This window comes from Silvimonas sp. (assembly GCF_031291215.1).
Lineage (GTDB): Bacteria > Pseudomonadota > Gammaproteobacteria > Burkholderiales > Chitinibacteraceae > Silvimonas > Silvimonas soli.
Genome location: NZ_JARLJK010000064.1, coordinates 229,170 through 286,840, shown reverse-complemented (window position 1 = coordinate 286,840; position 57,671 = coordinate 229,170). Strand labels below are relative to the sequence as shown.

The window sequence follows — 57,671 nt, the reverse complement described above, 5'->3', positions numbered from 1 at the left end:
GGCTGACCACTTGCGGCTCGAAAATGCTGGAGAACTTTGTGTCTCCGTATTCCGCCCACGTGGTCGAACTGTGTGAGAAAGCTGGTCTGGTGACGCTGGGTCGCACCAATATGGATGAGTTCGCCATGGGCTCTTCTAACGAAAACAGCTTTTTTGGCGCGGTGAAAAACCCGTGGGACAAACTGGCTGTGCCTGGTGGTTCGTCCGGTGGCTCGGCTGCTGCGGTTGCCGCACGGCTGGCGCCGATTGCTACCGCGACCGATACCGGTGGCTCCATTCGCCAACCGGCGGCGTTCTGCGGCGTAACCGGTATCAAGCCGACTTACGGTGTGGTTAGCCGCTTTGGCATGGTGGCGTTTGCCTCCTCGCTGGATCAAGGCGGCCCTATCGGCAAATCGGCAGAGGACTGCGCGCTGCTGCTGAACGTGATGTCCGGCTTTGACGAGCGCGACGCCACCAGCCTGGATCGCCCGAAAGAAGACTACGCTCGCGAACTGAACCAGCCATTGGCCGGTTTGAAGATTGGCCTGCCCAAAGAATACTTTGCCGAAGGGCTGGCTGCAGATGTCGCCGGTGCTATTGACGCCGCCATTGCTGAATACAAAAAGCTGGGCGCAACCATCGTCGAGATTTCGCTGCCGAACACGCGCATGGCGATCCCGGCGTATTACGTGATCGCTCCGGCTGAGGCATCGAGCAACCTGAGTCGCTTTGATGGCGTGCGTTACGGTCACCGTGCGGCGCAGTATGACGGCCTGACCGAAATGTACGAAAAGAGCCGTGCCGAAGGTTTTGGCTGGGAAGTCAAACGCCGGATTCTGACTGGCGCTTATGTGCTCAGCCACGGTTATTACGATGCTTACTACCTGCAAGCGCAGAAAATTCGCCGCTTGCTGGCGGACGACTTCCAGCGTGGCCTGACGCAATGCGATGTGATCGCCGCGCCAGTCGCACCAACTGCAGCGTGGAATCTGGGTGAAAAGTCGGATGATCCCGTCGCCATGTATCTGGCCGATATCTACACATTGGGCGTGAACCTGGCGGGTTTGCCCGGCATTAGCCACCCGGTGGGTTTTGCGGCCAATGGTCGCCCGATTGGCATGCAGCTGATTGGCAACTATTTTGCTGAAGCCAAACTGTTGAATGCCGCGCATCAGTATCAACAAGTCACCGACTGGCACACCAAGGCTCCGGCGCTGTAAATGACAACGCAGATCGCCTTGCTTGAAGGCATTACGCAAAGCGCCTGGCCCGCCATTTCGACCGAACTGTTCGATGGCTGGCTGCTACGTTTTGCTGATGGTTATACCAAGCGGGCGAATTCGGTGACGCCGTTATATGAAGGCGTGCTGGCTGAGCCGGAAAAGCTGGCGTATTGCGAGCAACGGTTTGCGGCTGCGGGCTTGCCCAGCATCTTCAAGCTGACCGCGCAAAACGCCGTACTGGATGCCACGCTGGCTGAACGCGGCTACGAGCAGATTGATATTTCCAGCGTGCAAATCGCTGATCTGCGCGAAGTAGATTGCCGCGTCGATCAGGCGGTAACACTGTGGCGTCAGCCAGAAGTGGTGTGGATGGATGCATTTACCCACATCAACGGTTTGACCGCCGCGCAGCGGGCGATTGCCGAACGGATGCTGGCGCTGTACGCCGCACCGACCACCTTTGCAGCACTGGTCGAAAACGGTCAGATCGTGGCTTGCGGGTTTGCCGTGCGCCAGCATGTTTACATGTTGATGTTTGATATCTGCACCGACCCGGCGCAGCGCGGCCAAGGTTATGGCCGCCGTCTGGTGGCTTCATTACTGGCTTGGGGCATCGAAACCGGCGCCACGCATGGCTTGTTGCAGGTGGTTGCTGCCAACGCCGCTGCCGTGAAGCTGTACGCAGGTTTTGGCTATGTCGAGCAATATCGTTACTGGTACCGCCAACGCGCGGCCAGAGCTTAAACAAGAGAGACTGACCATGAAATGGGAAGTAGTAATCGGGCTGGAAATCCATACCCAGCTCACCACGAAATCCAAGATTTTCTCGCCCGCCAGCACCGCATTTGGCGCGGCGCCGAACACCCAGACGGCAGTGGTCGATATCGCATTGCCCGGTGCATTGCCGGTGATGAACAAGGCAGTGGTCGAGAAAGCCATCCAGTTTGGCCTGGCCATTGGCGCCAAGGTCAACCGCCGCTCGGTGTTTGCCCGCAAAAACTACTTTTATCCTGATCTGCCCAAGGGCTACCAGATCAGCCAGTTTGAACTGCCGGTGGTTGAAGGCGGCCAGATCACCATTAACGTGGATGGCGTCGACAAGGTCATTAATCTGACGCGTGCCCACCTGGAAGAAGACGCCGGGAAGTCGGTGCATGAAGACTTCCAAGGCCAGAGCGGTATCGATTTGAATCGTGCTGGTACGCCGTTGCTGGAAATCGTCTCCGAGCCAGAAATGCGCTCCGCCGCTGAAGCCGTGGCCTATGCCAAAGCGCTGTACAGCCTGGTGACGTGGATCGGCATTTGCGACGGCAATATGCAGGAAGGCAGTTTTCGTTGTGACGTGAACGTGTCCGTGCGTCCGCAAGGCCAGAAAGAATTTGGCACTCGCCGCGAGATCAAGAACCTGAACAGCTTCAAGTTCATTGAGCAAGCTGTGAAAGCCGAAGTGCAATGGCAGATTGAAACCATTGAAGATGGCGGCAAAATCCAGCAAGCCACCGTGCTGTTCGACCCGGACACCGGCGAAACCCGCATGATGCGTAGCAAGGAAGACGCGCACGATTACCGTTACTTCCCCGATCCGGATCTGCCGCCGTTGGTGATTTCGGAAGAGTGGATCGAACGCGTGCGTAGCGAATTGCCAGAACTGCCGGAAGCCATGCAGGCACGCTTCTCGCAGCAGTACGGCATTTCCGCCTATGACGCCGGCACGCTCACCGCTAGCAAAGACCTGGCCGCATTCTTTGAAGCGACCGTTGCTGCCGGTGCCGATGCCAAGCTGGCGGCCAACTGGCTGATGGGTGATATCTCCGCCACGCTGAACCGCGAAGAGAAAGACATCAGCCAGTCACCGGTGAACCCGCAAGCGCTGGCGGCGTTGATCAAGCGCGTTTCGGATAGCACCATCAACAACAAAACCGCCAAAGACGTGCTCAAGAAGATGTGGGAAACCGGTGATGCCGCCGACACCATCATCGAGCGCGATGGTCTGAAGCAGGAAACCGACACCGGCGCGCTGGAAGCGATTGTCGATGAAGTCATCGCCAACAACGCCAAGTCGGTGGAAGAGTTCAAGTCCGGCAAAGAGAAAGCCCTGAACGCGCTGGTTGGCCAATGCATGAAGGCCAGCAAGGGCAAGGGTAATCCGGGCGTATTGACTGAATTGCTGAAGAAAAAACTGGCTTGAGGTTATTGGTCAGGTGGAAATAAAAAAACGCAGGCTTGCCTGCGTTTTTCTTTTGGTGGACTTGATTATTTGAGAGTTGTTCTCATTTGAATGAGATAACCTCCCAGGAATCCAGCCATGCGCTCGCATCAATATCGCGTCACCCTCGAACATATTGCACCATCCAAACCGGGTGAGCCGGTGCATGAAACGCCGCTATCGTTCGCGGCCACCAATCATGATGACTTGTTTGCCATTATCGAGCGGATTCAGGGCAAGCAGGCCTTTGACGCAGATACCTCGGCCTCATTGGCGCTGGGTTTAAAGCTGCTGGGTGAAGTGATGTTGCTGAACCGCGATCATCCTTTGTTTGAAGACATCAAAGGCCCGTATCGCGATTTCATCGGCAAAATCAAAGCTCTGTAGCCAGCGCGCACAGTCTTTTGAAACAAAAAGCCCGGATGATTTTTCCGGGCTTTTTGTTGACGGGCTTATCGTAACGAGCCGTTTGTTTCAGGCGTGAGCGGAATAAACCAGCTTGCCCTTCACCAGGGTGTACATCACCTTCCCACGCATTTCATAACCGGTGAACGGCGTGTTCTTGCCCTGGCTTTTGAGGACGTCTGGCGTGACGCGCCATGTCGCTTGCGGGTCGACCAGTGCCAGATCGGCGCGGCAGCCTGCGGTGAGTCCGGCGGTAAAGCCGAGCATGCTGGCCGGAGCGCTGGTGATTTTGGTCAGTGCCATGGTTAGTGGTACGTGTGCTTTTTCGGCCCAGGCCAGGGTCAAGGGCAGCAGCAATTCCAGCCCGGTCGCGCCGGGTTCGGCTTCGGCAAAGGGTAGCAGTTTGGCATCTTCGTCGACCGGGCTGTGATCGGAGCAGATCACATCAATGGTGCCATCGAACAAACCGGTCTGGATCGCTTCACGGTCGCGGATGCTGCGTAGCGGCGGGTTGAAGCGGTAGTTGCTGTCAAAGTAGCCAATATCGATATCGGCCAGATGCACGTGGTTGATCGAGACATCGCAAGTCAGTGGCAGACCTTCACGCTTGGCGGCGCGCACCATGGCCAGACCGGCGGCGCTGGAAACGCGGCAGAGATGCACCTTGGCACCGGTCGCGCGCATCAGTTCCTGGATGGTGGCAATGGCGACGGTCTCGGCGATGACCGGAATGCCGGTTAGCCCGAGGCGGGAGGCATATTCGCCATCGTGCGCCACGCCATTACCCGCCAGCGTGGCATCTTGCGCCCGCAAGCGCAGGCCGATGTTAAAGGTGGCGGCGTATTGCATGGCGCGGTACAGCACTTGCAAGTCGCCAATCGGATGATCGCCTTGCGAGAAAGCCACGCAACCGGCGTCGCGTAGCTCGGCCATTTCGGTCAGGTCTTTGCCTGCAAGAGCACGGGTGAGGGCGCCGACCGGGTACAGGCGGGCCAGATCAAGATGACGCGCGCGTTGGCGCAGCATGGTCACCAAGCCAGGTTCGTCCAGTGGCGGATCGGTATCGGGCGGGCAGACGATGCTGGTCACGCCGCCAGCGACGGCGGCAGCCATTTCTGATGCCAGTGTGGCGCGGTATTCAAAGCCCGGTTCACGCAAGCGAGCGGCCAGATCAACCAGGCCGGGCATCACCATCAGGCCAGTGGCATCGATGGTTTCGTCCGCAGTAAAGCCCGCCGGGGCGGCGCCAACCGCGATGATGCTGCCGTCAGCCAGGAACAGATCAGCGATTTTGTCGGTGCCGTGTGCAGGGTCTACCAGGCGGCCATTACGGATTGCGATTTTTTTCATTGTTTTTCCTTAGCTTTATCCGGTGTTGCGGCTCAAACGCGACGGGCCTGGTTTTCGGCGACCAAAGCCATCACTGCCATACGCACGGCGATGCCAAAAGTCACTTGCGGCAGAATCACCGCTTGCGCGCCGTCCGCAACGGCGGAGTCAATCTCCACACCGCGGTTCATCGGGCCTGGATGCATCACGATGGCGTCGGGTTTGGCCAGCGCCAGCTTTTCTGGAGTCAGCCCGTAATATTTGAAGAATTCCTGGGTGGAAGGCAGAAACGCGCCGCTCATGCGTTCGTTCTGCAAGCGCAGCATGGCGACCACATCCACGTCTTTCAGGCCTTCGGCCATATCGTGATAAACATGCACGCCCAGATGTTCCACACCAATGGGCAGCAAGGTTTTGGGGGCGATGACGCGGATTTCCGGGCAACCCAGCGTGCTGAGCGCATGAATCTGCGAGCGGGCCACGCGTGAATGCAGCACATCGCCGACAATGGCCACGCGCAGGCCGGTGAAGTCGCCTTTGAAATGACGGATGGTGTACATGTCCAGCAGCGCTTGCGTGGGATGCGCGTGGCGGCCGTCTCCAGCATTGACGATGGCAATGCCCGGCTTCACGTGCTGCGAGATCAAATGTGCAGCGCCCGACTGCGCATGGCGCACCACGAACATATCCGCACCCATTGCTTCCAGATTGTGGATGGTATCGAGCAGCGTTTCACCCTTGGTGGTGGACGAGGCGTTCACGTTCAGGTTGATCACATCCGCCGACAAGCGCTTGGCGGCGATCTCGAATGTGGTGCGGGTACGGGTGGAGTTCTCGAAGAACAGATTGAACACCGACTTGCCCGCCAGCGCCGGAAACTTCTTGTTGCCGCTTTCCATTTCGGCCACGTAGGTCGCAGCGCGATCCAGAATTTGCGTCAGGATGGCGCGCGGCAATCCTTCAGTGGTGAGCAAGTGGATCAGCTCTTTGTTGGCGTTCAGTTGCGGGTTGAGCATGCGCGAGATTGTCCTGAGAAAACGTAAGCAGAGTGCTGGCTGGCGGCCAGTCTGCCGGGAATGGCGATTATGATAATTGTTGAACGGCGGAAATGCTGATTATTCGGAGTCGGCTTCGGTGTCCGGGCTGGCCGCGCGGGACGGATCAGCGGGTGGTTCGATGATGGCCCCATCAAACCAGCCTTGCAGAATCTGCATGGCCGCCACCTGATCCAGCGCCGGTTTCTGTTTGCGCCCGCGTACACCGGTTTCATTGAGCGCATCGGATGCCGCTGCTGAACTGAGGCGCTCATCCACATACACCACCGGTAACTGAAAGCGACCATGCAAACGCTGGCCGAATTTGCGCGCCAACTGGCTCATCTTGTGCGGTGTGCCATCCATGGATAGCGGCATGCCCACGACCAGGGTGTTGGGCTGCCATTCCTTGATCAGCGCGGCGATGCGGGCAAAGCGGGTGTCGTTGTCGATGGCGGCAATGGTGCAAACCGGGTGCGGAATACCCAGTTCGGTCGAGCCAATGGCTACGCCAATCCGCGCTTCGCCAAAATCAAAGGCCAGGGCGCTACTCATCACAGAACTCCACGGGCAGCGGGTAGATACAAAGACCCCCCTGTGCAAAGGGGGGCAAGGTAAAACTCAGCAGGTAACGGGAACATCAGGCGTGGCCAGCTTCTTTACTGAGCATAGCGATATCAATGCCCATCAGCGCCAGTGCCGCTTCATAGCGTTCTTCCGCCGGCAAATCGAAAATGATTTTCGGGTCAGCCTGTACCGAAATCCACGCATTCTGGCCGATTTCGTTTTCCAGCTGGCCTGCTTCCCAACCGGCGTAGCCGAGAGTGACAAACAATTGTTCTGGACCAGCGCCTTCGCCTACCGCCAGCAGAATATCTTTGGAGGTGGTCAGACCGATTTCGTCAGATACGGTCAAAGTGGACTGCCATTCGCCCAGTGGCTGGTGCAGCACAAAGCCGCGATCTGTCTGCACCGGGCCGCCAAAATATACCGGCAGTTCAATGACATCCGGACGATGCAGCTCAACGTCGATTTGCTCAAACAAGGCGGATAAAGGCATACCCAGGGGCCGGTTGACGATCACGCCCATCGCGCCACGGTCGTTGTGGTCGCAAATGTAGGCGAGAGTGCGTTCAAAAACCGGATCAACCAGATTAGGCATGGCAATCAGGAAGTGGCGCGAAAGGTTCATGTTCATGTTTCCGATTATCGCATAAAGCAGCTTCGTAACGGTGCGCCGGGGCGCGCCATGCAGTTTTTCATGACAACGTACTGAAAGCGCCTTGCCTCTCGTAGAATAGCCCGCATTCGTCCTGGAAAAGTATCAATGGTTCAACGTGCCTTGCTGTGGTTCAGGCGTGATTTGCGTTTGTTCGATCACGCGGCGCTGTATCACGCCCTGAAAGAAAACCAGCAGGTCGTGCCGGTCTTTGTGTTCGACCGCGCCATTCTGGATACGTTGCCCGTCAACGATCGGCGTGTGGCGTTTATTCATGCCAGCTTGCGTGAATTGCAGGCCGCGCTGCGGGAAGTCGGGAGCGATCTGGTGGTGCGCCATGCCAACGCCGCGCACGCTATCGTGCAACTGGCGCGTGAATTCAAAGTGCAGGCGGTTTACACCAATCATGATTACGAGCCGGCCGCGATCTCCCGTGATGAGGCGGTGGGCCGCGCTTTAAATGAAACTGGTGTCAAATTGCATACATTCAAGGATCAGGTGATCTTTGAACGGCAGGAAATCCTGACCCAGAGCGGGGGCATGTTTAGCGTATTCACCCCGTACAAACGTGCCTGGCTAGCGCGGCTTGATGACTTTTTCCTCAAGCCTTATCCGGTGCGGCGATACCTGCACAATCTGGCGCCATTGTCGCGCCAGGCTTTGCCCGAGCTTGCCACGCTGGGCTTTGATGACAATGCGCTGGATGATTTACCGGTCCAGCCCGGCATGAGTGGTGGTGAAGCATTGTTTGAGGACTTCAAACAGCGGATCAACCGTTATCATGAAACGCGCGATTTCCCGGGCGTCAAAGGGCCATCGTATCTGTCTACGCATCTGCGCTTTGGTACGGTATCGGTGCGCGAACTGGCGGCCTATGCCCACGCGGTGGGCGCAGAGGGCGCGCAAACCTGGTTGTCGGAGCTGATCTGGCGCGAGTTTTATCAGCAAATTCTCTGGCATCGCCCGGATGTGGTTGAGCACAGTTTCAAGGCCGAATACGACCATCTGCCGTTCCCCAATAACCTGGACTGGTTTGCCGCGTGGTGCGACGGGCGCACCGGTTACCCGCTGGTGGATGCGGCCATGCGCCAATTGAATCGCACCGGCTACATGCATAACCGGCTGCGCATGATTGTCGCGAGTTTTCTGGTCAAAGATTTGCTGGTGGACTGGCGTAAGGGCGAGCGATATTTCTCGAAAAAACTGCTTGATTACGATTTGGCGGCCAATAATGGTGGTTGGCAGTGGGCGGCCAGTACCGGATGCGATGCCCAACCGTATTTCCGGATATTCAACCCGGTCACGCAATCGGAAAGATTCGACCCGCAGGGGCGGTTTATCCGGAAGTACTGCCCAGAGCTGGCCGCGCTGAGTGACAAGGATATCCATGCGCCATGGCTGGCGCGCAGCTTGAATGGTTTGCGGCTGGGGATCGATTATCCGCAGCCCGTGGTTGACCATGCCCTGCAACGGTCACAGGCGCTGGCGCTGTTCAAGCGAGACTAAATGCTGGCGACTTTAAACGGAACACAGGCGGGGGCTGTTCCGGTGAAAACAGCGATAAAAGAAGTAGGAGCGGCAAGGTAGCTCGGGCCAGGGTTGAGCCAGATATCCCCTCGACCGCAGGTATCTCATTGTGTCTGGTGCGTATTAGCGGTTGCTTTTACAGCGCGTACAGACGATTTTAATAATAACAACTTGGTTTACAAACAAAACAAAAATGTTGATCCACCTAACCCCTCATTCAGGCAGGACATAATGCCGCTGCAGCCGGTGCGCACAACGCTCACCCGTCGCGCCCTCATTCGCATGGGCCTGCGTATTGCTGCGGTCATTTTGCTGATTACGCTGGCGGCGTATTGGCATTTTTATGCCAGCCTGGAAGACAGCTTGCGGGATGGTTTGCGCAACTACGTGCAAGCGCGTGCCGATGGCGAAAGCGAACAGTTTTTGCTGGCGGAAACGCAAACAAAAATGATCGCCAACGAGTATCTGCGACGGTTGGCGCTGGCAGAAAATACCGACCCGCGAGCCCAGTTCAACGCCCTGTTTGCGGCGGGTAAAGATGGCGTGGTGCGGGTGCGGCCCGAAGTCAGTGACTACCAGCACAAAGCCACGCTGTTTATCCGCAACGATGTCCCCCTCACGCCAGAGTTCCAGCGCCGCGTTGTAACCGCGTGGCAGTTGTTGACCGAATGGGGGCCGCTGACCACCAATCGTTTTCTCGACAGCTTTATCAATATGCCAGAACAGATGTCGCTCAATTACGCGCCATTTGTGGACTGGAGCCAGTCGACCTCGCCCGCCACCAATATCTATGAATACGAAACCGTGTGGCGATCCACCACACAGAGTAATCCTTCGCGCCGCCCGTTCTGGACCACCGTCTATTTTGATGATGGCGCGCACAAATGGATGATCTCCCACGTCACCCCCGCTGATTACAAAGGGCGCTGGGTGGGTACGGCGGGTCAGGATATCGTGATTGATGATCTGGTTCATCGCACTGCGAATGACCACCTCGCTGGCACCTACAACGTGATCGTGCGCAGTGACGGGCAACTGATTGCCCATCCGCGCCTTGGCAAAGAAATCCAGTTGGCGGGCGGCAAGCTGGATGTATCGCATCTGCATGATCCGGAACTGCAAAGCATTGTGCGCACCGCGCTGTCTGTGACCGCGAACGCCCAGGTGGTAGAAACCGCCGATGGCAAGTTCCAGCTTGGTGTAGGGCGCATCCATGGCCCGGACTGGCGGCTGATCGTGGTTTATCCGTCATCCCGTTTATCCAGTATTGCCGGCGCCAATGCGCGGTATGTGCTGATTCTGGGCGCTTTGTCGTTGCTGGTGGAACTGCTGATTTTGTGGAGCGTGCTACGCAAGCTGGTGGCCGAGCCGCTGTCTGAACTGGCGGTGGCTGAGGCGCGGGTGGCAGATGGCAACTACGATATTTCGCTGCCAAGCACTCAGCGCAATGATGAATTTGGCCGGGTGGCGCGTGGGTTTGAAATGATGGTGCGCCGCGTGGGCGAGCGTGACCGGCAACTGGTCCAGGCGGCCGGAGACCTGGCGCGTGAGGCCGAGACTGCCCGTATCACCGCCACGCGCCTGGCCGGGCTGTCGCAAATTCTGCCCGATCCGGTCTTTGTGGTGGATGCCAATAGCGTTGTGCAGGATGCCTTTGGCAACACCACGCGCTTGTTTGAAGGTGATCCGGTCGGGCACTCGATTTTTCATACCATGCCCAACAGCGTAATCGACGGTGGTCGCATGGCGCTGGAAATCGCGCTGCAATCGGGCCGGGCGCAGCGCATGGTATACGAGGCAGAACTGGTCGAAGGTGAGCGCTGGTTTGAGGCGCTGATCTTGCCGCTGCCGCAGCAGAACAACGCCCACGTGCTGTGGCTGGTGCGCGATATCACTGCGCTGAAACTCACCGAGGGCGAACTGCGTAACGCGCGCGACCACTTGCAGGATATCGTTGCCGCCCAGACCGCCGATCTACGCGGCGCACGGGATCGGGCCAATGCGGCGAATCGGGCCAAAACCCAGTTTGTATCGAATATTTCGCATGAATTGCGCACGCCGATGCACGCCATTCTCAGCTTTGCCCGCATCGGTCAGGACAAGGCAGAAACGGCCAAACCCGAGAAACTGCGCCGCTATTTTGACAATATCATCCAGTCTGGTGAGCGTTTGTTGGGCATGGTGAACGACCTGCTCGACATTGCCAAACTGGAGTCGGGCAAGATGGATTACCACCTGTCGCAACATGCGTTGGGACGGATTATCGAGGGCGTGATCACTGAACTTGAGCCACTGGCCAGCCGTAAACGGATCAGCCTGGTGCGACGCGTGCCGCCAGACGATCTGCTCGATTGCGATGCGTCACGCGTGGCGCAAGTGCTGCGCAATCTGGTCTCCAATGCCATTCGCTTCAGTCCGGAAGATGGCGAAATCGCCGTGACGGTTTACGCCGAGGGTGATCTGCTGGTGACGCTGGTAGAGAACGACGGCCCGGCCATTGCCCAAGATGACTTGGAGCGCATCTTTGAGAAGTTTGTGCAGGGTAGCGGCCTGAACACGCCAGGCAGTTCTGGCTTGGGTCTGGCGATTTGTCGGGAAATCGTCGAAGCGCATGGCGGGGTGATTGTTGCCGCCAATCGTGAAGAGGGTGGCGCGCGCTTTCGCTTTACGCTGCCGCGCCAGCAACCGGCCCCGCCGGAAGGCGAACACCCGCTGGCAGGCTGACGACCTCACCGCCAGGCTGCCGTAGCCTGCATGGCGCGGCTGATGGCTTCATGTTTGCTACAATACGCGTTTTGCGATTCTATTTTTCCCGGATACCAGTAAATGACCTTGCTTCAGCTTATCGCGCAGCGTGCCAGTGCTGCGTTCGCCGCCATTGGCGTGCCGGACGCAAACCCGGCAGTGCAGCCGGCCTCCAAGCCGGAATTTGGCGACTATCAAATCAACGGCGTCATGGCCGTCGCCAAGGCACAAAAAGCGAACCCGCGAGAGCTGGCCACACGTGTGCTGGAGCATCTGGATCTGCGTGGCATTGCCAGCAAACTGGACATCGCCGGCCCTGGTTTTATCAACGTCACCCTGGCTGATGAATTCCTCGCCCAACGTGTGATCGCCGGGCAACAAGACCTGCGCCTGGGCGCTGGCGTTGCACACGCCGCAACCGTGGTGGTGGATTTGTCATCCCCCAATCTGGCCAAAGAAATGCACGTCGGCCATTTGCGTTCGACCATCATTGGCGACGCGCTGGCGCGGGTGTTCGAGTTCATGGGCAACAAGGTTATCCGCCAGAATCACGTGGGTGACTGGGGCACGCAATTCGGCATGCTGACTGCATACCTGTTTGAACAGGAAACCAGCAAACCGGCTGAAATCGCACTGCATGATCTGGAAACCTTCTACCGCGAAGCCAAAACCCGCTTCGATGAAGACCCAGCCTTTGCGGATACCGCACGTGATTACGTGGTCCGCCTGCAAGCGGGCGACACGCGTGTGCTGGCGTTGTGGGAGCGCTTTCGCGAGATTTCACTGGCGCATTGCAATGCGGTTTACAAACAGCTGGGCGTAAAGCTGACCGACGACGACGTAATGGGCGAATCAGCCTATAACGACGATCTGGCGCAAGTGGTGACGGACCTGCGTACCAAGGGTTTGCTGACCGAAAGCCAGGGCGCACAAGTGGTGTTCCTCGACGAATTCCGCAACAAAGAAGGCGAGCCCGCGGCGTATATCGTGCAAAAGAACGATGGTGGTTATCTGTACTCCACCACCGATCTGGCGGCCGCGCGTTATCGCGACCATGTACTGCATGCGGACCGTGTGTTGTACGTGGTGGACGCCCGCCAGGGTTTGCACTTCCAGCAAGTGTTTACCGTGGCGCGCAAAGCCGGGTTCGTGCGCGACGATATCGTGCTGGAACACGTGCCGTTCGGCACCATGATGGGCAAGGACAACAAACCCTTCAAAACCCGCTCCGGCGGCACGGTCAAACTGGTTGAATTGCTGGAAGAAGCCGAAAGCCGCGCGTTTGACTTGGTGACCAGCAAGAACCCGGACCTGGCTGAAGCCACCCGCCGCCAGATCGCCCGCACAGTGGGGATTGGTGCCGTCAAATACGCCGATCTGGCCAAGCATCGCACCAGCGACTATGTGTTCGACTGGGAAAGCATGCTCAGCTTTGAAGGCAACACCGCGCCGTATCTGCAATATGCCTACACCCGGATCGCCAGTATCTTCCGCCAGGCTGGTACGGTAGATGCCAACGCCGAACTGCATCTGGCCGAACCCGCCGAACACGCGCTGGCGCTGGCGCTGGCGCAATTCCCGCAACTGCTGCAGCAAGTGGCTGCCGAACCCGCGCCACACTTCTTGTGCGCTTATCTCTATCAGCTGGCGACACGCTTCTCGCGTTTTTACGATGCGTGCCCGGTGCTCAAATCCGAAGGCGCCACTCGCGCCAGTCGTCTGCGTTTGTGCGCGGCCACGGCCAGAACCTTGTCGACCGGTTTGGGCTTGCTCGGGATTGATGTGCTGGAAGAGATGTAAAAGCTATTTTTTATTAAAAAAGAAAACGGCCGGATATTCCGGCCGTTTTCTTTTTTGGGCTTGCTTGCGCTATGTATTGCAAATGCGTTTAATAAGCGGCTCAAAACAAAGGCGCATTATTTGGCAGCGACAAGCGTGGAGGTCTTCACGTCTGCAATAAAGGTGGTAAAGATTTTATCCATCGCCAGCTTTGTGGATTGCTGAACTGCATTTTTCATGCCGAACGGCCCACTCCAGAACATTTTACCTCCTTGTGTTTCGCCATCGGCGGTATACGTTTTCTTGAAAACTTCACCACTGGCGTTCTTTACACGGATGGTCAACACAATGTGTGCGCCAAAATCTTCAAATGAATACTTATCCAGGTCAAAGATAAGGGTATTGCCATTGCTTGGCGAATCCGGCGCAGCCTTAGTCAATGGCCCTAGCGCATCCACTACGTCTTTGGATTGCATAGTGGCATCAAGTATTTTGCCAAAGTCTACTGCCCATACGTGGGCATAGCCAACCATTGCCGAACGAAATTCATAATGATGGTTTTGCGTGGCAGCAGGTACCTGGTATTGGTTTGCGACTTGAATCTGCTGGAATTGACCTGCTTTCTGGTTATTAGTCAGATATTGACCGTAATCGTCAGCGACTGGGTGCATGATTGAACAGCCGCTTGCCATAATTAAAATGGTCATTGTTGCCAGCAAGGCACGGATTCTGAAATACACTGTATTTCCTTGTCAGGTTGGAATAAGGATATGGTTTGATGTTTGCGACACATGCGAAAACACAAACGCATTCTAATTCTTTCTGACCGTTATTGAATTTGCGCTGGAACACCACTCGTTACTATTGACTGCCCCGGCTGGCGCTTATGAGGAATTGTGGGAGCCTGTGAAAATGAATGCACGCAACGCATGCTCAAATATTTAAAAAGCCCGGATTCCCCATTTCTGGTTTCATCCGGGCCTGCAATCACGAGTTGAGCGTCATATCTCTATGGCCGCGCCGTCACCGGCTCCAGCGACTTGCCAACGTCCAGCCACTTGGCGTGATGCTCACGAATCAACTGCACTGCGTCTTCAATGCTGTCCACCACCACCGGAATCTGCATATCACGCGGGCTGGCCAGGGCCGCGCCGTTGTCCACCATGTTCAACTGCGCCCAATCGACCAGACCGTGCCACATGTCGCCGATGAGAATCAGCGGGGTGTCATACAGTTTGCGCACTTGAAGTAGCTGCCAGATCATCGACAATTCCAGCAGCGTCCCCACGCCGCCCTCAGTCACGATGAAGGCATTGGAACGGGCGACGAAGTGATGCAGGCGTGAGAAGAACGTCTTGTGCTCGTACACGCGGCCCACGAAGTCATTCACGTGTTGTTCGAAATCCAGATCAACGCGGATGCCAACCGATGCGTCCGGATCATCCGGCTTGGCTTGGCGCGCGCCTTCGTTGGCCGCTTGCATCAGGCCAGGACCGCCGCCGGTAACAATGCGACAACCCATTGCCGCCAGTTGCGATGCCAGTTGTTTCACCGCTTCATAGGACGGCGTGTCTTCCTGAATGCGGGCCGAGCCAAAAATGGTGACGTGGTATTGATCAGTGTGAGCCGGGCGCAGGCGGGAGAGGTCATCCACGGTGTCCCACAGTTTGAGAACGGCATCGGAAACAATGCGCAGGGCTTCGACGTCATCCACCACGCCGACGGGTTTGTTGTTGGGATTGATCATGCTGTCCTGTTTTGATTGCTGCGGCTGCGCCGGTTGTTGATAGCAACGCCTGCCATTGATGTCCGGAGCGTGCTTCGATCCGGATCAAGATCGAACGGGCAGTCTAGCGATATCCCATTGTCTTTCAAAGGGCTTTCATTCACATTTGTGCCGAAACGGGCCACGGCCCTGTAAAAACACCAGCGCTGCGGTTTGCACAAAGTGCGCCGGGCCTGGCTAGAATGCGCAAAACCAGCTCACCCCATAACAAGGAAAAGTCATGACCGCCCGCCATCTGCCCCTTATTGCAATGCTTGCATTGTTGCCGTTGTCCCACGTCTGGGCCGCCGAGGGTGATCAGCATTTGAAGTGCGATATCGCCGTATCGGGCCAGGCTGCACCGACCCGCTATATCACCTTGCACAAGGTTGATCTCGGTAGTTACTGGAGCTGGCAGGCGGACGACGATTGCGCCACTTTTTTGCTGGATGGCCCGCGTTCGGCGATGCAGGCCCCGACCATGTTTCCGAAGGTGCTGGGCGACAAGCCAGACTGGAAGAATGAGCAAGTGATTACCTTTACCGGCAAGAACGGCTATGACGCCGGTCCGGCACAAATGCGTTTTCATGCCATGCCGCAAGGGTTGGTGCCGCCAGGGCAGGACATGCGGTTTGATATCAAAGTACGCCAGGAACTGGCATCCAAACAGGGCAGCATCCAGTTTGTCGAGCAATCGAGCATCGCCTATACGCCTGCTACTGGTGAGATACAGCGGGCCAGCGGTCGGGTTAAAGATGCAACGCGCAACTGGAATATCTTCACTCTGGTCAACTGCAACCAAGCTGGCGCAAATTGCCCGGCCAGCGCCACTCCGGCACCGGCTGCTGCGGATGCAGACGTCAAAGTGATTCCATTGCAGTAAACCGCTGCGCGCAGTGGTGACCAAAGACGGCGCAACAGGCGCCGTTTTTTCTTGGCTGCATAGACCGGGAAACGCCATGACCGGAGTACGCCAGCGCAGTCGTGGGCCACTAGATGGGTTAGAATCAAGCCCATGCGGGCACTGCTTGTGCCTGCTGTCACCCCAATGCAGGCCTATGAATACACAAGAATTTCTCGATTACGCTGAAGATCGCTGCCGCGAGCATGGCACTCGCTTGACCACTATCCGGCGGCAAGTGCTGGAGCGCATTGCCGATCAACCCGGCTACAGCAAAGCCTACGATTTGCTCGAAGCGTTGCGCCCGGGCATTGCATCACTCACCCCGCCCACCATCTATCGCGCGCTGGAATTTCTGGAAACTGAAGGACTGGTGCACCGGCTGGAAGTGGTCAATGGCTATGTTGCCTGTCAGCAGCACGATCATGCGGCGCAGACGTTGTTTATCATCTGCCCGTGTTGCGGCAAGGTCGCCGAGGCGCGCGGCGACGATTGCGAGTTCTTCTTTACCCGCTTGTTGGGCGAAAACGGCTTTGGCGCGGTGCCTCAGCATCTGGAAGTCAAAGCGTTTTGCAATGAATGCCAGGCAACCGGCGCCACCTGCCAGCATGAGCACATGCACCCGCATCGGCACAATTGATCCGGTTGCGATTTACACCCCACGTGGCGCAAAGAAAATAATTGCCATCCCCAGCAGCGTAACTGCTGCACCAAGGCAATCCCAACGGTCCGGCCGCACACCTTCTACGGCCCACATCCAGCCAAGGGCAGCTGCCACATACACCCCGCCATAGGCAGCATAAGTCCTGCCCGCGCCCGCCGGATGCAAGGTCAGCAGCCATGCAAACAAGGCCAGGCTGAACGCGGCGGGGATCAATAACCATATCGGCGCATCTTTGCGCAGCCATAACCATGGCAGATAACAACCGACGATTTCCGCCAGGGCAGTCAGGGCAAACAGCAGGAATGTTTTCAGCGCGAACATGACGGCTCGGCCACGGCAATGAAGTAGCGGACATTCTTGAGTGAAAGACTCATCAGGTTTTGCCATGCATGAACAATCGCAGCAATCTATCACAAGCGGCCAAGTGTCATGCGGGTGTGCCAGTTTGAACGGACGTTTTGATATCCGCTGACGACAACTAATTTATTAGTAATAATATCTATGATTGAGCGTTAGGCGCTACAATGCCCATCCGCGCTGCTGTTTGCCGGTGCAAACAAAAATTCTGCGGCCCTTGCCAATCCATCCGGGAAACCGGTCGCAAGGGTTAATAAAAGCTTCAGGAGTACAGATGTTCAACCCCGTAGATCACCCGCATCGCCGCTATAACCCGCTGACCGGGCGTTGGGTTCTGGTGTCGCCGCATCGCGCCAAACGGCCGTGGCAGGGCGCGCTGGATGCGCCAGCCACTGAGGCTCGGCCTAAACATGATCCGACTTGTTTCTTGTGCCCTGGCAATGATCGGGTGACCGGCGAGCGCAATCCGGACTACCAAAACACCTGGGTGTTCGCCAACGACTTTGCCGCGCTGCTGGCAGACACTCCGGCGCCCCCGGCTAACCAGGACCCGCTGTTTCAGGCTGGTGCCGCACAAGGCCTCGCCCGCGTGATTTGCTTCTCGCCCGATCACAGCAAAACGCTGCCGGAGTTATCGTTCGAAGCGCTCGGGCACGTGGTGGACGTGTGGTGCGAACAGGTGAGCGAACTCTCGGCTGACTGGGAATGGGTGCAAGTTTTCGAGAACAAGGGTGCGGCAATGGGGTGTTCCAATCCGCATCCGCATGGCCAGTTGTGGGCCAGCAACTTTGTGCCGACCGAAGTAGCGCTGGAAGATGAACACCAGGCCGCGTGGTTTGCCGAACACGGTTCGCCCATGCTGCTCGACTACGCCCGGCGCGAGCAGGCCGATGGCGGCCGCACGGTAGTAGAAACCGAACACTGGATCGCCGTGGTGCCGTATTGGGCATCCTGGCCATTTGAAACGCTGCTGTTGCCCAAAGCGCATGTGACGCATCTGGACAAACTGGACGAGGCGCAAAAGCTGGACTTGGCGGTGGTGATCAAAAAGCTGACCACGCGTTACGACAATCTGTTTAACACCTCGTTTCCGTATTCGATGGGCTGGCATGGTGCACCGTCACACGCTGCCAACGATGGCCAGCATTGGCAGTTGCACGCGCATTTCTATCCGCCGCTGCTGCGTTCGGCCTCGGTGCGCAAGTTTATGGTCGGCTATGAAATGATGGCCGAAACCCAGCGCGACATTACCCCAGAGCAAGCGGCTGAACGGCTGCAACAATTATCCGAAGTGCATTATTTGCAAAATACAAAGGGGTTGTGATGTCTGGCCCGGACTACCGCGTAAACGCAATGTTTATTGAAACCTTTGGCGTGCTGCCGCAGCACATTATTCAAGCGCCCGGCCGCGTCAATTTGATCGGCGAACATACCGATTACAACGATGGCTTTGTGTTGCCGTGTGCCATTAATCATTTCACAGCGATTGCCTGTTCGCCCCGCAAAGATCGCACCGTGCGTGTGGTGGCGGCCGATTATGCCAACCAGGCCGATATTTTCTCGCTGGATGAGCCGGTAGTGCCGCACCCCGACGCTTTGTGGGCCACTTATGTGCGTGGCGCGATCCTGTATCTGCAAAAGCAGGGGCTGGTGTTTGGCGGCATCGACATGGTGATCAGTGGCGATATCCCGCAAGGCGCCGGGCTGAGTTCGTCTGCTTCACTGATGGTGGCGGTGGGGCAGGCCATCAAAACGACCTATCAGCTTGAACTGACGCCCACGCAAAACGCGCTGAATGCGCAGAAGGCGGAAAACGAATTTGTCGGTTGCCACTGCGGGATTATGGACCAGCTGATTTCGGCCTCAGGCGAGGTGGGCCACGCCTTGCTGATTGATTGCCGGTCGCTGCAAACCCAATCGGTAGCGATGCCGGATGATTTATCGGTGCTGATTCTGAACTCCAATATTCAGCGCGGGCTGGTTGGTAGCGAATACAACCTGCGTCGGCAGCAGTGCGAAACTGCCGCAAAATTCTTTGGCGTAAAAGCGTTGCGCGATGTGACGTTGCCGCAACTGCTGGCCGCGCAGGCTCAGCTGGACCCGGTGGTGTTCCGCCGTGCGCGCCATATCGTCACCGAAAACCAGCGCACGCTGGATGCCGCCGCCGCGCTCAGCACTGGTGACGTGCCATTGCTTGCCAGGTTGATGGCTGAATCGCACGCCTCGATGCGGGACGATTTTGAAATTACCGTGCCGCTGATTGATCAATTGGTCGACACGGTAAAAAGCGTGATCGGTGAGGCTGGTGGCGTGCGCATGACGGGAGGCGGCTTTGGCGGTTGCGTGGTCGCGCTGGTGCCGCATGCCTTGGTGGAACCAGTTCGCGTGGCTGTGGCTGCAAGCTATCGCAATGCCAACGGTTTGCCCGCGACAACCTACGTTTGCCAGGCCGCTGCCGGTGCCAGCGAACTGTAAATCCAATCTCAATGGAATCCACCACGTCGGTATCCGCAAGCATTTCTGATAACAAGATCGTCTATCTCCGCTGTGGCGCTGGCGCGGCTGGATTTTTCTGCTGACGAGATCGCGCGAATCGAGCAGATTCTGGCTCAACCGGAATAGCGCGGCAGCACCAGGGCGTAAGCCTGCTGCACCATGGCCGCAAAATCGTCCGCCGAGCTAATCATTCATCATGTGGTTGGCAAGCACCGCGTCAGGATGGGGCGTTGCTCTGCTATACTCGCCGCCCTGCGGTTCGCCTGTGAGCCGTTTGAAACCTCTGCGCGCGACGTCATGCCGGTTATTCAGCTGCTATTTCAAATTATTGTGGTCATTGCCTGTTGCCAGTTGGCAGGCATGCTGGCGCGGGTATGTGGCCAGCCCAAAGTGGTGGGCGAAATGGCGGCAGGCCTGTTGTTGGGGCCATCGGTATTCGGGGCGCTCGCGCCTGAGTTGAGCGTGCTGGTATTTCCGCCCCAAGGGCTGACGGCGCCAGGCTGGATCAGCCAGGCCGCCATTGCCGTGTTCATGCTGACGCTGGGCCTGGAGCAAGACACGCAGATCTTGCGCCAGCGTAAATGGACGGTTATCGCAGTGAGCGCGGGCGGTATTTTGCTGCCATTTGTGCTGGGCGCGGCGCTCGCGTTTGTCCTTTATCCGCATTACGTCGCCGGCAAGGTGCCGCAACTGTCGTTCGTGTTATTTATTGGCACCGCCTTGAGCATGACCGCTCTGCCGGTGCTGGCACGCATCCTGCGCGAACAAAAGTTGCTGGCCACACCCATTGGTAGTCTGGCGATGGCCGCTGCGGTGCTGAGCGATGTCTGCACCTGGATATTGCTGGCGGTGGTGCTGATCATCTGCAAGCCGGGGGCTTCCAGTCTGGGCGCGATGATCCTTGGTCTGGGTTGGGTGTTATTCATGCTACTGGCCGTGCGCCCATTGCTGTCCCGCCTGCTGCAATTGCGGACATCCTTGACGGTCTACTGCTTGCTGGCGCTGCTGACCTTACTGGTCTCGAGCTGGATTGCTGATCATCTGGGCTTGCATTTGTTGTTGGGTGCATTTCTGGCTGGTGTAATTTTGCCGCGGCACGAACAACTTGGCGCCCGTCTGCAAGCGCTACTGGCCAAACCGATGGTCTGGGCGTTACCGTTGTTTTTTGCCTACACCGGTTTGCGTACGCATCTGAACTTTGCCGGTAGTGCTGACTTCTGGCTGATTGCATCTGTAACTATTGTTGCGTGCCTTGGCAAAGCGGGTGGCGCCTTCTGTGGCGCCCGTCTCACCGGCGTGGATATGCACAATGCTTGCATGATTGCGGTGTTGATGAACGCCCGGGGGCTGATGGAACTGGTGATTGTGAATATCGGGATGGACCTTGGCTTGCTGACGGCACCCGTCTTTGCCGCGCTGGTTTTGATGGCATTTCTCACAACTTTGATGACTGGTCCCCTTGTCAACTTACTGCGTGCGATCAGCCAGCGAAAACGGCAAGATTGCCCACAGTATTGAGTTGACCTCAAGGCTATGGCAGCATGGGCGGCCTTTCGCGGCAGTGTTCTGTTTTTAAATGGATTTTTGGAGCTGATGCCCAGCGGGCGTCAGCAGGAAAGATGATTGAACCGGTTGTAAACTCTTTGCGATTTCGCCTGGAAAGCTGGGCTGCCTGGGCGCCTGACCTGACGACCCCGCAAGCCTGGCTGGACTGGGCTGCGGCGGGCGTGCGCTCGGCCGACGGGCCTGAGCCAGCAGTCGCAAAAATGCCGGCAATGCTGCGTCGTCGCGCCCAGCGGTTGGGGCGTATGGCACTGGAAGTGCTGTATGCAGAAGACGCAGATGCACAATCTCCCATCGTTTTTGCCTCGCGCTATGGCGAAATCGGTCAGTCCACGCAGTTGTTGCACGAACTCGCGGCCAGCGGCACCGTTTCGCCGCAGGCATTCAGTATGTCGGTGCACAACGCCATCGCCGGGTTGTACACCATTGCCCGCAAAGAGAGCGCCAATGTGATGGCGCTGGCTGCTGGGACGCAAACGGCGTTTGCCGGTCTGTTTGAAGCGGCCATGCAACTGGCTGACGGTGCGCCGCGGGTACGACTGGTGATCTGTGACGAGCCATTGCCAGCCGAATATCAGTGTTATGGCGAACCTTCGACGCCGACCTTTGCTTATTTGCTCACGCTGGTCCCCGGTGACGAGTTCGACATTTCATGGTCTGCGCCAGCGCAGAGCGATGCTGATCCAATGGCGTTGCTACGCTTTATGCTGACCGCGCAAAACCGCTTGCCATTGAGTACTTCTGGCTGGTGCCTTGCGAGGCGGCCAGCATGAATATGTTGTCGCGTTCCTGGCGCACGTTTGCCTTTGGCTTTTGCTTTGCCATGTTTGGTCTGGGCGGCCTGGCCATTCGCGGCATTGTGTTTCCCGGCATGCTGCTGTTGCCGCGCCGCATTGAACGCGAAAAGTTTGCCAAAAACTTTATCAGTCACGCCATGGCGACGTTTGTCTGGCTTATGAAAGTCACTGGCGCCATCCGCTTTACAGTGCATGGTGCCGAAAAGCTCAATCGCCCTGGTTTGTTGATCCTGGCCAATCACCCGTCCTTGATTGATGTAGTGATCCTGATGGCGCTAACCAAACGGCCCGATTGCGTGGTCAAGGCCTCGCTCTGGAATAATCCATTTACGGCCGGGCCGGTGCGTGTGGCTGGTTATATCAGTAACGCCAGCGGGCCGGGGCTGGTGGCGGATGCTATCGAATCCATTGGCCGTGGCAACAATCTGATTGTTTTTCCCGAAGGCACGCGTACCGGGCCGCTGGGTGAAATGAGTTTTCAACGTGGTGCTGCCAATATCGCGGTGCGCGGCAACATTGCCATTACGCCGGTAGTGATCACTGTTTCAGAAAAAACGCTGACCAAGAGCAGCAAGTGGTATCGGCCGCCACCCACCAAGCCGCACTTCAGCATTCACGTGCTGGATGATGTGGCGGTGGCGCCGTTGATTACGGGCAAGGGAGAGCCCGCCTTACAGGCACGCTGGTTGACGGCGTGGCTGGAACAATTTTTTAGCAGGGAGATTGCGCAACATGGACCCACTGGTCGCAGAGATCAAAACGCTGATTATTGACAGCCTGAATCTCGAAGAAATTACGCCGGACGATATCGATGCCGATGCGCCCTTGTTTGTGGACGGTCTGGGACTGGATTCCATTGATGCGCTGGAATTGGGCGTGACGCTGCAAAAGCGTTATGGTCTGAGCTTTGCTGCGGACTCGGAAGAAACCCGGCGGCATTTTGCTTCGGTCAGCGCACTGGCGGCATTTGTCGGCGCCAATCGCACCAAGTAAGGAGCTTAAGTGTGACCAAAGATGAAATCTATAACTGGATCGCCAAAGATCTGGTCGACTCGTTTGAAATCAGCCCGGAACGCATCAAACCTGAAGCGCGCTTGTATGAAGACCTGGATATCGACAGCATCGACGCTGTTGACCTGATCGTGAAGCTCAAGCAAGTCACCGGCAAGCGTCTGCAGCCGGAAGCCTTCAAATCGGTTCGCACCATCAACGACGTGGTCGAAGCGGTGTACGGTTTGATTCACCAGTAATGCATCTGGCTATCCAAGCATAATGCCTGCCTGGCTTGCTGCCGTTGCCGGCTTGATCATTCCCGCATTGTTCTGGCTTTTTCATTATCTCGGCTGGCCGCTCTGGCTACTCGGGATCGTGTTGATTCCGCTCGCCTGGCATAAACGCGCCGCGCTGCCAGGTCTGGCGTGGCTGGCGCCGGTGGCGGCGGTGTTTGGGGTGCTGGCGCTGCTGATGCGTTCGGACTTGCCGGTGCGTTTGTATCCGGTGCTGGTCAACGTGGCGATGTTGATTGTGTTTGCGTTGAGCCTCAAGGCACCGCAAACCATGATCGAACGCATGGCTCGGCTCACTGAACCCGATCTGCCGGAATCCGGCGTGCGTTATACGCGTCGCGTCACCATTGCCTGGTGTGTGTTCTTTGCCATCAATGGCGGCATTGCACTGGCGACGGTGCTCTACAACGACGCCAGAGTCTGGACTATTTATAACGGCCTGATTGCCTATGTGTTGATCGGCTTGATGTTGGGTGGCGAATGGTTGATTCGCCAGCGGGTGCGCCGTCATGGCTGAGTGTTTCAGTTTGCTGCAAGGGGCGCTGGCTGGCCCGAATCATTTACCGCTGGCAATGGCTGGTGAGCAGATCATTACCCGCGCGCAATGGCGTTATGACGTCGCTCGCGCCACCAGTGTGATCGGCGCATTGCCCGCTGGTGATGTGGCGCTGTTCGAGACCGATTGCTACCGTTGCTGTGTCTGGTTGCTGGCGGCTTGGCACGCCGGGCGTTGCGTGATTTTGCCGGGCGACAATACGCCGACCACTACTGAACGCGTGCGGGCATTGTCTGTCGCGCTGATCGGCGAATTTGCCGAACCCACGGTCACCGACTGGCAGCATGCCCGAACCGGCACGCTGGCCCCATTGTCGGGTGATTTGCGAGCGGTCGAAGTTTTTACCTCTGGCTCAACCGGTGAACCGGGCCGCATCCCCAAAAAGCTGGCGCAGCTGGACGACGAAATGCGCGCCCAGGAAAGCGTCTTCGGGGCTGATATCCCCGCGAATGCCTGTATCGTGGCCACGGTATCGCAGCAACATGTCTACGGTTTGTTGTTCCGCATTGTCTGGCCGTTGGTGAGCGGGCGCGCGTTTGCCGCCAAAGCCCTGGCTTTTCCGGAAGAACTGGTGCATCTGAGCGGGCAACAGCCGCTGGTGTTGGTCAGCAGCCCGGCCTTTCTCAAACGGCTGCCGGAACAGATGAATCTGTCTGGCCTGGCACATCGCTGCCGGGCGATTTTCTCTTCGGGTGGTCCGCTACCCGCCGCTGCTTCTCTGGCCATGCGCGAACGTACCGGCGTGGCCGTGCGTGAAATCTTTGGTAGTTCGGAAACGGGCGGCATTGCCTGGCGTGATCACCCGGATGCGGCGTGGCAACCGCTGCCAGGTGTTGAGATTGCAGCGGGTGAAGAAGACTTGCTGCGCCTGCGTTCGCCTTATCTGCCCAGTGCCGATTGGTTCCAGACGGCTGATCGCGCCGAGTTCCTCGCCGATGGCCGCTTTCGCTTGCTGGGGCGGGCAGACCGCATTGCCAAGATTGAAGAAAAACGGATATCGCTGACCGCGCTGGAGCATGCGTTGCAGGCCACCGGCCTCGTGACCGAAGTTCGCGTGGTGGTGCTGGACGGTGCCCGCGTGGAGTTGGGTGCCGTGCTGGTGCTCAACGGCGTCGGCGCAGACCGTCTGCATAACGACGGGCGTATGGCGCTGACGCGTTGGCTGCGCGATCACCTGGCGCAAAGCTTTGAACGGGTAGGGCTACCGCGCCGGTGGCGTTTTGTCGACGCCTTGCCGCAAACCAGTATGGGCAAAACCCCGGAACAGGATGTACGGATGTTGTTTGAACGACCGCGTTTGCCACAAATTCTGGCTACGCAGCAGCACGATGATGAAACCACGTTGATACTCGCCATCGTGGCTGATCTGGCGCATTTTGACGGCCATTTCCCGCATGCCAGCGTGCTACCGGGCGTGGCGCAACTGCACTGGGCCATTCACTTTGGTCGCACGCTGTTCAAGATGCCGCCCGCCTTCAAAGGTATGGATGCAGTCAAGTTCCAGAACGTGATCCTGCCGGATGCGCAAGTCGCCCTGACGCTGCGTTATCGCACAGACAAACAGCAATTGTCGTTCAGCTACAGCTCGGGTGAGCGCGTGCATTCCAGCGGACGTATTGTTTTTGGGGATGAGGCATGAAGCTGTGTGCGGTCATCCCGGTTTATAACCACGAACAAGCGATTGGTCAGGTGGTACAGGCGCTGCAGGCCCACAATTTACCGGTCATTCTGGTCGACGATGGCAGCACAGCCGCCTGCGCCCACGTGCTGGATGATCTGGCGGCCTTGCCGGGCGTGACCTTGAGCCGGCATGAGCAGAATCAGGGCAAAGGCGGTGCGGTGATTACCGGCATGCGCCTGGCGGGCCAGTTGGGTTATACCCATGCCTTGCAGATTGATTCGGATGGACAGCATGACATTGGTGATCTGCCACATATCGTCGCCACAGCGCAGGCGTACCCGGACGCAGTGATCGCTGGCTACCCGATCTACGATGAATCAGTACCCAAATCCCGCTACTACGGCCGCTACGCCACGCATATCTGGGTGTGGATCAACACGTTGTCATTGCGCATTAAAGATTCGATGTGCGGCTTTCGCATTTACCCGCTGCCTGCCACGCTGGCTTTGGTCGATCGCGTGCATATTGGCCGGCGCATGGATTTCGACGCAGAAATCCTGGTGCGGCTGGACTGGCGCGGCGTGCCAATCATCAACGTGCCTACGCATGTGCGTTACCCGCTTGATGGGGTTTCGCACTTCAATTTGTGGCACGACAACATGCTGATCAGCCTGATGCATACCCGGCTGTTCCTCGGCATGTTGCCGCGCTTGCCCAAATTGCTGTGGCGCGTTTTGCGCGGTCACGGCGGAATGCGGAGCGCCTGATGGAACGTGCCATTCACTGGTCCAAAGTGGGCGAAGCCGGGTTTGTTTCCGGTATGAAAATCTTGTTCACGGTTTATCGCTGGTTTGGTCGCTGGCCGTTCCGCGTTGCGCTGTATCCAGTGCTGGCGTGGTATGTGGCCACGCGCCCAGACGCCCGTGCTGCCTCGCGAGATTATCTGAATCGCTTGCATCAAGACACAGCGGGCGCATCGCCCGCGCCGACGCTGCTGAGCGTGCTGCGGCATTTCGGCGCTTTTGCCGAAACCTTGCTCGACAAGTTGCTGGTGTGGAGTGCCCCCGAACGTGTCGGCGGCGTGCATGTGGATGGCGGCCAGCCACTGATTGATCTGCTGGAACAAGGCAAGGGCGGGGTGATTGTGGCCTCGCATATCGGCAATTTCGAGCTTTGCCGGGCGATGGCCAAACAGCGCCGCTCCGCGCTCAAGCTGACCATCTTTACCCACACCCGCCACGCGCAACAATTCAACCGGCTGATGCGCGAGCTGGCGCCAGATAGCCAGGTTGACCTGATTCAGGTCACCGACCTGTCATCCGCCACCGCCGTGTTGTTGTCCGAGCGGGTCGAGCGCGGTGAGTTTGTGGTGATTGCCGGTGACCGGGTGCCGGTGTCGGATCAAGGCCGCATGGTGCCGGTAGACTTTCTAGGGTGTCCGACGCTGCTGCCGATGGGGCCGTATCTGATCGCCAGTATCCTTAAATGTCCGCTGCTGGTCGTCATTGCCAGCAAGCGCGGCTGCGATACGCACATCACCATCCGCAAACTGGCGGACCCGGTGCATCTGCCCCGGGCGGACCGCACAGCTGGAGCGACACTGCTGGCGCAACAGTTTGCCGACCTCATGGCAGCTGAATGTCACCTCGCGCCATTACAGTGGTTCAATTTCTTCCCATTCTGGGCGCAGGCCCGCATGACCGAGGCCCAAGCCTGATGAGCGACGCTTTGCACAAAATCACTTTCGGCCCGGCGCGGTTGACCATTGAAAACATCGTGGCGATTTCACGGCGCCAGGCCGTGGCCGAACTTGATGCCAGCCCGGCGTTTGCCCAGCGCATCAGCGCCGGTGCGCAGTTTCTGGATCGGTTGCTGGCTGAAGAGGGTGAGATTTACGGCGTGACCACCGGTTATGGCGACTCCTGCACCGTCGGCATTCCGATGGATCTGGTCGTCGAGTTGCCGCATCACCTTTATACCTATCACGGCTGCGGTCTGGGCGAACACTTCGACGCCCCGCAAACCCGTGCCATCCTTGCCACCCGCCTGGCATCGCTCACCCGTGGTTATTCCGGCGTGAGCTGGGATTTGCTGGCGCAACTGCAAGGTCTGATTGCGCATGACATCTTGCCGTTGGTGCCCGCAGAGGGTTCAGTGGGCGCCAGTGGCGATCTGACGCCACTGTCGTATGTGGTCGCCGTCATGTGTGGCGAGCGCGAGGCGCGCGTCAAAAGCGAAACACTCACTGCCGCCGCAGCTTTGAATGCCGCCGGGCTAACCCCACTGCGCCTGCGCCCCAAAGAAGGCCTGGCGATGATGAATGGCACTGCGGTCATGACTGCGCTGGCCTGTCTGGCGTGGGATAAAGCCAATTACGTGAGCGAACTGGCAACGCGTATCACCAGCCTTGCAGTGGCGACCGCCGCCGGCAATGCCTACCACTTTGATGAGGCGCTATTCGCCGCCAAGCCACACGCCGGGCAGCAGCGCGTGGCCGCACGGATTCGCGGCGATATCTCGGATATCGGCAGCGAACAACGTTTGCAGGATCGCTATTCCTTGCGTTGCGCGCCGCATGTGATTGGCGTGCTTGAAGACACGCTGCCGTTTTTGCGCACCACCATCGAAAACGAACTCAACAGCGCCAATGACAACCCGTTGATCGACCCGGAAGAACAGCGCCTGCTGCACGGCGGCCACTTCTACGGCGGCCATATCGCGTTTGCCATGGACAGCCTGAAAAACCTGGTCGCCAATGTGGCGGATTTGCTGGATCGGCAAATGGCTTTGCTGGTCGATGCTCGTTACAACCACGGTTTGCCCGCCAATCTGTCCGGTGCCACTGGCCCGCGCGCAGCCATTAATCATGGTTTGAAAGCGCTGCAAATCAGTGTGTCGGCATGGACGGCTGAAGCGCTCAAGCTGACCATGCCCGCTTCCGTTTTCTCGCGGTCCACCGAATGCCACAATCAGGACAAAGTCAGCATGGGCACCATTGCGGCGCGCGATTGTTTGCGCGTGCTGCAATTGACCGAACAAGTGTTGGCCGCCATGTTGATCACCGTGCGCCAGGGCGTGGCGCTGCGTGAACGCGACGGCGGAGCTTCGGTGGCGTTGTCGGCCCAAGCCAGTGGTTTTGTGGCGCAACTGGGTGCAGAAATTGCCTTTATTGATGAAGATGTCGCGCTCGAACCATTGCTGCGACAACTGCTGACGCGCATCAGCGATCAGGCCTGGAGCATCTATGACTAAGCCGCTGCATAGCGCCAGTGTCACCCTGGTCATCCCGTTTCATGATCTGGACCCGATGCACGTGGTGTGGCACGGCAACTACGCCCGTTACTTTGAACACGCCCGCACCGCGCTGTTCCAGCAACTGGATTACGACGTGCCCGCCATGCGCGATTCCGGGTTTGCCTGGCCGGTGATCGAACTGAACGTGCGCTATGCCCGACCGCTGGTTTACCAGCAAAAAATTGAAATCCACGCCGCGATTGTGGAGTGGGAAAACCGCCTGAAAGTACGCTACGAAATCCGCGATGTAGCTAGTGGCGAACGCCTGACACGCGGCCACACCGTACAAGTGGCGGTGAATATGACCAGTGGTGAAATGTGCTTTGTCTCGCCCGCCATCCTGTTTGAAAAACTCGGAGTACCTCACCCGTGAAATCATTGTTTTTTGGCTTGTGCCTGCTCGCTGGCATTGCGCACGCCGATGATGTGCTGTTCAAGAATATCCAGAGCAAACTGATTGACGCACCGGTTATTCACGGCCAGTTCACTCAGGCGCGGCAACTGGTCGGCGTGAAAAAACCGCTGACCTCGACTGGTTCGTTCCTGGTCGACAAACAGCGCGGTGTGATCTGGAAAGCCGAAAAGCCTTTCCCCAGCACCTTGCGCGTGACCCGTGGCGAGATTCTGCAAAAGAATGGCGACCAGGTGATGATGAAACTGTCGGGCGATAAAGAGCCGACCGTAAAAACCGTCAGCGGTTTGCTGTTCTCGCTGTTCTCGGGCGATGTGGGCGCGCTGGGCCGCTTGTTTAATGCCGACGGCAGTGTCTCCGGCAAAAACTGGAAGCTCTCGCTCACACCTAAAGACGCCGCATTGGGCAAGTTGATTTCCGGCATCCAGTTGCAAGGTTCGGGCACGGTTGAACATATCCAGCTGAACGCAGCCAGCGGCGATGTAACCCAGATCGACATGCACGACGTCACTACCGCGCCCGCGCTGACCCCGACCGAGAGCGCGTATTTTGAATAAGCCTGGCACCACGTTGATCTGCGCGAGTGCCGCATGCGCGTAAGCAAAATGCTCGCTGCGATCTGGTTGCTGGTGGTGCTGGCGTTAGCTGGCACCTTGCTGCTGGAACGCAATACGCTGCCGCACCGGCTCGATACCGATCTGTTTGCGCTATTGCCGCGTGACCAGCGCAACCCGATGGCCGAAGCGGCGTTGCGCTCGCTTGCCGCGCAGGGTGAACGTCACCTGGTGTTCATGATCGGCAATAAAGATCCGGACCAGGCCACCGCCGCCGCTCGACAGTTTCAGCATGACATTGCCGCTCTGCCGATGACCAGCCAGCCGCTCGGCGAAACGCTGGCGGCGATCAGCAATTTTTATACCCCTTATCGGCACAATTTTCTGGCCCCAACTGACTTGCAGGCATTGCAACAGAGCCAGACCGACTGGGCACAGCGTGGCTTGGCCGCCGCGTATTCGCCAGTAGCAGGCGCTACGCTGGCATGGAAGGATGATCCATTTGGCCTGTACGCCAACTGGCTGCAAAGCCTGGCCGGTGCCAACAAGCTGCGCCCGCAAGAAGGCTTTTTGCGGGCCTCGGCCAATGGCATCAATTATGTGGTGCTGCCATACACGCTCAACGGCAGCGCGTTTGCCCTTGGTTTGCAAGAACAGGTGTTAGGTGGACTGGAAAGCGCGGCAAGCAAGCTCAAGAGCCAATATCCAGACATTCAGTTACGCCGCGCTGGCGTGGTGCTGTTTGCAGCTACCGCAGCGCGTAGTGCAAAAAGCGAGATGTCGACCATTGGTGTCGGCTCTACCATCGGCGTGTTACTGCTGGCGCTGCTGGTGTTCCGTGGCGTGCGACCAGTGGCGCTGGCGGCGTTATCGGTAATCATCGGTAGCCTGGTCAGCACCACGCTGACCTTGCAGCTATTCGGCCATATCCACATGCTCACGTTGGTGTTTGGCACCAGCTTGGTCGGGGTGGCGGTGGACTACAGCTTGCTGGCACTGGCGTCCGGCATCGATAACCCGCAGCCGGTCTCAGCGCGATATCGCAAGTTGTTGCCAAGCATGCTGCTGGCGGTCACTACTATGTCACTGGGTTATCTGGGGCTGGCGCTGACGCCGTTTCCTGGTCTGGCACAGATGGCGGTGTTTGCCATTATCGGCATTGTCGGCGCCTGGCTCACGGTGATGTTGTGGTTCCCGCTGCTGGAAAGTCGTGGCATGCGGCCCACCAGTTTGAGTCAATGGATAGGTGGTTTATTGCAGCGCTGGCCGCGAGTGTATGGCCGCCGTTGGCTATGGATGCTGGCATTACTGGTGCTGATTGGCGCTGGCCTGAGCCAGCTGAAACAAAATGACGATATCCGCGCGCTATCCGGCGTTGATCCGCAATTGTTATCGGAGCAAATCGATATCGGTCGCGTCATGGGGTTGCCCAGCCCGGCGCAGTTATTCATTGTGACTGGCGCCACGCCCGAGCAAGTCTTGCAACGTGAAGAGGCCGTGCGTAGCCAGATGGCACCGTATATCGCGCGGGGCCAATTGGCCGGCGTAGAGAGCGTCAGCCGCTGGGTGCCGTCGCAGGCCACCCAGCGCCGTAATGCCGCCTTGCTGGATCAGCAGATCAACCAGCGGCATGGCTTGCTGGAAGGTCTGGCTGACAACGTGGGATTGACGCCAGCCTGGTTGCAGCAACAGCGCACTGATGCGCCCTTGCTTGATTTTGAAACCTGGTTCAAATCGCCGGCAGCTGTGGCGAGTAGCTATTTGTGGCTGGGTCAGCAAAGGGGCGCAAAGGGCACCCAATACGCCAGCATGATGCTGCTGCAAGGCTTGAATGACCGCGCCACCACCGCGCAACTGGCGCAAATCAAGGTTGATGGCGTGGTGTGGGTCGACAAGGTGTCGGAAATCTCCGCTCTGATGGCGCAATATCGCCAGTTGTTAACGCAAGTGCTGATCGGCGCCTATGTGTTAGCGTTCGCGGTCTTGTCACTGCGCTATCGCCGCCAGACCTGGCGCATCATGTTACCGCCCGCATTGGCCACCCTGATGACGCTGGCGGTCATGGGTGCAGTAGGTGCGCCGCTGCAATTGCTGAGCATGGTCACCTTTTTGCTGGTGCTTGGCATGGGCATGGATTACGGGATTTTCCTGCTGGAGCATCCGGATGATGGCCGGGTTTATCTGGCGGTGACGCTGGCAGCAATCTGCACCTTGTTATCGTTTGGCTTGCTGGCGCTCAGTTCCACGCCAGCGCTGCATGCATTCGGGTTCTCCACTTTATGCGGGATCGGCTTTGTCTGGCTGCTCGCGCCTTTGTTTCGCATTACTCAATCCTCCGGAAAAGCACATGTCGCAACTGACGCAACACGCTGAAATCGTCATTATTGGTGCCGGACCATCCGGTGCCGTCGCTGCGGCCCTGCTGCGCAAGCAAGGTCGTCAGGTGCTGGTGCTGGAACGCGAAACGTTTCCACGTTTTTCGATTGGCGAGAGTTTGTTGCCGCAGAGCATGGCGTATATCGAAGAAGCCGGTCTGCTGCAGGACGTGGTGGAAGCCGGGTTTCAGTACAAGAATGGCGCCGCCTTTGCCCGCGGTGAAGCAGACGCTACCTTTTTTGATTTCCGCGAAAAGTGGTCCAAAGGTTGGGGCACCACTTACCAGGTGCAGCGCGGTGCTTTCGACAAAGTGCTGGCCGACGGCGCCGCACGCGCCGGCGCTGAGTTCCGTTATCAGCAAACCGTACTCGCTGCCGATTTAGAAGGCGAAACGCCCACTTTGCTGGTTAAAGACAATGCCAGCGGTGACGAATACCGCGTAACCGCAAAGTTTGTGCTGGATGCCAGCGGTTTTGGCCGCGTATTGCCGCGCTTGCTTGATCTGGAAACACCATCAAACTTCCCGGTGCGCGGCGCCATCTTTACCCATATCGAAGACCGCATTCCGGTCGGCACGTTTGATCGCAACAAAATTCTGATTACCACTCATCCAGAGCATCAGGATGTGTGGTTCTGGACCATTCCGTTTTCCAACGGTCATTGCTCGCTCGGCGTAGTAGCAGAACCGGCGTTTCTGGCGCAATACAGCGGCACTGAGCTGGAGCGGCTGCAAGCCATCGTGAATGAAGCGCCCAACCTGAAAAAGCTACTGGCCAACGCGCATTGGAACATCCCGGCGCGGACCATTACCGGCTATTCGGCCAATGTGAAATCACTGTATGGCAAGCACTTTGCGCTGTTGGGGAATGCGGGCGAGTTTCTGGACCCGGTGTTCTCATCCGGCGTGACCATTGCGCTGACTTCGGCCAGCCTGGCCGCCAAAGCTCTGGGCCGCATGCTCGATGGCGAAACCGTGGATTGGTCGGCAGATTACGCCGTGCCGCTCAAACGTGGAGTGGATGCCTTCCGCGCCTTTGTTACCGCGTGGTATGACGGGCGCTTCCAGAAGCTGATCTATTACAAAGACAAGAATGAAGAAGTACGCCGCATGATTTCGTCGATCCTGGCAGGTTACGCATGGGACGAAACCAATCCGTGCGTGCGTGCGCCCGAGCGCTGGCTGGCCGCGCTGGACGCTGCGGTGTCGATGTGATGCGGCGGTTATTGCTAGCGGCCACCCTGTTGGGGCTGACGCTCCTGAGTGGTTGCGCCAGTTTGCTGACGCGGGATTTGCCGTTGCTGCAAATTCCACCCGCTGCGTTGGGCAGCCCGCGTACCGTGCAACAACAACTTCAGGTGAGTTATCCGGGTGGCGGCGCGGTAATGGAATCCGTCCTGCAACTGGACGCGCAGCAGCTTGAGGTGATCAACAGCGCCATGGGTTTGCGCATGGCGACGCTGGATTACGATGGCCAGAACCTGAAAGCCGATATGCTGCCGGCAATGAAACTGCCGCCACAGCGTATCCTTAACGATCTGTTGCTGGTTTATGCCCCCGCCGACGCCTTGCAAAAGGCATTGCCCGACGGCTGGAGCGTGCGTGACGAGAGCAAGCAGCGCACTGTGCTGCGTGGTACTGATGTAATGGTCGATATCGTTTATGACGGTGCCGATCACTGGCAAGGCCGAGCGGTGCTGCATCATCACCAACTGGCCTACACCCTGACTATTGATTCCAGCGAAGTAGAATGACCTGTTATATCAACGCTTCTGGCGCCCTGTGCGCGCTAGGTAATGACATCGCCAGCATTCGGGCCAACCTCTTTGCCGGGACCAGTCCGGGCATGTTTGCGACCGACGAATACAGCGCTGGTCGTGAACTGGTCCTCGGGCAGGTCGTCGATGCAGATTTGCCTTCGCTGGCGCATCTGCCGCTGCAGTTACGCTCGCGTAATAACGCGCTGTTGCTGGCTGCACTGGCGCAAATCCGGCCGCAGTTTGACGCGCTGGCGGCGGGAATTTCCAAACAGCGTATCGCCGTCATTCTGGGGACCAGTACCTCGGGGATTTCTGACGGCGAAGCGGCGATCATGGCCTATGACCTGCACGGAGCCTTGCCCACGTCGTTTCATATCAGCCAGCAAGAGCTGGGTTCGCCTGCCACTTTACTTGCAGCGGAACTGGGGGTGACTGGCCCGGCGTATTGCATCTCGACAGCGTGTACTTCTGGCGCAAAGGCCATGGCCGCCGGAGCACGGTTGATCGAGCACGGGTTGGCCGATATTGTCATTGCCGGCGGCGCGGATTCGTTATCGCATTTCACTGTGGCTGGGTTCAGCGCTATTGATTCGGTGGCACCGGGCTTGTGCCAGCCCAGTTCGGCCAACCGTCATGGCATCAATTTGGGCGAAGCGGCAGTGTTGTTTGTGCTCAGCCGTCAGCCCGCCGCGGTACGTGTGGCCGGATGGGGCGAAAGCTCTGATGCGCACCATATTTCTGCACCAGCTCCGGACGGTCGTGGTGCCAAGGCGGCGGTAACGCAAGCACTGGAGAGGGCTGGTTTGGCTGCAGGTGCGATTGGCTATGCCAATCTGCATGGCACCGCTACACCGCAAAACGACGCCATGGAAAACCAGGTGGTGGCTGCGTTGCTGCCTGGCGTGCCCGCCAGTTCTACCAAACCGCTGACCGGCCATTGCCTGGGTTCGGCGGGTTCGCTGGAAGCATTGTTTTGCTGGCTCGTGCTGACCGATACCGAACACCGCTTGCCACCGCACTTGTGGGATGGCGTGCAAGACCCGGCATTGCCGGTATTACCACTGGTGGAACACGGCACACACGCTAAAGTGAGCGCCGCAATCAGCAACTCGTTCGCCTTTGGCGGCAACAATATCGCAGTGGTACTGGCTACATGAAGCTCCTGGACACACCTATTTCTGAACTGGTGCCGCACGCGGGCCCGATGCTGTTGCTGGATGGCGTGGTGGCGGTGTCGGCCAACTCGCTCACCGCATTGGTAGTACCGCGTGGCGACGGCATGTTTGATGACGCTGGTTTTGTCGGCGGTTGGGTCGGGCTGGAATACATGGCGCAAACCATGGCTGCGCTGGCCGGTTGGGAAGGGCGCCAGCGCAACGAGCCACCCCGCGTCGGGTTCATGCTCGGCACCCGCCGCTATCACACCCACGTGTCACGGTTTGTTGTGGGCCAGCCCTTGCTGGTCACGGCCACCCGGGAGTTTCAAGCTGACAACGGCATTGGCGTGATGCAATGCCGGATCGCAACGCCGCAAGGCGAGACCCTGGCTGAGGCGCTGCTTTCGGCCTACCAGCCCGAGAACCTTGACGCATTTTTGAAAGAACACGCATGAGTACAGTATTGGTAACCGGCTCCAGCCGGGGAATCGGCCGCGCCATTGCGCTGCGCCTGGCGCGAGACGGCTACGACCTGATCTTGCATTGCCGTAGTCGGCGCGCCGAAGCACAGGCGGTGGCCGAAGAGATCGCTGCGCTGGGTCGCAACGCGCGGATTCTGCAATTTGATGTGGCCGATCGGGCTGCTGCCCGTGCTGCACTGGAAGCCGATATCGAAACGCACGGCGCGCCGTATGGCGTGGTCTGTAACGCGGGCATTGCTGCCGATGCGGCTTTTCCGGCAATGACTGATGCCGAATGGGATGGCGTGCTGCGAACCAATCTGGACGGCTTTTACAATATTCTGCATCCGCTGGTAATGCCGATGATCCAGACCCGCCAGCCCGGCCGGATTGTCACTTTGTCGTCGGTATCCGGCGTAATTGGCAATCGCGGTCAGGTGAATTACAGCGCCGCCAAAGCCGGGATTATCGGTGCCAGCAAGGCGCTGGCGGTGGAACTGGCCAAGCGCAAAATCACGGTCAATTGTGTGGCGCCAGGCCTGATTGATACCGAAATGGTTGATCCGATTGTGCTGGAAGAAGCACTGAAAATGATCCCCGCCAAACGTGTAGGCAAGCCGGAAGAAGTCGCCGCCACCGTCAGCTTTTTGCTCTCGCCCGATGCCGCGTATATCACCCGTCAGGTCATTTCGGTGAACGGAGGTCTGGCATGAGCCGGCGGCGTGTAGTGGTTACCGGTGTGGCCGGGATCAGCCCGATTGGCAACGACTGGCCAACCATTGAAGCGAGCTTGCGCGCCGAGCGCAGCGGGGTGGTGAACCTGGCACAGTGGGGCGAATACGATGGACTGAACACGCGTCTGGCGGCACCCGCGGCGCCGTTTGAACTCCCCAAGGAAACCTACAATCGCAAACGTACCCGCAGCATGGGGCGCGTGGCGGTGATGGCGGTGCGTACGGCCGAGCTGGCACTGGCTGACGCGGGCTTGCTGGATCATCCGGTGCTGACTTCGGGGCGCACTGGTGTGTCTTATGGTTCCAGTACCGGTACGCCGGATGCCGTGGGCGACTTTGGCAAAATGCTGCTGAATAAATCCACTGAAGGCGTTAATGCCAACAGCTATCTGAAGATGATGAGCCACACCACGGCGGTGAACATCTCCGTGTTTTTCGGCCTGACCGGGCGCGTGTTTACCACGTCCAGCGCATGTACTTCTGGCAGCCAGGGCATCGGTTCGGCTTATGAGGCGATTCGCTACGGCCAGGCAACGGTGATGGTTGCTGGCGGGGCTGAAGAGCTGAGCGTGACTGAAGCGGCGGTGTTCGACACGCTGTTTGCCACCAGTACCAGAAACGATACGCCGCACTTGTCGCCCCGCCCGTATGACGCAGACCGGGATGGCCTGGTTATTGGCGAAGGTGCCTGCACGCTGATCCTGGAAGAATACGAACATGCGCTGGCTCGCGGCGCCAAAATCTATGCCGAGGTCATCGGTTACGGCAGCAATTGCGATGGCAGTCACGTCACGCAACCGAGCGCGGCAACCATGGCAGTGGCGATGCAACTGGCACTGGACGATGCCGGCGTCAATGCGTCGCAGATTGGCTATATCAACGGGCATGGCACGGCGACTGAACATGGTGATATCGCCGAAACCCAGGCCAGCGCCCAACTATTTGGCAAAAACGCACCGATTTCCAGTCTCAAGAGCTATATGGGGCATACCTTGGGTGCTTGCGGTGCGCTGGAGGCGTGGCTGACCATCGAGATGATGAACAGCGGCTGGTTTGCACCGACACTCAATCTGCAAAATATCGACCCGCGGTGCGGTGATCTGGACTATATATCCAGCGGTGGACGCAATATCATTTGCGATTATGTGATGAGCAATAATTTCGCATTTGGTGGAATTAATACGTCGCTGATTTTCCGCAATACAAAAGTTTGATTTAATTTGTCTGGATTGACCCGGGGGAAAAATGTTCAAAAAAGCCGCTCTCGCCGTATTGGTTATTGCCTGCCTGTCTCAAGTCGCGCAAGCCCGCGATACCGAATACAAACTGCCGATTCAGGATGTGCTCAATAGCCCGGATTTCGCTGACAAGGTCGGTTCGGATGTGAAGTTCTTCTTTGCCGACCAAAAAGCAGTACCCAAGCAAAATCTGGGTGAATTCGTCACCAACAAAAAGACCAACGCATTTAACAAGACGGATGAAGAGGCTTGCCGTTGGGTCATGTTGTCGGCGTTGATCGAACTGCGCGACCGCGCCAAAACCGAAGGCGGCAACGCTGTGGTCGGGATCAGCAGTTATTACAAAAAGGAAGAATTCAAAAGCGCAACCCAGTACGAATGCCATGCAGGTGGCTTGATTGCGGGCGTTGCGCTCAAGGGTACTGTGGTCAAAATGCACTAAGCATTTCTGCCGAGCGCCAGAAAAAGCCGCCTTTGGGCGGTTTTTTTGTGCATGCGTGTCAGTGCTTGTCTGATTTTGACTCAACCGGCCAAGCTATCTTCATTGCATGGTGAACTCAATCGCCTCTACACCGTCACAGTACGACTGCTGCAACCATCCTGGAGAAGCATCATGCAAAAGAGCGGTTCCGCGAAGTGGCAAGGCGCAATCAAAGATGGCATTGGATCGATATCCACTCAAAGTGGCGTGCTCAATGATGCACCCTACGGTTTCAAGGCGCGCTTTGAAGGTGGCCCTGGCACGAATCCGGAAGAACTGATTGGCGCCGCGCATGCAGGATGTTTCTCGATGGCGTTGTCGTTGCAATTAGGCGAGGCTGGCATGGTAGCCGACAGCATCGCCACCAAAGCAACAGTGACGCTGGATAAAGATGACAGCGGTTTTACCATCACTGCAGTGCATCTGGATGTAGTAGTCAAGATACCTGGCGCGAGTCAGGAAGCCTTTGAAAAGGCTGCCAATGCAGCCAAGGCAGGGTGCCCGGTGAGTAAATTGTTGAATGCAAAAATCACCATGGATGCACGGCTGGAGGCATGAGTTTGCGCCTGGTTAGAAGCTGCTGCGGCATTGAACGATATATTCATGCCCGGCGCGTACGAACCAGGCGTGTAAGGAAATATGACACGTGGTAGGATGATCTCAGGTTCACCCTCCGCACATTTGTGATTACACAGCGGAATACTAGAACGAGCCGGTTTATATCTTGATGTCGACGCACTTGATCGTTCAGTGATGCGCTTTTAACGCCGCAACAACACGGCGGCCCTGTTGTTGGCAATATTTTGGCGATTTCGGTCACATATCTGTAATTACAAGTGATTTGCTCACTTGATATCCATATCGCCGCACCGATATTTTGAATGAACTGGTTCTATCCTCGACGTAGTTCCGTTTGACAATATGGCTTGTGTTGCCGATTGATGTATTTGAATTGTATATCTCTTGTATATGCATTGAATCAATCGCCAACCCCGCGCCATTGCTAATCCGCAAAAGAGCAAATGAAAGATAAATCCCATTCCCCCGATCCGCGTGCCGCAGCTGAAGCGCGTATTGCACTGGCCAGACTGTTTGGCGATTCAGCACCGTCTTCCAACGAGCCAGCAGCTCAGGCGACGGAACGCGCGCAGCAAGAAGGTGGCGATACCTTGCTGGCCCGTAAAAAGGCCCATGAAGCAGAATTGTCGTCGCGTATTGACCTGTTGCGCCGCAAGCGTGAGGCCCGTGAGCAGATACTGGCCAAAGTCGCCGCCTCCGGTTTTACCCCGGAAGAGTTACTTGATGCTGCGGCCCGATTGGCTGAGTAATCGGCCAACGCTCAGGGCCTGAGTCAGCTGCGTGGTCGGCCCTGCGCGCTAGTTCGTGATATGTATGGCTGTAGCGCGGCCTGGACTTGCCACAGTCGGTCGGCTTGCGGATGACTGCCAGTCTGCGTCCAGCCAGACGTGCTAACGCCATCTGCCAACAATAGGCTGTTTTACCCGCATGGTTTCTCTGCGGATCTTTATCGCAATCTTCTGCACTCTCTGCCCTTGCACCTGAACGACCCGCCGCGCCGACAGCATCGCCATGCTGGTGTGGTGAGCCGGATACGGGTTTTTGTTTTTGGTCTGCCAGAAACAACCGATGGGCGAACCCGCGCCATGCATTTACCCCTTCAAACCTATGATGCGCAGGCACGAATTGCCGCCTGGAATCATTCGCGTTTGTCGAGGGTTAAATGTCCATTTCGCAAGAAGATGCCTCACCAGGCGTCGAAACTGATGTCGACCATGCCGGGTTTGATCCGCTAGCGGCGATGGCTCTGGCCGCGGGTGCTGCGCTGTTGAGTGCTTGCGGAGGCGGCGGTGGCGGTAGTTCGGACACTGTTGCTGCTGCCCCGACCCCCTCGGCTGCGCCTGTTACAAGTGCAGATGCCTCCCGTTTGCTCAGCCAGGCGGGTTTTGGTGCATCCGACGATCTGCTCAGTCAGGTACAGACGCAAGGAACAAGCGCCTGGCTCGATGCGCAAATGGCCTTGCCAACCAGCCAGGGGCATTACGACTGGATGGTGGCCAATGGCTATAACGTGGTCGCTAATCTTTATTCGAGCGGCGGCATCGACAACAGCCTGTGGCACAAACTCATCAGCTCGCCGGATGTGCTGCGCCAGCGCATGGTCTTGGCGTATTCCGAAATATTTGTGGTGTCGTTAATCGGGTTGCCGATTGCGTGGCCGCAATTCACGGTCGCGGCCTACGTCGACCTGCTTGAAGCCAACGCATTCGGCACATATCGCCAGTTGTTGCAGGCGGTGGCGCTCAGCGTCGGCATGGGCAGTTATCTGAATATGCGTGGCAATCAGAAGGGGAATCCTGCAACTGGCAGGCAACCGGATGAGAATTTCGCCCGCGAAGTCATGCAGTTAATGTCGATTGGCTTGTATCTGCTTAATCCGGATGGCAGCTTGCAACTGGACGGCCAGGGCCAGCCGATTCCGACTTATGACCAGACCACCATCACCACGCTGGCCAGCGTCTTTACCGGGTGGGATGCCGGTGGCGCCAATAACCTTGATCCGGCTTTCGTGCGCACGCCCATGGTCAATACGGCCAGCCGCCATGACAGTACCGCCAAGTCGCTATTGGGTATCAACATCGCAGCGGGAACTGACGCTGCCACAGCCATGGGACAAGTGCTCGACGCACTGGCCAGCCACCAGAATACCGCCCCGTTTATCAGTCGCCAGCTGATTCAGCGGCTGGTTTGCAGCAACCCCAGCCCGGCTTATATCCAGCGTGTGGCGACGGTATTTGCCAACAACGGCGCAGGCGTGCGTGGGGATCTGAAAGCGGTCATCAAAGCCATCTTGCTCGATACCGAGGCCCGCGCCACGCCTGATCCGGCCAACACCACTAGTGGCAAATTGCGCGAGCCGGTCATTCGCTTTGTGCAATGGGCACGGACGTTCAATGCCACCACCGCTACCGGCAAATGGGGTATTGGTGATCTGTCTGACCCCGCCAGCAAATTGGGCATGAGCCCATTGCGCTCACCGTCCGTCTTCAATTTTTTCCGCCCCGGTTACGTGCCGCCAGATAGCCAGTTGGGAACACTCAATCTCACCAGTCCGGAACTGCAGATCACTAACGAATCGACGGTGGTCGGGTATATCAATTTTATGCAGAACGCCGTGACCAAAGGTGTCGCGGATGTGGTGCCTGGCTATAGCGCCGAGCTGTTGCTGGCCGTCGATGCCAATGCCCTTGTCCAGCGCTATGCCCTGCTACTGGCCTGCAACGGCTTGAGCGCCGACACCGTTGCCACTATCACCACAGCCGTGTCCAGCATTTCAACGAGCACCAGCGCGGGCCAGTTGGCTCGGGTGCAGGCGGCCATTTTGCTGGTGATGGTGTGCCCCGAATACCTTGTGCAGAAGTGAGCTCAGTCATGTCCAAGCTTGATCAAATTACCCGCCGGGAATTTCTGCGCCGCACCTCTGCCTTGGGTCTGGCCGGAATGGCTACGCCGTGGGCGCTCAACCTGGCTGCGATAGGCGAAGCTGCTGCGGCCACCACTCCGGGCGATTACCGCGCGCTGGTCTGTGTGTTTCTGTACGGCGGCAATGATTACGGCAACACCCTGATCCCCTATGATCAGGCCAGCTATACCGCTTACCAGAGCATCCGCCAGACCTTGGCGATTGACCGCACCCAACTGGCGGCAACTGCATTGACGCCGGTTACGCCCTTGCCTGGCGGTCGGCAAATGGCTTTGGCCCCAACGCTTGCACCACTTAAACCCCTGTTTGATGCAGGCAAATTGGGTGTCATGCTCAATATTGGCACGCTGGTGCAGCCGGTGACGCTGGCCCAATACAAGGCGGGCACCGCCCGTTTGCCGCCAAAATTGTTTTCGCATAATGATCAACAAAGCGTGTGGCAGTCATCGCTGCCGGAAGGGGCCACCAGTGGCTGGGGCGGGCGCATTGGCGATTTGTTCCTGAACAGCAACAGCACGTCGACCTTTACCTGTATCAACGTTTCCGGCAACGCGGTGTTCATGTCTGGCAAGCAGGCAGTGCAATACCAGATGTCGCCCTCTGGCGCAGCGCCCGTCAATGGCATCAAAAAACCGCTGTTTGGTTCCACCGCATGTAGTGCCGCCTTGCAAAGCCTGATTACCGCGCCGCGCAGTCATTTGATTGAGTTAGAGCAAAACCGCATTGTCAGCCGAGCCATTGCCGCGCAGGGCACCTTGTCCGGCGCGCTATCCGGCGTGAGTTTGACCACCTCGTTTGATAGCTCCAACGGGCTGGCAAACCAGTTGAAAATGGTGGCCGAACTGATCGCCGCACGCTCGGCCCTGGGCGCCAGCCGGCAAGTGTTTTTTGTATCAGTCGGCGGGTTTGACCTGCATAGCAACCTGGTTAACCTGCATCCCGGTCTGTTGACCACGGTAGCCAATGCCTTGAACAGTTTTTACAACGCGACCGTGGAGCTGGGCGTTGCCGACAAAGTGACTGCATTTACCGCCTCTGATTTTGGCCGGACCTTGTCATCCAACGGCGACGGTTCGGATCATGGTTGGGGCAGCTATCACTTTGTGCTGGGCGGCGCGGTCAAAGGCGGTGATTTTTATGGCACCTTGCCCGCTGTGGCAGTGAATGGCCCGGACGACGTCGGTCAAGGCCGCCTGCTGCCCACAACGGCAGTTGACCAACTGGCCGCTACGCTGGCTACATGGATGGGCGTGAGCGATAGCGATATGCCACTGGTAGTGCCAAACATTGCCAACTACAGCACGCGCAATCTGGGATTTCTGACCTGATCTGGCGGACGGTGAGCAGTAGCAGTCTGCGCTAGGTTTTGTCTGGCACCGGCCCGGTGGAGGTGCGTGCCACCAAGGTCGGTTTAGATGTCACCAGCATGGGGCGGGCGCCGTCACCGGGTTTGCCTTTGATCAGGCTTAGCAGCAGGTTGACCGCCATCTCTGCGGCTTCTTGCGTGGGCACCGCTACGGTACTCAAGGCGGGACGGATCTGATGCGCCAGGTTGATATCGGTAATGCCGATCACCGACAAGTCATCCGGCACGCGTACGCCCATATCCGCCGCCATTTGCAGTACGCCAATGGCGGGCAGGTCGTTGGAAACAAAAATGGCAGTCGGTCGCGACGAGCTGGACAATAACTGGCGCGCGGCGTCATGCCCGGCTTCAATGGTGTCGTGGCCAAAACAGGTGTTTTCAGCCAAGTTATCGATTCCGGCGCGGGCGATGGCGTCGGCAAAACCACGATAACGCCAGATATGGTTACCGTTGCGTTCGCTGCCTACGACTGCGCCCACTTGGCGGTGGCCTAGCGCCAGCAGGTGTTCAGCAGCGATTTCGCCAGCACGGTAAAAATCGACGGCAATCGAGGGCAGGGCGGGCGGCTGCTCGGGTCGCTCCCACATGCACAGCACCACAGGCGTGCCGCGACGTTCGGCCGCCAGCAACACATCCTGTTCCACAAAATCCGCATTCATCACCAGCACGCCGTGCGCCAGTGAGCCACCGACCTGGTCCAGATAAGCGCGCTCCAGTTCCGCATCGTCATTGGTGTTGCACACAATCAGAAAGTAACCCTGCTTGCGCGCAGCCTGTTCGGCGGCCAAAGCGAATTCCGGATAAAACGGGTTGGCAATGCTGGAGACCACCAGGGCCAGTGTCAACGGGCGGCCTTCAACCAGGGCGCGGGCGTTCAGGTTGGGTCGATAACCTACTTCCTCGGCCAGCGCCAATACTCGCCGTCGCGTGTCTTCGCCCACTTTGCCGCGGCCGCGCAAGACATTGGAGACGGTTGCGGTGGTAACGCCTGCCCGCCGGGCGATTTCTGCCAGTGTTGCCATAGGTGATGTGAGCCTGTTCCCTGACCGGTGACTGGCTGTGTCCGGCAGATGCCCAAGCCCACAGCATTAGTAAATCATCATGGATTAAACGATTAATCTATCAAATCAGAGTACAACATCCTTGTCAATTTGCCTCCGGCTGCTCGTCTTTGCCTCAGTTGTCGCATTGTATGTATTGCGATACATGTCTGTTTTGCCATGCAACAGGCCAATGTGGTGCAATTTGTCAGGGTCGCCGCACGATTTTTGTGAATATGAGGGTAAGGCCTTATTGCGACAACATGCCCATGCTGAGAAATTGAAAGTAGGTAAAACGTTTAACTACAAATTTAAGCGTTTAAATTTTTGGTGTGGCATCTCGAATATTGCTGCAGGCCAGCAAAATGGCTTGTTGGACGGGTGGCTGCATGAAGCAGGAAAAATAAAACTACACAACAGGAAGATGGCACCAGTGACTTTCCGGCCACACAATCAGGTCAAGCTGACTTTGGCGGCGCAGGCTGCAGCGCCCGAGATCGGCTTTTTGCGGCAAGACTGGCACACCGGTCCTCAGGGCTCGCTCGCCATCAATAGTCGCTACCTGGTCCGCGACGATCAGCCGTGGCTGCCGGTGATGGGCGAGTTTCATTACTCGCGCTTTCCACGGGCGCAATGGGCAACCGAACTGCGCAAGATGCGTGCCGGTGGCATCCAGATTGTGGCGTCGTATGTATTCTGGAATCACCATGAGGCCCTGCCTGGCCAGTTTGACTGGTCGGACAACAAAGACCTGCGCCACTTTGTGCAACTGGTTGGTGAGCTGGGCATGTTGTTCTCGCTGCGCGTTGGGCCGTGGGTGCATGGCGAAGCGCGCTACGGTGGTTTTCCGGACTGGCTGATCAACACCGTGCCAACGACCGACTTGCGTACCAATGCGCCGGCTTATCTGGCCCATGTTGAACGCCTGTACGGCGCCATCGGTGAGCAAGTGGCGGGTTTGATGTGGCAAGACGGCGGCCCGGTGATGGCCGTGCAGATTGAAAACGAATACGACCGTGTTGGCCCTTCCTGCGGCGCCGAGCACATTGCCGAACTGAAACGGATCGCTATCGCCAGCGGCCTCAAAGTGCCGCTGTACACCGTTACCGGCTGGCCGACACTGGATATCCCGGCGCGCGAAGTGGTGCCGTTATCGGGTGCCTATGCTGATGGTTTCTGGCAGGGCAGTAGCGAGCCGCTGCCAGCATCCGGCGTGTTTTTGTTTAACACCAGCCGGGTGATTGGTGAAATGGGTAACGTCGGCGGCACGCCGGCAGCCGGGCAGATTGACCCGCAGCATTACCCGTTCTTTCTGGCAGAAGCCGGCGGTGGCATGCATATGTCTTATCACCGCCGACCAGTGATCAGCACCCAAGATGTCTACGCGACCGCGCTGACGCAAATTGGCTCTGGCGCCAATCTGTACGGTTATTACATGTATCACGGCGGCACCAACCCGGTTGGCGCCGCGGGTTATCTGAATGAAACCCAGGATACTGGCTACCCGAATGACGTGCCGCTGCTGGGTTACGACTTTCACGCGCCGCTGGGTCAGTATGGGCAGATTCGGCCCTCGTTTGGCCACTTGGGTATGCTGCACCAGTTTGTCGCGGCATATGGCGCGCAACTGGCACGCTTGCCAGCCACACTGGCCGACGGCGCGCCAGCCGATCCATCCGACGCTACGCAACTGCGCGTCTGCGCACGCGGCGACGAGCAGGGCGGCTTTGTATTTATCAATAATCATGTACGCCATCATCCGCTGCCGGACTTTGCCGCTACCCAGTTGCAGCTGCAGATAGGCGATACCGCCGTGCTGGTGCCCGAACAGCCCATCACCATTCCGTCCGGTACGGCGCTGATCTGGCCCGTGCTGCAACGTCTGGGTGGCGCGTTGCTGCGCTATGCCACGGCCCAGCCACTGACCAGGCTGTCGCACGAAACCGTGCCTTGTTATGTGTATTTTTCGGTGGAAGGCATTGCGCCGGAATTCTGTTTTGACGCGCAAACCATCCGGCAGATCGATTGCCCGCAGTCGTGGCTGCAGACGCGTGATGGCTGTGTGTTCTTGCGGCCAAGCCTGAACGGTGAACCGGTGGTGATCACGCTGACCGACAGTCTCGGTGCGGCATGTCGTTTGATCGTGCTGGATCAGTGTCAGGCCGCGGGCAGTACGGTGGTGGAGTTGCATGACCAACAGCGCCTGGTGATCAGTGAGCAGGGCTGCTGGCAGGATGGCAACACCGTACACGTATATCGGGATCAAACCGGCCCGGTGAGTCTTGCCGTATTCCCCGGTCACGATCTGCAAGCGGTTGCCGCAGATGCCTTTGCCGTATTCCAGCAACAGATTGCCGAGCCCGCTGATATCGCCGTGCAGGTCAGTTTGCAACGCCCGGCAACTATGCCGCCGTTGCGTTATGGCCCGCATATCAGCTGGCGCAGTGGCCCGGTGCCGTTGGCGCCGGACGATGCCAGCTACCAGCACGCCGCCATCTGGCAACTGGCATTGCCTGATTCAATCGCTACGCAATCGGCAACGCGCTGGTTGTTACAACTGGACTACGCCGGTGACGCAGCCCGGCTCTATGCCGATGGCGTGTTGATCAACGATCAGTTCTACGACGGCACCACGTGGGAAACCGCGCTTGATGATCTTTTCGCGAATGGTCGCAAGCCGCAACTGACTTTGCATGTTTTGCCCACGCAAAGCGACGCTGCCATTTTCCTGGAGCCTGCAGCACGTGAACGGCTGGCAGTGGCCCCGCAACCGGAGCAACCCGCGCTGCTGCGCGTTGCCTTGTGCGGCGTGAACGAAGTGGTTTTCGAAATTGAGAAATTGCATCACATCGCGCAGTAAATAGCGGTTGCTCCGCTTTGCGCCACGATGTTTGAACCCAACAAGGAGGCCATGTGGCCAGCGTTTCCCTGATTAATGTCTGCAAGTCGTTCGACAACGCCACGCTCACTATCAATGACGTGTCGCTGGAAATTGCAGATGGCGAGTTTTGCGTGTTCGTTGGCCCCAGCGGCTGCGGCAAGTCCACTTTGTTGCGCATGATCGCCGGGCTGGAAACCATCACCACGGGCGAGATGCGCATCGGTGGTAAACGCGTCAACGAACTCGCACCGTCCGAGCGCAACGTGGCGATGGTATTCCAGAGCTACGCGTTGTATCCGCATCTGACCGTATCCCAGAACATGGGTTTTGGTTTGCGGCTGGCAGGCGTGACCAAAGCGGCGATTGCCGAACGCGTGAACGGCATTGCCAACATGTTGCAGATTGAACGTTTTCTGGAACGCAAGCCGCGCGCTTTGTCTGGCGGGCAACGCCAACGGGTGGCCATTGGCCGGGCGCTGGTACGCGAGCCGGAAGTCTTCTTGTTTGACGAGCCGTTATCCAATCTGGATGCCGCATTGCGCACGCAAACCCGCGTGGAAATCGCCCGGCTGCATCGCCAATACGCTCGTGCCAGCACCATTTACGTGACGCACGATCAGGTCGAAGCCATGACGCTGGCTGACAAAATTGTGCTGCTGCACACCGGCGCAGACGTGGCCAAATTTGGCAGCGTGGCGCAGATCGGCTCTCCGCTGGAGCTGTACGAACATCCCAATAGTCTGTTCGTGGCCGGTTTCCTTGGTTCACCGAAGATGAATTTCCTGCATGGCACCGTTTCGGCAATTAACGAATATGGCGTGCAAGTGCTGACCCAGGATGGCTTTACCCTGACTGCACATGTTGAACCAGCGGGTTTGACTGTCGGTGCCAATGTGCAACTGGGCATTCGGCCAGAACATCTGGAAGCCGCACATGCGGGCGACCTCAATACCTTTACTCGCGAAATCCAGTGGGTTGAGCGCCTGGGCGAAAGCACTTATGCATACCTGAATGGCGATACTTCGGTCCCGCTGATTGCGCGGCTGCACGCCAGTACGCCGGTTCAGGCCAATGAGCCGCTGACCCTGTGCGCACCGGTAGGCAAAACTCATCTGTTTGGCGAAGACGGCCGCGCATTCCGGCGGCTGGCAGTTTGAAATCACGGGGCCAACCGCCCCGGGACAGCACCCCTGGCAGTCGAGGCAATGCCGGGATATCACTGATGTGGTGGCATTAAAATAACGAGGATCGATAAAAATGGTACACAAGACTTTGGCTCGGCAGCTGGCGCGACTGGGTGTTCTGGTTGCTGCAGGGATGCTGAGTATGCAGGTACACGCCGCCGAACCCGGCAAGCTGGTGATCTGGATCAACGGCGACAAGGGTTATGACGGTATCGCAAAAATCGGCGAGAAGTTCACCAAGGAAACCGGTATTCAGGTGAAGGTTGAACATCCGGAAGACGCCATCGCCAAGTTCGAACAGGCATCTGCCGCCGGTAAAGGCCCGGATATCTGGATCTGGCCACATGACCCGGCCGGTAACTGGATTTCTGGCGGTTTGATTTCGCCAGTCGCGCCGTCCAAACAGATTGTGGACAGTATTGATCCGCTGGCATGGAAAGCCTGGACCATCGGTGGCAAGACTTGGGGCTATCCGCTGTCGATCGAAGCCGTGGCCTTGTTGTACAACAAGGATATGGTGCCAACACCGCCCAAGAGCTTTGACGATGTGCTGACGCTGGACAAAAAACTGTCCGCTCAGGGCAAGCACGCCATCATGTGGAACTTCACCGAGGTGTATTACTCGTGGGCGCTGCTGGCGGCTAACGGTGGTTACGTGTTCAAGCGTAACGCCGATGGCTCTTACAACTCGCAAGACGTTGGCGTGAACAACAAGGGCGCCTTGCAAGGTGTGGAGATGATCCAGAAGCTGATCGCCTCCGGCGCCATGCCGAAAACCGCGTCCTACGCTGAAGCAGAAGCAGCCATGAACGAAGGCCGCACCGCCATGATGATCAATGGCCCGTGGGCGTGGAACAACCTCAAGAAGAGCAAGATCAACTTCGGCGTAGCGCCGATTCCAGGTATTGGCGGCAAGCCAGGTGCTCCGTTCGTTGGCGTGCTGGGCGCGATGGTTGCCAGTTCGAGCCCTAACAAGGAAATCGCTACCGAGTTCCTGGAAAACTACCTGTTGTCCAAGGAAGGCCTGAAAGACATGAACGACGCAGTGCCGTTGGGCGTGCCAGCCAACAAGGCGTTCTACAACGAGCTGAAGAATGATCCGCTGATCGAAGGCACGATGGCCGCAGCCCGCGCTGGCGCACCAATGCCAAGCGCACCGGAAATGCCACGTTTCTGGACATCCATGAAAGCCGCGCTGGAAAACGTGACCCAAGGTCGCGAAACCCCGGCTGTGGCACTGGATCGCGCTGCCAAGCGCCTGAAGGGTGAGCAGAAGTAACAGCAAGCCACACGTGTTGCCCGGCATCGTCCCCATGCCTTGCCGGGCAGCACGCCACTTTCAGCAGTGAGAGATATCAATGAGACGTTCGTACATGCACTACGTGCTGGCCGCGCTGGGCATTATCAGTTTGCTGGCCGGTTTTGCGCTGGTTCCGTTGTTCTACCAGGCGCATCAGCCGATTTATGCGGGTGCAATGATTGTGGTGCTGGCGCTGGCCGTATTCATTTACACCTCGCCGCGCATGTACGCCTACCGCTACGTGGTACCGGGGATTCTGGCCGGAATCGTATTCATTGCCTTGCCGGTGGCCTACACCCTGGGCATCAGCTTTACCAATTACAGTTCGCAGCATTTGTTGTCGCAAGCACGCGCCACAGACGTATTGCTGCAGAAAAGAATTACCGGCGACGCCAGCATGAACATGAAACTGTTCAGCAAGGGCGATCAATACAAGCTGTATTTCAGTGACGACGCGGGCAAGGGTTATATCTCTGACGCCACGCCGCTGACCGCTACCAAAGAGCAGCATGTGCCGCTGCACGAAACCACAGCTACCGATGGCTTTGGTGCGCCCGTGCTCCTCAAGGATTTATTCAAGCTGCAACCTGGCCTGAAACAAGTCGTAGCGGTGATGCCCGATGGCACTGAACTGCGCCAGAGCAGCTTGCGCCGCTTTGCCCAAAGCAAACCGGCATACACGCTCAATGCCGATGGCTCGCTGACCGATGTCGAACACGGCGGCGTACTCAAGCCCAATATACACAGCGGCTTTTTTGAGACCGCCAGCGGCCAGCAGCTGGAGCCTGGGTTCCGCGTTAACGTGGCGTGGCAGAACTATTGGCGCATTTTCAAAGATCCGGCGTTTCACGAGCCTTTTCTGCGCATCTTTACCTGGACCATCGCCTTTGCCAGTCTGAATACCCTGGCCACCTTTGCCATTGGCATTGTGCTGGCGGTGATGCTGAACTGGGAAGCGCTGGAGTTCCGCGGCGCCTATCGCATGATGTTGTTCCTGCCGTACGCAGTGCCTGCCTTTATTTCGATTCCAGTTTTCAAGGGCTTGTTCAACGAGAACCTCGGTGAAATCAATCTGGCGCTCAACATGATCCTCGGTGTGCGGCCAAGCTGGTTTTCAGACCCGACGCTGGCCAAATCCATGGTGCTGCTGGTGAACACCTGGCTGGGTTATCCGTACATGATGATTCTGTGCATGGGCCTGATCAAAGCCATTCCGGAAGAACTCTACGAAGCCTCCGCGCTGGCCGGTGCTGGCCCGTTCACCAACTTCTTCCGTATCACGTTGCCGTTGATTCTGCGACCGATTGCACCGCTGCTGATTGCCTCATTTGCTTTCAACTTCAACAACCTGACGCTGATTGCGCTGTTGACCAGCGGTGGCCCGGATTTCCTCGATACCCAAGTGCCAGCGGGCGCGACCGATTTGCTGGTGTCGTACACCTATCGCATCGCCTTCCAGGATTCCGGCCAGAACTACGCACTGGCCTCGGCGATCTCGTCGATCGTGTTCCTGATCGTGGCTACCCTGGCGGTGGTTAACCTGCGGCTGTTCAAAGTGAACCGGCAGAACGCCTGATCACGCTCAAGCAAGGAGTTTTGCTGTGCCTATTGTTCTCAAGAAATCCAGCCGCTGGCGCAAGCTGATCTGCCATGTCGGGCTGATCCTGTTTATTGCTGCAACGATCTTTCCGTTTCTGATGATCATTTCGATCTCATTGCGGCCCGGTAACTTTGCCGGTGGTTCATTGATTCCACACTCGATCAGCTTCGAGCACTGGAAGCTGGCGCTGGGGATGTCGTATACCGACGCCGACGGCAATCTGGTCAAGCCGCCTTTCCCGGTGCTGTTGTGGATCTGGAATTCGATGAAGGTGGCATTTATCAGCGCCACGGTGTCGCTGGTGCTGTCGATTACCAGCGCCTACGCCTTCGCCCGCATGAAGTTCCGTGGCAAAGGCGCCATGCTCAACGGCTTGTTGCTGTTGCAAATGTTCCCATCGGTGCTGGCGCTGGTGGCGATTTACGCGCTGTTCGACCGCATTGGCGATTACGTGCCATGGCTGGGCGTGGATAGTCACTGGAGTCTGGCGCTGGCCTATACCGGCGGCGTGGCGCAGCACATCTGGCTGATCAAGGGTTACTTTGATTCGGTGCCGTACGAACTGGAAGAAGCCGCGCGCGTCGATGGTGCGACCCCGTTCCAGGCCTTCATTTACGTGTTGCTGCCGATGGCTGTGCCGATTCTGGTGGTGGTGTTCGTGCTGGCGTTCCTCGGCGGCATGATCGAATACCCGGTGGCCTCGGTGCTGTTGCATGACGAACAAAAGCTGACACTGGCGATTGGCTCGCGGCTGTTCCTGTTCAACCAGCGTTATCTGTGGGGCGACTTTGCCGCCACGGCGATTCTGGCCGGGATTCCGCTCACCGCCATTTTCATGGTCACCCAGCGCTGGCTGGTGTCCGGGCTGACAGCTGGCTCGGTCAAAGGGTAACGGCGATGAACCGCTACAAACGCGTGATCCTGGCGATGGTTGCACTTGCTGCCATGAGTGCGGCCATCGCCGCGCGTCCTCAATCCGCCGTTACCGTACAAGCGGTGCCCGATCTGCCTGCCGGTTTCATCATGGGCGCGGACGTGTCCACGCTGGATCAAGTCGAGCATGCCGGTGGCAAGTTCTACAACGAAGACGGCCTGGCGCAAGACGCGCTGGCGATCCTCAAGCACGATGGGGTGAACTGGATTCGGTTGCGCCTTTGGCATACGCCAGTCAATCCGGCAGATGTAGTGGTCAACGGCAAAACGTTATCGCACAAGGGTGATCCGGTTGGTGGCGGCAATAACGATCTGGCCACCACCGTGCGCCTGGCGCAACGCGCCAAAGCGCTGGGCCTGAAAGTCTTGCTGGATATTCACTACAGCGATTTCTGGGCCGATCCGGAGAAACAAACCAAACCTGCGGCCTGGCAAGATTTGCACGGCGCAGCATTGCAACAAGCCGTCTACCAATACACCGCCAAGGTGATGCAGACGCTGGAAGATGCCCACGCCACGCCCGATATGGTGCAAGTCGGCAACGAGTTGAATGGCGGCATGTTGTGGCCGGATGGCAAAACCTGGCGCGAAGCCAAAGACGCGTTCATTGGCGGCGACGATGGTTTTGTCGCGTTGATGAAACAAGGCATTGCTGCAATCCGCGCCAACGATCAGCAACACGGCAATCGCCACACGCCCATTGCTGTGCATCTGGCCAACGGCACCAGCAACGAACTGTACCGCCGCGTGTTCGACCTGTTCACGCGCAATCAGGTCGATTACGACATCATCGGCTTGAGCTACTACCCGTATCTGCATGGTGGCATCGAAGACCTGCGCACCAATATGGATGACATCGCCTTCCGTTACCGCAAGCCGGTGGCGGTGCTGGAGGTCTCTTACGCCTGGACGCTGGATAACGGCGACAACTTTGCCAATATTTTCGGGCCGGAGTCGCAAAAGGTCATCGGCTATAAAGCCACCGTGCAAGGTCAGGCTAGCCTGATTCGCGATGTGATCGACGCGGTAAACAAGGTGCCGGCGCAGCGTGGTTTGGGTCTGTTTTACTGGGAACCGGCGTGGCTGCCGGTAGCGGGCGCGGGTTGGCGTACCGGCGAGGGCAACGGCTGGGACAACCAGACACTGTTCGATTTCTCCGGCCACGCTTTGCCGTCTCTGGCGGTGTTCCGGCGCGTGCGTGAACCGGCCCGGGCCGATGACGCGCCCAAACTGCTCGCGCCCAATCCGTTGCCGCTGACCGCCTGGGCGGGTGAAAACTGGGTGCCACCGTCAACCCTGCGCCTGCCGTTCAGCGACGATGCGGAACGCCCGGTCTATATCGACTGGGCCGATGTCCCGACAGCCAAGCTGGCGCAAGTGGGGCAGTTCAAGCTGACCGGTGACGTGAGTGGCCAGCCGCCCATTATTGCGCTGGTGAACGTGGTGCCACGCCGTAACCAGTTTGTTGATCCGGGCTTTGAAAGCGGCACGCTGGATGGCTGGGTCATTACCGGTGACAAGGGCGTGGTGAGCAACGAGCGCAATCCAGGCAACGCCCACAGCGGCCAGCAGTCCTTGCATTACTGGCTGGGCCAGCCGTTTTCGGCGACGGTATCGCACACCTTCAGCAAATTGCAGCCGGGTAACTACGTGTTCAAGGCATGGTCCGCTGGCGGTGGCGGCGAAAAAGCCCTCACCCTGTTTGCCAAAGATTGTGGCGGCCCGACTCGCTCAGCGGCAATGAGCAATAACGGCTGGCAGCAGTGGCATCAGTTTGCCGTTACCGGAATCAAGGTAACGGGTGACCAATGTACCGTGGGCATTCAGATTGATGGTCAGACCGGCAACTGGGGCAACGTCGATGATCTGGATTTCAGCCGCGAGGACGCGTCGTGATGCTAATCGCTGCGGCGGACCGGCCCGGTCGAATCGCGCACCACCAGCCACGGCTCGGCGGCGCGTTCCATGCGCGGCGGCGTGGCCGGTTGGGCAATCTGCGCCAGCAACATGGCGACACTTTGCGCGGCGATGCCAGGGGTATCGATGGCAACCGAGGTCAGTGCCGGGCGCATTTGCTGCGCCAGCCTGATATTGGTAATGCCGATCACCGAGATATCTTCCGGCACGCGTTTGCCCTGCGCGGTAGCAGCCTGCATGGCGCCAATCGCCATCAGGTCATTGGTGGCAAAAAAGGCGGTGATACCGGGGTGGCGATCCAGCAAAGTACGGGCGGCCTCAAAGCCACCTTCAATGGTGTCGCGCACCTCAATACAGGCGTCTTCGGCATGGTCGATCCCGGCCATGTGCAACTGGCGGGCAAAGCCGGAATAACGCGCGCTCTGCCGACCACCACAACCGGTGCCGATAATGGCGCCGAATTCGCGATGGCCAAACGTCAGCAAGTGTTCTGCCGCCAGGCGACCAGCGTGGGCGAAGTCGACCGCCACGCAAGACAAACCGGGCGGCGGGGCTTCGGGGTATTCCCACAGCGACAGCATCAAGGGCGTGCCCGCCGCAGCCGTTTGCAGTTCATCCAGGCTCAGCCCGGTATTCATGATGATGACACCGGCCGCCAGTGTACCCGCCATCTGGTGCAGATAAGCCTGGCTGGTCGCGGCATCGTCGTCGGTGTTGCAGACCATCAAAAACTGCCCGGCGCGGCGCGCAGCGCGTTCGGCTTCGCGCACGTATTCCGGATAAAACGGGTTGGCGATGTCCGATACCAACAGGGCCAGCGTGGCGCTACGGCCCTCGGCCAGCGCCCGCGCGTTCAGATTGGGCCGGTAGCCCAGTTCCTTGATGGCTGCCAGTACCCGTTCCAGCGTTTTGGGATGCACCTTGCCGGGATTACGCAAGGTGTTGGAGACCGTAGCGGGGGTGACATCCGCCCGTTGGGCGACTTCAGCCAGTGTGACCATGTTTTAGATTTCTTCAGCGAGACAGGCAATCGGGAGCAACCAGCAGCCTGAGTGAGGGTTGCGCGCCAGTTTAACTTCAAACCGCCCTTTTAAGCGCTTAAACCAGTTGGCCGGTAGCAACTCGCAACAAGCGGCGCCGGATGACTGGATTCCTTTTTCAAATATCAGTTTTTGCGAGATCAACCATGCAAGCAGGCGTTTGCTATTACCCCGAACACTGGCCTCAATCCAAATGGGCGCAAGATGCCCAACGGATGGTTGAGCTGGGCATTTCACATGTGCGTATCGCTGAATTTGCGTGGAGCCGCATGGAGCCGCAGCAAGGCCAATATGACTGGGCCTGGCTGGATGAGGCTATCGAGACCTTGGCCGCAGCCGGGCTGAAAGTTGTATTGGGGACACCGACCGCTGCGCCGCCATACTGGCTGATTACGCGCTGGCCGGAAGTCATGCCGCTGCGCGCTGACGGCACACCATGGCAGTTTGGCTCGCGCCGCCATTACGATATGTCCAGCCCGGATTACCGCCGGGAATGCGCGCGCATTGTAAGCGTGATGGCCGAACGCTACGGCCAGCATCCAGCCGTGGTCGCATGGCAGACCGACAATGAACTCGGTTGCCACGACACCTTGCCCAGCTATTCACCGGCCACCCGCACGGCCTTCCAGCAGTGGCTGGCAGCGCAGTATGGCGATATCCACGCCCTCAATACTGCGTGGGGTAATGTGTTCTGGAGCATGGAATACCCGGACTTCAGCGCCGTGAGTTTTCCGGTGAACACGCCAACCGACGCGAACCCGGCGCACCTGCTGGATTTCCGTCGTTTTCTGTCGGCTGAAGTGGCGTCATTCCACGGTTTGCAGGTCGAGATCATCCGCAAACACTCGCCGGGTCGCGACGTGTTCCATAACTTCATGGGGTTCTTTGGCGCGTTTGACCATTACCAGTTTGCCAAGGCCGGGCTGGACCTCGCGGCGTGGGACAGTTATCCGCTGGCGCGCACTGAAGTGCTGGCGTTGCCGGAGTCCGACAAGGTCCGCTACGCCCGCACTGGCCACCCGGATATCTCGGCGTTCAGTCACGACCTGTATCGGGGCGTCGGCAAAGGCCGCTTCTGGGTCATGGAACAACAAGCTGGTCCGGTGAACTGGGCGCCGTGGAATCCGACTCCTGCGCCGGGCATGGTGCGTTTGTGGGCGTGGGAAGCGTTTGCTCACGGCGCAGAACTGGTGTCGTGGTTCCGTTGGCGCCAGGCACCGTTTGCGCAAGAACACCTGCATTCTGGCCTGAACTTGCCGGGTGATGGTTATTCACCGGGTGGCGAAGAGGCGGTTCAGGTCGGGGCCGAATTGCGACAATTCCCGGCTGCCGCCAGCCAGCGTGGGCATGTGGCGTTGGTATTCGATTACGAAACCCTGTGGTTCACCGATATCCAGCGTCACGGCAAAACCTTTGATTACCAGATGCTGGTGTTCGAGTACTACCAGACGCTGCGCCAACTGGGTCTGGATGTAGATATCCTGCCGCGCGATGCGGATTTCTCGGGCTACGCTCTGGTGGTCGTTCCCACACTCGCAGTGGTCGATCTGGCGCTGGTAGAAAAAGTCTCCACCAGCCAGGCGTTATGGTTGTTCGGGCCAAGAACTGGTGCGCGTACCCGCAATTTCTCTATTCCGGCTACCTTGCCGCCCGGTCCGTTACAAGCGCTGTTGCCGATGCAAGTAATTGAGGTGGAATCCTTGCGCCCCTCATTGACGCCAGAGACCACCCTGGCGGGACAAGCTGGTACCGCGATTCACTGGCGCGACCACGTGCGAGTAGCTGGCGACGTGCAAACGCTGGCTGCGTTTGCTGATGGCTGGCCGGCCTTGCTGGCCAAGGGCAATGTCCAATACGCCGCAGCATGGTTTGAGCCTAAATTGCATCTGGCGTGGCTGGAACAAGCCGCGCAATCGGTTGGATTGGTCACCACCCGTTTGCCCGATGGTGTGCGCGTGCGCCGCCGTGGCGAGATCACTTTTGCCTTCAATTACAGCGATACCCCATGCGTATTGCCGATTCCGCAGTCCGCCGAATGGTTGCTGGGCAACAATGAATTGCAGCAAGGTCAGTTGTGCGCGTGGCGTGAGTCCGCGACTGCGGTTCAACGGTAAGTGAGTGGAACAACAGACCATGACTTCGTCCGCTATTTTTGATCCAACCCAGCACCCGCATCGGCGCTTTAACCCGCTGGTCGGGCGCTGGGTGTTGGTCTCGCCCCATCGCGGCAACCGGCCATGGCAAGGCCAGCAAGACCCGCCGGTCGTGACTGAGCAGATCAGCCACGATCCTTCGTGCTACTTGTGCGCAGGTAACACTCGCGTGAATGGTGCGATCAACCCGGATTACGCCCACACATGGGTGTTCCAGAATGATTTTTCTGCCTTGCTGGCGGATTCTCCAGCGCCCACCGAGGGCAATGATTCGCTGTTTGTGACGACAGGTGCGCGTGGCGAGGCGAGGGTGATCTGCTTTTCGCCCGATCACAGCAAGACCTTGCCGCAGTTGTCGCTAACTGAACTGGGCCATGTGGTGGATACCTGGTGCGAACAACTGGCCGAATTGGGCAAACGCTATACCTGGGTGCAGTTGTTCGAAAACAAAGGTGCGGTGATGGGATGCTCCAACCCGCATCCGCACGGACAGCTGTGGGCCAGCGACTTTTTGCCGACCGAGATCGACGCCGAAGACACGCACCAACGCGCCTACTTTGCCGAGCATGGGCGGCCACTATTGCTGGACTACGCACAGCGCGAGCAAGCCAGCGGCGAGCGGGTGGTGATTGAGACTGAGCACTGGCTGGCGTTGGTGCCGTATTGGGCCGCGTGGCCATTTGAAACGCTGCTGTTGCCCAAAGCTCACGTCACCCATATGGATGAACTCAGTCCCGCGCAAAAAGCCGATCTGGCCGTGGCGGTGAAGGCGCTGACCACGCGTTACGACAATCTGTTCCAGTGTTCTTTTCCGTATTCCATGGGCTGGCATGGC

At 58.1% G+C, this 57,671-nt stretch carries 52 protein-coding genes (2 of these 52 cut by a window edge); 43 read left to right on the top strand and 9 right to left on the bottom strand.

The features are described from left to right. From gatA to P4L78_RS07495, 4 genes are all read left to right on the top strand, one after another. Nucleotides 1-1,202, top strand: the 3' portion of a protein-coding gene (gatA, locus tag P4L78_RS07510) for an Asp-tRNA(Asn)/Glu-tRNA(Gln) amidotransferase subunit GatA (protein ID WP_309327453.1). It extends 250 nt beyond the left edge of the window; only the last 1,202 of its 1,452 coding nucleotides appear in the window; its start codon lies beyond the left edge, outside the window; it ends in the stop codon at nt 1,200-1,202. Next, on the top strand, nt 1,203-1,949 hold the full coding sequence (locus P4L78_RS07505; protein WP_309327452.1) for a GNAT family N-acetyltransferase: 747 nt from the start codon (nt 1,203-1,205) through the stop codon (nt 1,947-1,949). It begins immediately after the preceding gene. Between the two features lie 16 nt (nt 1,950-1,965). Next, nucleotides 1,966-3,393: an Asp-tRNA(Asn)/Glu-tRNA(Gln) amidotransferase subunit GatB gene (gene gatB, locus P4L78_RS07500; protein WP_309327486.1), complete on the top strand. Its 1,428-nt coding sequence runs from the start codon at nt 1,966-1,968 to the stop codon at nt 3,391-3,393. A gap of 117 nt (nt 3,394-3,510) precedes the next feature. Continuing rightward, nucleotides 3,511-3,798: a DUF3861 domain-containing protein gene (locus P4L78_RS07495; protein WP_283150687.1), complete on the top strand. Its 288-nt coding sequence runs from the start codon at nt 3,511-3,513 to the stop codon at nt 3,796-3,798. Between the two features lie 87 nt (nt 3,799-3,885). Here P4L78_RS07495 and P4L78_RS07490 read toward each other — a convergent pair whose 3' ends face one another. The 4 genes from P4L78_RS07490 to P4L78_RS07475 all read right to left on the bottom strand — a co-directional run bounded on the left by P4L78_RS07490 (nt 3,886) and on the right by P4L78_RS07475 (nt 7,371). Beyond that, nucleotides 3,886-5,166, bottom strand: coding sequence for a dihydroorotase (locus tag P4L78_RS07490; RefSeq protein ID WP_309327451.1), 1,281 nt, complete (start codon nt 5,164-5,166; stop codon nt 3,886-3,888). Between the two features lie 32 nt (nt 5,167-5,198). Next, nucleotides 5,199-6,161, bottom strand: a complete 963-nt coding sequence (locus tag P4L78_RS07485; RefSeq protein WP_283150685.1) for an aspartate carbamoyltransferase catalytic subunit — start codon at nt 6,159-6,161, stop codon at nt 5,199-5,201. A gap of 99 nt (nt 6,162-6,260) precedes the next feature. Continuing rightward, a complete protein-coding gene (ruvX, locus tag P4L78_RS07480) occupies nt 6,261-6,734 on the bottom strand; it encodes a Holliday junction resolvase RuvX (protein WP_309327450.1) in 474 nt (157 codons plus the stop codon). Nucleotides 6,735-6,819: 85 nt separating this feature from the next. Then, nucleotides 6,820-7,371 carry a YqgE/AlgH family protein gene (locus tag P4L78_RS07475; RefSeq protein WP_313790888.1) on the bottom strand — a complete coding sequence of 184 codons (552 nt, stop codon included), beginning with the start codon at nt 7,369-7,371 and terminating at the stop codon, nt 6,820-6,822. Nucleotides 7,372-7,506: 135 nt separating this feature from the next. On the opposite strand from P4L78_RS07475, the gene P4L78_RS07470 reads away from it, so the two are divergent. From P4L78_RS07470 to argS, 3 genes are all read left to right on the top strand, one after another. Continuing rightward, the gene (locus P4L78_RS07470) at nt 7,507-8,904 is read left to right on the top strand and encodes a deoxyribodipyrimidine photo-lyase (RefSeq protein ID WP_309327449.1); all 1,398 of its coding nucleotides are present in this window, start codon (nt 7,507-7,509) and stop codon (nt 8,902-8,904) included. Nucleotides 8,905-9,156: 252 nt separating this feature from the next. Continuing rightward, the gene (locus P4L78_RS07465) at nt 9,157-11,649 is read left to right on the top strand and encodes an ATP-binding protein (protein ID WP_309327448.1); all 2,493 of its coding nucleotides are present in this window, start codon (nt 9,157-9,159) and stop codon (nt 11,647-11,649) included. 102 nt (nt 11,650-11,751) lie between these two features. Continuing rightward, the gene (gene argS / locus P4L78_RS07460) at nt 11,752-13,470 is read left to right on the top strand and encodes an arginine--tRNA ligase (RefSeq protein ID WP_309327447.1); all 1,719 of its coding nucleotides are present in this window, start codon (nt 11,752-11,754) and stop codon (nt 13,468-13,470) included. A 116-nt stretch (nt 13,471-13,586) separates the two neighbouring features. Here argS and P4L78_RS07455 read toward each other — a convergent pair whose 3' ends face one another. Together P4L78_RS07455 and P4L78_RS07450 are read right to left on the bottom strand one after the other, a co-directional pair. Continuing rightward, a complete protein-coding gene (locus tag P4L78_RS07455; RefSeq protein WP_309327446.1) occupies nt 13,587-14,189 on the bottom strand; it encodes a hypothetical protein in 603 nt (200 codons plus the stop codon). Nucleotides 14,190-14,458: 269 nt separating this feature from the next. Beyond that, nucleotides 14,459-15,196 carry an LOG family protein gene (locus P4L78_RS07450; RefSeq protein WP_309327445.1) on the bottom strand — a complete coding sequence of 246 codons (738 nt, stop codon included), beginning with the start codon at nt 15,194-15,196 and terminating at the stop codon, nt 14,459-14,461. A gap of 259 nt (nt 15,197-15,455) precedes the next feature. Here P4L78_RS07450 and P4L78_RS07445 point away from each other — a divergent pair, with 259 nt between their 5' ends. Further along, nucleotides 15,456-16,097 (top strand): hypothetical protein, encoded by a 642-nt coding sequence (locus tag P4L78_RS07445; protein WP_309327444.1) that lies wholly within the window; start codon nt 15,456-15,458, stop codon nt 16,095-16,097. 175 nt (nt 16,098-16,272) lie between these two features. After that, complete coding sequence (locus P4L78_RS07440; RefSeq protein ID WP_283150677.1) at nt 16,273-16,755, top strand: transcriptional repressor; 483 nt, start codon at nt 16,273-16,275, stop codon at nt 16,753-16,755. A gap of 12 nt (nt 16,756-16,767) precedes the next feature. On the opposite strand, the gene P4L78_RS07435 is transcribed toward P4L78_RS07440, so the two are convergent. Beyond that, entirely contained in the window at nt 16,768-17,100 is a 333-nt protein-coding gene (locus tag P4L78_RS07435; RefSeq protein WP_309327443.1) for a YnfA family protein, read from the bottom strand. Between the two features lie 310 nt (nt 17,101-17,410). Here P4L78_RS07435 and galT point away from each other — a divergent pair, with 310 nt between their 5' ends. From galT to P4L78_RS07305, 26 genes are all read left to right on the top strand, one after another. Further along, nucleotides 17,411-18,460 carry a galactose-1-phosphate uridylyltransferase gene (galT, locus tag P4L78_RS07430; protein ID WP_309327442.1) on the top strand — a complete coding sequence of 350 codons (1,050 nt, stop codon included), beginning with the start codon at nt 17,411-17,413 and terminating at the stop codon, nt 18,458-18,460. Continuing rightward, nucleotides 18,460-19,611 carry a galactokinase gene (gene galK / locus P4L78_RS07425; protein WP_309327441.1) on the top strand — a complete coding sequence of 384 codons (1,152 nt, stop codon included), beginning with the start codon at nt 18,460-18,462 and terminating at the stop codon, nt 19,609-19,611. Before galT ends, galK begins: the two co-directional genes overlap by 1 nt. Before the next feature lie 318 nt (nt 19,612-19,929). Beyond that, nucleotides 19,930-21,150 (top strand): cation:proton antiporter, encoded by a 1,221-nt coding sequence (locus tag P4L78_RS07420; RefSeq protein ID WP_309327440.1) that lies wholly within the window; start codon nt 19,930-19,932, stop codon nt 21,148-21,150. Between the two features lie 101 nt (nt 21,151-21,251). Continuing rightward, complete coding sequence (locus P4L78_RS07415) at nt 21,252-21,968, top strand: beta-ketoacyl synthase chain length factor (RefSeq protein WP_309327439.1); 717 nt, start codon at nt 21,252-21,254, stop codon at nt 21,966-21,968. Continuing rightward, complete coding sequence (locus P4L78_RS07410) at nt 21,965-22,765, top strand: 1-acyl-sn-glycerol-3-phosphate acyltransferase (protein ID WP_283150671.1); 801 nt, start codon at nt 21,965-21,967, stop codon at nt 22,763-22,765. The genes P4L78_RS07415 and P4L78_RS07410 overlap by 4 nt, the downstream gene beginning before the upstream one ends. Next, entirely contained in the window at nt 22,725-22,985 is a 261-nt protein-coding gene (locus tag P4L78_RS07405) for a phosphopantetheine-binding protein (protein WP_283150670.1), read from the top strand. The genes P4L78_RS07410 and P4L78_RS07405 overlap by 41 nt, the downstream gene beginning before the upstream one ends. A gap of 11 nt (nt 22,986-22,996) precedes the next feature. Further along, nucleotides 22,997-23,242, top strand: coding sequence for an acyl carrier protein (locus tag P4L78_RS07400; protein ID WP_283150669.1), 246 nt, complete (start codon nt 22,997-22,999; stop codon nt 23,240-23,242). 22 nt (nt 23,243-23,264) lie between these two features. Continuing rightward, nucleotides 23,265-23,795: a hypothetical protein gene (locus P4L78_RS07395; RefSeq protein ID WP_309327438.1), complete on the top strand. Its 531-nt coding sequence runs from the start codon at nt 23,265-23,267 to the stop codon at nt 23,793-23,795. Beyond that, on the top strand, nt 23,788-25,473 hold the full coding sequence (locus P4L78_RS07390) for an AMP-binding protein (RefSeq protein ID WP_309327437.1): 1,686 nt from the start codon (nt 23,788-23,790) through the stop codon (nt 25,471-25,473). Before P4L78_RS07395 ends, P4L78_RS07390 begins: the two co-directional genes overlap by 8 nt. Beyond that, complete coding sequence (locus P4L78_RS07385; RefSeq protein ID WP_309327436.1) at nt 25,470-26,222, top strand: glycosyltransferase family 2 protein; 753 nt, start codon at nt 25,470-25,472, stop codon at nt 26,220-26,222. The genes P4L78_RS07390 and P4L78_RS07385 overlap by 4 nt, the downstream gene beginning before the upstream one ends. Beyond that, a complete protein-coding gene (locus P4L78_RS07380; protein ID WP_309327435.1) occupies nt 26,222-27,172 on the top strand; it encodes an acyltransferase in 951 nt (316 codons plus the stop codon). The genes P4L78_RS07385 and P4L78_RS07380 overlap by 1 nt, the downstream gene beginning before the upstream one ends. Further along, entirely contained in the window at nt 27,172-28,707 is a 1,536-nt protein-coding gene (locus P4L78_RS07375) for an aromatic amino acid ammonia-lyase (RefSeq protein ID WP_309327434.1), read from the top strand. The genes P4L78_RS07380 and P4L78_RS07375 overlap by 1 nt, the downstream gene beginning before the upstream one ends. After that, nucleotides 28,700-29,122, top strand: a complete 423-nt coding sequence (locus tag P4L78_RS07370; protein WP_309327433.1) for an acyl-CoA thioesterase — start codon at nt 28,700-28,702, stop codon at nt 29,120-29,122. Before P4L78_RS07375 ends, P4L78_RS07370 begins: the two co-directional genes overlap by 8 nt. Further along, entirely contained in the window at nt 29,119-29,718 is a 600-nt protein-coding gene (locus P4L78_RS07365) for an outer membrane lipoprotein carrier protein LolA (RefSeq protein ID WP_309327432.1), read from the top strand. Before P4L78_RS07370 ends, P4L78_RS07365 begins: the two co-directional genes overlap by 4 nt. Nucleotides 29,719-29,751: 33 nt before the next feature. Beyond that, complete coding sequence (locus tag P4L78_RS07360) at nt 29,752-32,088, top strand: MMPL family transporter (RefSeq protein WP_309327431.1); 2,337 nt, start codon at nt 29,752-29,754, stop codon at nt 32,086-32,088. Continuing rightward, nucleotides 32,072-33,304, top strand: coding sequence for an NAD(P)/FAD-dependent oxidoreductase (locus P4L78_RS07355; RefSeq protein ID WP_405051511.1), 1,233 nt, complete (start codon nt 32,072-32,074; stop codon nt 33,302-33,304). Before P4L78_RS07360 ends, P4L78_RS07355 begins: the two co-directional genes overlap by 17 nt. Beyond that, nucleotides 33,304-33,843: a DUF3261 domain-containing protein gene (locus P4L78_RS07350; RefSeq protein ID WP_283150659.1), complete on the top strand. Its 540-nt coding sequence runs from the start codon at nt 33,304-33,306 to the stop codon at nt 33,841-33,843. The genes P4L78_RS07355 and P4L78_RS07350 overlap by 1 nt, the downstream gene beginning before the upstream one ends. Then, nucleotides 33,840-35,006 (top strand): beta-ketoacyl-ACP synthase, encoded by a 1,167-nt coding sequence (locus P4L78_RS07345; RefSeq protein ID WP_309327429.1) that lies wholly within the window; start codon nt 33,840-33,842, stop codon nt 35,004-35,006. Before P4L78_RS07350 ends, P4L78_RS07345 begins: the two co-directional genes overlap by 4 nt. Next, nucleotides 35,003-35,461 carry a hypothetical protein gene (locus P4L78_RS07340; RefSeq protein ID WP_309327428.1) on the top strand — a complete coding sequence of 153 codons (459 nt, stop codon included), beginning with the start codon at nt 35,003-35,005 and terminating at the stop codon, nt 35,459-35,461. Before P4L78_RS07345 ends, P4L78_RS07340 begins: the two co-directional genes overlap by 4 nt. Continuing rightward, nucleotides 35,458-36,180: a 3-ketoacyl-ACP reductase FabG2 gene (locus tag P4L78_RS07335; RefSeq protein ID WP_309327427.1), complete on the top strand. Its 723-nt coding sequence runs from the start codon at nt 35,458-35,460 to the stop codon at nt 36,178-36,180. Before P4L78_RS07340 ends, P4L78_RS07335 begins: the two co-directional genes overlap by 4 nt. Further along, nucleotides 36,177-37,415, top strand: a complete 1,239-nt coding sequence (locus P4L78_RS07330) for a beta-ketoacyl-ACP synthase (protein WP_309327426.1) — start codon at nt 36,177-36,179, stop codon at nt 37,413-37,415. Before P4L78_RS07335 ends, P4L78_RS07330 begins: the two co-directional genes overlap by 4 nt. A gap of 31 nt (nt 37,416-37,446) precedes the next feature. Further along, a complete protein-coding gene (locus P4L78_RS07325) occupies nt 37,447-37,881 on the top strand; it encodes an excinuclease ATPase subunit (RefSeq protein ID WP_283150654.1) in 435 nt (144 codons plus the stop codon). A gap of 171 nt (nt 37,882-38,052) precedes the next feature. Continuing rightward, nucleotides 38,053-38,478 (top strand): OsmC family protein, encoded by a 426-nt coding sequence (locus P4L78_RS07320; RefSeq protein WP_283150653.1) that lies wholly within the window; start codon nt 38,053-38,055, stop codon nt 38,476-38,478. Between the two features lie 464 nt (nt 38,479-38,942). After that, nucleotides 38,943-39,248, top strand: coding sequence for a hypothetical protein (locus P4L78_RS07315; protein WP_283150652.1), 306 nt, complete (start codon nt 38,943-38,945; stop codon nt 39,246-39,248). A 413-nt stretch (nt 39,249-39,661) separates the two neighbouring features. Next, nucleotides 39,662-41,362, top strand: a complete 1,701-nt coding sequence (locus tag P4L78_RS07310) for a DUF1800 domain-containing protein (protein ID WP_309327425.1) — start codon at nt 39,662-39,664, stop codon at nt 41,360-41,362. An 8-nt stretch (nt 41,363-41,370) separates the two neighbouring features. Continuing rightward, nucleotides 41,371-42,750 (top strand): DUF1501 domain-containing protein, encoded by a 1,380-nt coding sequence (locus P4L78_RS07305; protein ID WP_283150650.1) that lies wholly within the window; start codon nt 41,371-41,373, stop codon nt 42,748-42,750. Between the two features lie 31 nt (nt 42,751-42,781). Here the strand turns inward: P4L78_RS07305 and P4L78_RS07300 are convergent, their stop codons facing one another. Beyond that, nucleotides 42,782-43,810, bottom strand: coding sequence for a LacI family DNA-binding transcriptional regulator (locus P4L78_RS07300; RefSeq protein ID WP_283150649.1), 1,029 nt, complete (start codon nt 43,808-43,810; stop codon nt 42,782-42,784). A 442-nt stretch (nt 43,811-44,252) separates the two neighbouring features. On the opposite strand from P4L78_RS07300, the gene P4L78_RS07295 reads away from it, so the two are divergent. From P4L78_RS07295 to P4L78_RS07270, 6 genes are all read left to right on the top strand, one after another. Beyond that, nucleotides 44,253-46,688 (top strand): beta-galactosidase, encoded by a 2,436-nt coding sequence (locus P4L78_RS07295; RefSeq protein ID WP_309327424.1) that lies wholly within the window; start codon nt 44,253-44,255, stop codon nt 46,686-46,688. 53 nt (nt 46,689-46,741) lie between these two features. Then, nucleotides 46,742-47,866, top strand: a complete 1,125-nt coding sequence (locus P4L78_RS07290) for a sn-glycerol-3-phosphate ABC transporter ATP-binding protein UgpC (protein WP_309327423.1) — start codon at nt 46,742-46,744, stop codon at nt 47,864-47,866. A gap of 100 nt (nt 47,867-47,966) precedes the next feature. Beyond that, complete coding sequence (gene malE / locus P4L78_RS07285) at nt 47,967-49,172, top strand: maltose/maltodextrin ABC transporter substrate-binding protein MalE (protein WP_283150646.1); 1,206 nt, start codon at nt 47,967-47,969, stop codon at nt 49,170-49,172. Nucleotides 49,173-49,251: 79 nt separating this feature from the next. After that, nucleotides 49,252-50,769 (top strand): maltose ABC transporter permease MalF, encoded by a 1,518-nt coding sequence (gene malF / locus P4L78_RS07280; protein WP_309327422.1) that lies wholly within the window; start codon nt 49,252-49,254, stop codon nt 50,767-50,769. Between the two features lie 25 nt (nt 50,770-50,794). Beyond that, on the top strand, nt 50,795-51,685 hold the full coding sequence (malG, locus tag P4L78_RS07275) for a maltose ABC transporter permease MalG (protein ID WP_283150644.1): 891 nt from the start codon (nt 50,795-50,797) through the stop codon (nt 51,683-51,685). A 5-nt stretch (nt 51,686-51,690) separates the two neighbouring features. Then, entirely contained in the window at nt 51,691-53,622 is a 1,932-nt protein-coding gene (locus P4L78_RS07270) for a glycosyl hydrolase 53 family protein (RefSeq protein WP_309327421.1), read from the top strand. A gap of 2 nt (nt 53,623-53,624) precedes the next feature. On the opposite strand, the gene P4L78_RS07265 is transcribed toward P4L78_RS07270, so the two are convergent. Continuing rightward, complete coding sequence (locus P4L78_RS07265) at nt 53,625-54,644, bottom strand: LacI family DNA-binding transcriptional regulator (RefSeq protein ID WP_283150642.1); 1,020 nt, start codon at nt 54,642-54,644, stop codon at nt 53,625-53,627. Nucleotides 54,645-54,829: 185 nt separating this feature from the next. On the opposite strand from P4L78_RS07265, the gene P4L78_RS07260 reads away from it, so the two are divergent. Beyond that, nucleotides 54,830-56,797, top strand: a complete 1,968-nt coding sequence (locus P4L78_RS07260) for a beta-galactosidase (RefSeq protein ID WP_309327420.1) — start codon at nt 54,830-54,832, stop codon at nt 56,795-56,797. A gap of 19 nt (nt 56,798-56,816) precedes the next feature. Next, nucleotides 56,817-57,671: the 5' portion of a UDP-glucose--hexose-1-phosphate uridylyltransferase gene (locus P4L78_RS07255; RefSeq protein ID WP_309327419.1), read on the top strand. The gene runs 231 nt beyond the window's last position; 855 of the gene's 1,086 nt are visible here — the first part of the coding sequence; the start codon lies at nt 56,817-56,819; its stop codon lies beyond the right edge, outside the window.

Coding starts and splice junctions, on each gene's coding strand:
- P4L78_RS07360 (WP_309327431.1), top strand. CDS start 29,752: ATGCGCGTAAGCAAAATGCTCGCTGCGATCTGGTTGCTGGTGGTGCTG.
- P4L78_RS07445 (WP_309327444.1), top strand. CDS start 15,456: ATGACCGCCCGCCATCTGCCCCTTATTGCAATGCTTGCATTGTTGCCG.
- malE (WP_283150646.1), top strand. CDS start 47,967: ATGGTACACAAGACTTTGGCTCGGCAGCTGGCGCGACTGGGTGTTCTG.
- P4L78_RS07270 (WP_309327421.1), top strand. CDS start 51,691: ATGAACCGCTACAAACGCGTGATCCTGGCGATGGTTGCACTTGCTGCC.
- P4L78_RS07370 (WP_309327433.1), top strand. CDS start 28,700: ATGACTAAGCCGCTGCATAGCGCCAGTGTCACCCTGGTCATCCCGTTT.
- P4L78_RS07405 (WP_283150670.1), top strand. CDS start 22,725: ATGGACCCACTGGTCGCAGAGATCAAAACGCTGATTATTGACAGCCTG.
- P4L78_RS07330 (WP_309327426.1), top strand. CDS start 36,177: ATGAGCCGGCGGCGTGTAGTGGTTACCGGTGTGGCCGGGATCAGCCCG.
- P4L78_RS07325 (WP_283150654.1), top strand. CDS start 37,447: ATGTTCAAAAAAGCCGCTCTCGCCGTATTGGTTATTGCCTGCCTGTCT.
- P4L78_RS07260 (WP_309327420.1), top strand. CDS start 54,830: ATGCAAGCAGGCGTTTGCTATTACCCCGAACACTGGCCTCAATCCAAA.
- P4L78_RS07345 (WP_309327429.1), top strand. CDS start 33,840: ATGACCTGTTATATCAACGCTTCTGGCGCCCTGTGCGCGCTAGGTAAT.
- P4L78_RS07305 (WP_283150650.1), top strand. CDS start 41,371: ATGTCCAAGCTTGATCAAATTACCCGCCGGGAATTTCTGCGCCGCACC.
- P4L78_RS07340 (WP_309327428.1), top strand. CDS start 35,003: ATGAAGCTCCTGGACACACCTATTTCTGAACTGGTGCCGCACGCGGGC.
- P4L78_RS07395 (WP_309327438.1), top strand. CDS start 23,265: ATGCCTGCCTGGCTTGCTGCCGTTGCCGGCTTGATCATTCCCGCATTG.
- P4L78_RS07485 (WP_283150685.1), bottom strand. CDS start 6,161: ATGCTCAACCCGCAACTGAACGCCAACAAAGAGCTGATCCACTTGCTC.
- P4L78_RS07435 (WP_309327443.1), bottom strand. CDS start 17,100: ATGTTCGCGCTGAAAACATTCCTGCTGTTTGCCCTGACTGCCCTGGCG.
- P4L78_RS07265 (WP_283150642.1), bottom strand. CDS start 54,644: ATGGTCACACTGGCTGAAGTCGCCCAACGGGCGGATGTCACCCCCGCT.
- galK (WP_309327441.1), top strand. CDS start 18,460: ATGTCTGGCCCGGACTACCGCGTAAACGCAATGTTTATTGAAACCTTT.
- P4L78_RS07450 (WP_309327445.1), bottom strand. CDS start 15,196: ATGATCAATCCCAACAACAAACCCGTCGGCGTGGTGGATGACGTCGAA.
- malF (WP_309327422.1), top strand. CDS start 49,252: ATGAGACGTTCGTACATGCACTACGTGCTGGCCGCGCTGGGCATTATC.
- P4L78_RS07320 (WP_283150653.1), top strand. CDS start 38,053: ATGCAAAAGAGCGGTTCCGCGAAGTGGCAAGGCGCAATCAAAGATGGC.
- galT (WP_309327442.1), top strand. CDS start 17,411: ATGTTCAACCCCGTAGATCACCCGCATCGCCGCTATAACCCGCTGACC.
- P4L78_RS07495 (WP_283150687.1), top strand. CDS start 3,511: ATGCGCTCGCATCAATATCGCGTCACCCTCGAACATATTGCACCATCC.
- P4L78_RS07475 (WP_313790888.1), bottom strand. CDS start 7,371: ATGAACCTTTCGCGCCACTTCCTGATTGCCATGCCTAATCTGGTTGAT.
- P4L78_RS07390 (WP_309327437.1), top strand. CDS start 23,788: ATGGCTGAGTGTTTCAGTTTGCTGCAAGGGGCGCTGGCTGGCCCGAAT.
- P4L78_RS07470 (WP_309327449.1), top strand. CDS start 7,507: ATGGTTCAACGTGCCTTGCTGTGGTTCAGGCGTGATTTGCGTTTGTTC.
- argS (WP_309327447.1), top strand. CDS start 11,752: ATGACCTTGCTTCAGCTTATCGCGCAGCGTGCCAGTGCTGCGTTCGCC.
- P4L78_RS07505 (WP_309327452.1), top strand. CDS start 1,203: ATGACAACGCAGATCGCCTTGCTTGAAGGCATTACGCAAAGCGCCTGG.
- P4L78_RS07350 (WP_283150659.1), top strand. CDS start 33,304: ATGCGGCGGTTATTGCTAGCGGCCACCCTGTTGGGGCTGACGCTCCTG.
- P4L78_RS07420 (WP_309327440.1), top strand. CDS start 19,930: ATGCCGGTTATTCAGCTGCTATTTCAAATTATTGTGGTCATTGCCTGT.
- P4L78_RS07310 (WP_309327425.1), top strand. CDS start 39,662: ATGTCCATTTCGCAAGAAGATGCCTCACCAGGCGTCGAAACTGATGTC.
- P4L78_RS07415 (WP_309327439.1), top strand. CDS start 21,252: ATGATTGAACCGGTTGTAAACTCTTTGCGATTTCGCCTGGAAAGCTGG.
- P4L78_RS07440 (WP_283150677.1), top strand. CDS start 16,273: ATGAATACACAAGAATTTCTCGATTACGCTGAAGATCGCTGCCGCGAG.
- P4L78_RS07410 (WP_283150671.1), top strand. CDS start 21,965: ATGAATATGTTGTCGCGTTCCTGGCGCACGTTTGCCTTTGGCTTTTGC.
- P4L78_RS07295 (WP_309327424.1), top strand. CDS start 44,253: ATGGCACCAGTGACTTTCCGGCCACACAATCAGGTCAAGCTGACTTTG.
- P4L78_RS07300 (WP_283150649.1), bottom strand. CDS start 43,810: ATGGCAACACTGGCAGAAATCGCCCGGCGGGCAGGCGTTACCACCGCA.
- P4L78_RS07315 (WP_283150652.1), top strand. CDS start 38,943: ATGAAAGATAAATCCCATTCCCCCGATCCGCGTGCCGCAGCTGAAGCG.
- ruvX (WP_309327450.1), bottom strand. CDS start 6,734: ATGAGTAGCGCCCTGGCCTTTGATTTTGGCGAAGCGCGGATTGGCGTA.
- P4L78_RS07465 (WP_309327448.1), top strand. CDS start 9,157: ATGCCGCTGCAGCCGGTGCGCACAACGCTCACCCGTCGCGCCCTCATT.
- P4L78_RS07385 (WP_309327436.1), top strand. CDS start 25,470: ATGAAGCTGTGTGCGGTCATCCCGGTTTATAACCACGAACAAGCGATT.
- P4L78_RS07375 (WP_309327434.1), top strand. CDS start 27,172: ATGAGCGACGCTTTGCACAAAATCACTTTCGGCCCGGCGCGGTTGACC.
- P4L78_RS07490 (WP_309327451.1), bottom strand. CDS start 5,166: ATGAAAAAAATCGCAATCCGTAATGGCCGCCTGGTAGACCCTGCACAC.
- gatB (WP_309327486.1), top strand. CDS start 1,966: ATGAAATGGGAAGTAGTAATCGGGCTGGAAATCCATACCCAGCTCACC.
- P4L78_RS07380 (WP_309327435.1), top strand. CDS start 26,222: ATGGAACGTGCCATTCACTGGTCCAAAGTGGGCGAAGCCGGGTTTGTT.
- P4L78_RS07335 (WP_309327427.1), top strand. CDS start 35,458: ATGAGTACAGTATTGGTAACCGGCTCCAGCCGGGGAATCGGCCGCGCC.